This window comes from Streptomyces sp. NPDC047515 (assembly GCF_040643055.1).
Classification (GTDB): Bacteria; Actinomycetota; Actinomycetes; order Streptomycetales; family Streptomycetaceae; genus Streptomyces.
The window spans coordinates 1-42,680 of sequence record NZ_JBEYTM010000064.1 but is presented as its reverse complement, the minus strand read 5'-3'; the positions used below and the strand labels follow the sequence as shown (position 1 = coordinate 42,680).

At 71.4% G+C, this 42,680-nt stretch carries 39 protein-coding genes and 3 pseudogenes; 19 read left to right on the top strand and 23 right to left on the bottom strand.

Annotated elements, in window-relative coordinates; all coding sequences use genetic code 11:
• Positions 1-83, top strand: a pseudogene (locus ABZ826_RS33545) (transposase); the annotation flags it as partial.
• Positions 84-90: 7 nt separating this feature from the next.
• Here the strand turns inward: ABZ826_RS33545 and ABZ826_RS33540 are convergent.
• From ABZ826_RS33540 to xylB, 7 genes are all read right to left on the bottom strand, one after another.
• Positions 91-1,095 (bottom strand): MerR family transcriptional regulator, encoded by a 1,005-nt coding sequence (locus ABZ826_RS33540; protein ID WP_361457000.1) that lies wholly within the window; start codon positions 1,093-1,095, stop codon positions 91-93.
• Between the two features lie 3 nt (positions 1,096-1,098).
• Positions 1,099-1,770, bottom strand: coding sequence for a HEAT repeat domain-containing protein (locus ABZ826_RS33535; RefSeq protein WP_361456997.1), 672 nt, complete (start codon positions 1,768-1,770; stop codon positions 1,099-1,101).
• 380 nt (positions 1,771-2,150) lie between these two features.
• Entirely contained in the window at positions 2,151-2,687 is a 537-nt protein-coding gene (locus ABZ826_RS33530) for a DUF4232 domain-containing protein (RefSeq protein WP_361456994.1), read from the bottom strand.
• Positions 2,688-2,887: 200 nt separating this feature from the next.
• Positions 2,888-4,255, bottom strand: coding sequence for a cytochrome P450 (locus tag ABZ826_RS33525; protein WP_361456991.1), 1,368 nt, complete (start codon positions 4,253-4,255; stop codon positions 2,888-2,890).
• A 261-nt stretch (positions 4,256-4,516) separates the two neighbouring features.
• Positions 4,517-5,371: a hypothetical protein gene (locus tag ABZ826_RS33520; RefSeq protein ID WP_361456988.1), complete on the bottom strand. Its 855-nt coding sequence runs from the start codon at positions 5,369-5,371 to the stop codon at positions 4,517-4,519.
• Between the two features lie 2 nt (positions 5,372-5,373).
• The gene (locus tag ABZ826_RS33515) at positions 5,374-6,651 is read right to left on the bottom strand and encodes a VWA domain-containing protein (protein ID WP_361456985.1); all 1,278 of its coding nucleotides are present in this window, start codon (positions 6,649-6,651) and stop codon (positions 5,374-5,376) included.
• Positions 6,652-6,793: 142 nt separating this feature from the next.
• Positions 6,794-8,275 (bottom strand): xylulokinase, encoded by a 1,482-nt coding sequence (gene xylB, locus ABZ826_RS33510; RefSeq protein WP_361456982.1) that lies wholly within the window; start codon positions 8,273-8,275, stop codon positions 6,794-6,796.
• Positions 8,276-8,574: 299 nt separating this feature from the next.
• On the opposite strand from xylB, the gene xylA reads away from it, so the two are divergent.
• Positions 8,575-9,744: a xylose isomerase gene (xylA, locus tag ABZ826_RS33505; RefSeq protein WP_361456979.1), complete on the top strand. Its 1,170-nt coding sequence runs from the start codon at positions 8,575-8,577 to the stop codon at positions 9,742-9,744.
• Positions 9,745-10,009: 265 nt separating this feature from the next.
• Here xylA and ABZ826_RS33500 read toward each other — a convergent pair whose 3' ends face one another.
• The 4 genes from ABZ826_RS33500 to ABZ826_RS33485 all read right to left on the bottom strand — a co-directional run bounded on the left by ABZ826_RS33500 (position 10,010) and on the right by ABZ826_RS33485 (position 13,423).
• Positions 10,010-11,257 carry an ROK family protein gene (locus tag ABZ826_RS33500; protein ID WP_361456976.1) on the bottom strand — a complete coding sequence of 416 codons (1,248 nt, stop codon included), beginning with the start codon at positions 11,255-11,257 and terminating at the stop codon, positions 10,010-10,012.
• Positions 11,258-11,456: 199 nt separating this feature from the next.
• On the bottom strand, positions 11,457-12,101 hold the full coding sequence (locus ABZ826_RS33495; RefSeq protein ID WP_361456973.1) for a DUF305 domain-containing protein: 645 nt from the start codon (positions 12,099-12,101) through the stop codon (positions 11,457-11,459).
• A complete protein-coding gene (locus tag ABZ826_RS33490; RefSeq protein WP_361456970.1) occupies positions 12,098-12,748 on the bottom strand; it encodes a DUF3105 domain-containing protein in 651 nt (216 codons plus the stop codon). The genes ABZ826_RS33495 and ABZ826_RS33490 overlap by 4 nt, the downstream gene beginning before the upstream one ends.
• A 246-nt stretch (positions 12,749-12,994) precedes the next feature.
• Complete coding sequence (locus ABZ826_RS33485) at positions 12,995-13,423, bottom strand: hypothetical protein (protein ID WP_361456967.1); 429 nt, start codon at positions 13,421-13,423, stop codon at positions 12,995-12,997.
• 144 nt (positions 13,424-13,567) lie between these two features.
• Between ABZ826_RS33485 and ABZ826_RS33480 the strand changes: the two genes are divergently transcribed.
• Positions 13,568-14,176 carry a GNAT family N-acetyltransferase gene (locus tag ABZ826_RS33480; RefSeq protein WP_361456964.1) on the top strand — a complete coding sequence of 203 codons (609 nt, stop codon included), beginning with the start codon at positions 13,568-13,570 and terminating at the stop codon, positions 14,174-14,176.
• A gap of 199 nt (positions 14,177-14,375) precedes the next feature.
• Here the strand turns inward: ABZ826_RS33480 and pcaB are convergent, their stop codons facing one another.
• Both pcaB and ABZ826_RS33470 read right to left on the bottom strand, forming a co-directional pair.
• Complete coding sequence (gene pcaB / locus ABZ826_RS33475; RefSeq protein ID WP_361456961.1) at positions 14,376-15,755, bottom strand: 3-carboxy-cis,cis-muconate cycloisomerase; 1,380 nt, start codon at positions 15,753-15,755, stop codon at positions 14,376-14,378.
• Between the two features lie 281 nt (positions 15,756-16,036).
• Complete coding sequence (locus ABZ826_RS33470; protein WP_361456958.1) at positions 16,037-16,804, bottom strand: VOC family protein; 768 nt, start codon at positions 16,802-16,804, stop codon at positions 16,037-16,039.
• Positions 16,805-16,976: 172 nt separating this feature from the next.
• Between ABZ826_RS33470 and ABZ826_RS33465 the strand changes: the two genes are divergently transcribed.
• The 3 genes and pseudogenes from ABZ826_RS33465 to thrS form a co-directional block, all read left to right on the top strand.
• Entirely contained in the window at positions 16,977-18,683 is a 1,707-nt protein-coding gene (locus tag ABZ826_RS33465; protein ID WP_361456955.1) for an FUSC family protein, read from the top strand.
• Positions 18,680-19,186: a MarR family transcriptional regulator gene (locus ABZ826_RS33460; RefSeq protein WP_361456952.1), complete on the top strand. Its 507-nt coding sequence runs from the start codon at positions 18,680-18,682 to the stop codon at positions 19,184-19,186. The genes ABZ826_RS33465 and ABZ826_RS33460 overlap by 4 nt, the downstream gene beginning before the upstream one ends.
• A gap of 221 nt (positions 19,187-19,407) precedes the next feature.
• Positions 19,408-20,631 (top strand): annotated as a pseudogene (gene thrS / locus ABZ826_RS33455) (threonine--tRNA ligase); the annotation flags it as partial.
• Between the two features lie 235 nt (positions 20,632-20,866).
• Here the strand turns inward: thrS and ABZ826_RS33450 are convergent.
• On the bottom strand, positions 20,867-21,631 hold the full coding sequence (locus ABZ826_RS33450) for an IclR family transcriptional regulator (RefSeq protein ID WP_361456950.1): 765 nt from the start codon (positions 21,629-21,631) through the stop codon (positions 20,867-20,869).
• Positions 21,632-22,281: 650 nt separating this feature from the next.
• On the opposite strand from ABZ826_RS33450, the gene ABZ826_RS33445 reads away from it, so the two are divergent.
• The 6 genes from ABZ826_RS33445 (at position 22,282) to ABZ826_RS33420 (ending at position 28,390) form a co-directional block, all read left to right on the top strand.
• Positions 22,282-23,889, top strand: coding sequence for an ATP-binding protein (locus ABZ826_RS33445; RefSeq protein WP_361456947.1), 1,608 nt, complete (start codon positions 22,282-22,284; stop codon positions 23,887-23,889).
• Positions 23,886-24,293, top strand: a complete 408-nt coding sequence (locus ABZ826_RS33440) for a roadblock/LC7 domain-containing protein (protein ID WP_093896207.1) — start codon at positions 23,886-23,888, stop codon at positions 24,291-24,293. Before ABZ826_RS33445 ends, ABZ826_RS33440 begins: the two co-directional genes overlap by 4 nt.
• Positions 24,290-24,661, top strand: a complete 372-nt coding sequence (locus ABZ826_RS33435) for a DUF742 domain-containing protein (RefSeq protein ID WP_361456944.1) — start codon at positions 24,290-24,292, stop codon at positions 24,659-24,661. Before ABZ826_RS33440 ends, ABZ826_RS33435 begins: the two co-directional genes overlap by 4 nt.
• The gene (locus ABZ826_RS33430; RefSeq protein WP_351085927.1) at positions 24,642-25,256 is read left to right on the top strand and encodes an ATP/GTP-binding protein; all 615 of its coding nucleotides are present in this window, start codon (positions 24,642-24,644) and stop codon (positions 25,254-25,256) included. Before ABZ826_RS33435 ends, ABZ826_RS33430 begins: the two co-directional genes overlap by 20 nt.
• Positions 25,257-25,321: 65 nt before the next feature.
• On the top strand, positions 25,322-26,881 hold the full coding sequence (locus tag ABZ826_RS33425; RefSeq protein ID WP_361456941.1) for a cytochrome P450: 1,560 nt from the start codon (positions 25,322-25,324) through the stop codon (positions 26,879-26,881).
• A gap of 162 nt (positions 26,882-27,043) precedes the next feature.
• Entirely contained in the window at positions 27,044-28,390 is a 1,347-nt protein-coding gene (locus ABZ826_RS33420) for a 6-phospho-beta-glucosidase (RefSeq protein WP_361456938.1), read from the top strand.
• 211 nt (positions 28,391-28,601) lie between these two features.
• Here the strand turns inward: ABZ826_RS33420 and ABZ826_RS33415 are convergent, their stop codons facing one another.
• Both ABZ826_RS33415 and ABZ826_RS33410 read right to left on the bottom strand, forming a co-directional pair.
• Positions 28,602-30,632: a hypothetical protein gene (locus ABZ826_RS33415; protein WP_361456935.1), complete on the bottom strand. Its 2,031-nt coding sequence runs from the start codon at positions 30,630-30,632 to the stop codon at positions 28,602-28,604.
• Positions 30,629-31,564: a VWA domain-containing protein gene (locus tag ABZ826_RS33410; RefSeq protein ID WP_361456932.1), complete on the bottom strand. Its 936-nt coding sequence runs from the start codon at positions 31,562-31,564 to the stop codon at positions 30,629-30,631. The genes ABZ826_RS33415 and ABZ826_RS33410 overlap by 4 nt, the downstream gene beginning before the upstream one ends.
• A 92-nt stretch (positions 31,565-31,656) precedes the next feature.
• Between ABZ826_RS33410 and ABZ826_RS33405 the strand changes: the two genes are divergently transcribed.
• Complete coding sequence (locus ABZ826_RS33405) at positions 31,657-32,175, top strand: carbohydrate-binding protein (RefSeq protein ID WP_361456929.1); 519 nt, start codon at positions 31,657-31,659, stop codon at positions 32,173-32,175.
• A 56-nt stretch (positions 32,176-32,231) separates the two neighbouring features.
• Here the strand turns inward: ABZ826_RS33405 and ABZ826_RS33400 are convergent, their stop codons facing one another.
• Both ABZ826_RS33400 and ABZ826_RS33395 read right to left on the bottom strand, forming a co-directional pair.
• Positions 32,232-32,666 carry a hypothetical protein gene (locus ABZ826_RS33400; protein WP_361456926.1) on the bottom strand — a complete coding sequence of 145 codons (435 nt, stop codon included), beginning with the start codon at positions 32,664-32,666 and terminating at the stop codon, positions 32,232-32,234.
• Positions 32,660-33,118, bottom strand: a complete 459-nt coding sequence (locus ABZ826_RS33395) for an ATP-binding protein (protein WP_361456923.1) — start codon at positions 33,116-33,118, stop codon at positions 32,660-32,662. Before ABZ826_RS33395 ends, ABZ826_RS33400 begins: the two co-directional genes overlap by 7 nt.
• 207 nt (positions 33,119-33,325) lie before the next feature.
• Between ABZ826_RS33395 and ABZ826_RS33390 the strand changes: the two genes are divergently transcribed.
• The 3 genes from ABZ826_RS33390 to ABZ826_RS33380 all read left to right on the top strand — a co-directional run bounded on the left by ABZ826_RS33390 (position 33,326) and on the right by ABZ826_RS33380 (position 35,325).
• The gene (locus ABZ826_RS33390) at positions 33,326-34,186 is read left to right on the top strand and encodes a helix-turn-helix transcriptional regulator (protein WP_361456920.1); all 861 of its coding nucleotides are present in this window, start codon (positions 33,326-33,328) and stop codon (positions 34,184-34,186) included.
• Complete coding sequence (locus ABZ826_RS33385; protein WP_361456917.1) at positions 34,186-34,422, top strand: DUF397 domain-containing protein; 237 nt, start codon at positions 34,186-34,188, stop codon at positions 34,420-34,422. The genes ABZ826_RS33390 and ABZ826_RS33385 overlap by 1 nt, the downstream gene beginning before the upstream one ends.
• Before the next feature lie 93 nt (positions 34,423-34,515).
• Positions 34,516-35,325, top strand: coding sequence for an SAM-dependent methyltransferase (locus tag ABZ826_RS33380; protein ID WP_361456914.1), 810 nt, complete (start codon positions 34,516-34,518; stop codon positions 35,323-35,325).
• 108 nt (positions 35,326-35,433) lie between these two features.
• Here ABZ826_RS33380 and ABZ826_RS33375 read toward each other — a convergent pair whose 3' ends face one another.
• Complete coding sequence (locus tag ABZ826_RS33375; protein WP_361456911.1) at positions 35,434-35,850, bottom strand: cupin domain-containing protein; 417 nt, start codon at positions 35,848-35,850, stop codon at positions 35,434-35,436.
• A 52-nt stretch (positions 35,851-35,902) separates the two neighbouring features.
• On the opposite strand from ABZ826_RS33375, the gene ABZ826_RS33370 reads away from it, so the two are divergent.
• Positions 35,903-36,868, top strand: coding sequence for a helix-turn-helix domain-containing protein (locus tag ABZ826_RS33370; protein WP_361456908.1), 966 nt, complete (start codon positions 35,903-35,905; stop codon positions 36,866-36,868).
• 29 nt (positions 36,869-36,897) lie between these two features.
• On the top strand, positions 36,898-37,347 hold the full coding sequence (locus ABZ826_RS33365; protein WP_361456905.1) for a YchJ family metal-binding protein: 450 nt from the start codon (positions 36,898-36,900) through the stop codon (positions 37,345-37,347).
• 24 nt (positions 37,348-37,371) lie between these two features.
• Here the strand turns inward: ABZ826_RS33365 and ABZ826_RS33360 are convergent, their stop codons facing one another.
• Both ABZ826_RS33360 and ABZ826_RS33355 read right to left on the bottom strand, forming a co-directional pair.
• Positions 37,372-39,447 carry an MDR family MFS transporter gene (locus ABZ826_RS33360; RefSeq protein WP_361456902.1) on the bottom strand — a complete coding sequence of 692 codons (2,076 nt, stop codon included), beginning with the start codon at positions 39,445-39,447 and terminating at the stop codon, positions 37,372-37,374.
• Between the two features lie 58 nt (positions 39,448-39,505).
• A complete protein-coding gene (locus ABZ826_RS33355; RefSeq protein WP_361456899.1) occupies positions 39,506-40,333 on the bottom strand; it encodes a hypothetical protein in 828 nt (275 codons plus the stop codon).
• Between the two features lie 80 nt (positions 40,334-40,413).
• Here ABZ826_RS33355 and ABZ826_RS33350 point away from each other — a divergent pair, with 80 nt between their 5' ends.
• Complete coding sequence (locus tag ABZ826_RS33350; protein ID WP_361456896.1) at positions 40,414-41,667, top strand: cytochrome P450; 1,254 nt, start codon at positions 40,414-40,416, stop codon at positions 41,665-41,667.
• A 27-nt stretch (positions 41,668-41,694) separates the two neighbouring features.
• On the opposite strand, the pseudogene ABZ826_RS33345 reads toward ABZ826_RS33350, so the two are convergent.
• Positions 41,695-41,874, bottom strand: a pseudogene (locus ABZ826_RS33345) (acyl-CoA dehydrogenase family protein); the annotation flags it as partial.
• A 166-nt stretch (positions 41,875-42,040) separates the two neighbouring features.
• Positions 42,041-42,304, bottom strand: a complete 264-nt coding sequence (locus ABZ826_RS33340) for a hypothetical protein (RefSeq protein WP_361456893.1) — start codon at positions 42,302-42,304, stop codon at positions 42,041-42,043.
• Positions 42,305-42,680: the final 376 nt, after the last annotated feature.

The window sequence follows — 42,680 nt, the reverse complement described above, 5'->3', positions numbered from 1 at the left end:
TCCGCCGCTACATCATCTGGCGAAACCGCCATGCCGACGACCGGCGCCTACGCGCCGTCGTCGACAGGGCAAACGTTGCCTGATCCGGCACTAGCGTGCGTTGCGTAGCTTGAGAATGTATGTCGCAGTCAGCGCAACGGCACGGTCTTCGTCATCTGACAGATCTGCGAGGGCACGTGACGTCAGGATCCCCGGGATGTCCGCGAGCGCCTGTGTCAGCCGTCGACGTGCAGACGATCCGATGGTGCCGTCGGCGAGGCAGTCGACGAGCCCAGTGGCGATCTGATCCGCCAACGCGGGATCACCCGCCAGCGTGCTCAGTGCATCGGCTGCGTCGGCGTCGTTCCTCTCCTCGACGATCATGTCGATGAGCGTCGGCACCGCGTCGGCCACTCCACGTGCCCCGAGCGCCAGAGCCGCGTACCCACGGACCACGATGTCGGGGTTCGTCAGGGCGTCCTGCAGCAGTGCGGTCGCCTCACCGTTCGGAATCTCGGCGATGGACTGGACGGCACGTTTCCGCACCTCGGCCGCGGGTGAGCCGAGGCCCTCCGCCAGCAGTGCCGGCCCGTCCTCGCCCGATTGCGCCAGAGCCCAACGAAGGGCTCCGGCGACGTTCGGGTCCGACTCGCTCAGCACGGCCTCGACCAGCGCTTCCACCGGCACGGGAACTTCCGCGACCGCGGACAGGGCCGCGCGCTGCCGCCTCCCCGCGCTCTTCGACCCCAACGCCTGGAGGAGCGCGACGATCTGGAGGACGTCCTCCCAGTCGGCGGGTTCCGCGGCACCGATCCGACGGAGTTGCGTGAGCAGCTCCGTCTCCGCTGCGATGCGGTCTCGTGTCTGGCGGATGAGGTCGTCGACGAGTTCCGTGGGCGCGAAGCCGGGGTCATCGAGCGCGCGCCTGACGTCGCGCAGCGACAGCCCCAATGACCGCAGGCTCTCGATGTGGAAGACTCGCCGGATGTTCTCGCTGGAGTACTCCCGATAGCCGGAGTCGGTACGACCCGTCGGCCGCACCAGGCCGAGAGATTCGTAATGCCTGAGCATGCGGGCGCTGACCCCGGACCGTCGCGCGACATCACCGATCAACACTGCCTACCGCCCCTCATCGCCGGCCTCGCCGAGGGCTACGACGCGCTTCGCCTCCTCGATCGCGAACTCGAATCCGGCATCCGGGTCGCGCCACAGCCGTTCCGTGGCGATCGCGTGCGCGCGCACACGAGGGTCGAGATCCGTCGTCGCGGCGCCCAGTGCCGGCAACATCACCTCCCCGAGCGCGATCAGCGCTCGGCTGAGGCTCAGCTGCGTCTCGCCTTCGCCGCGCCCGAGCTGCCTCGCCAACACTACGGCCAACTCGCGCTCCTCACCCTCGGGCACGAGCACGACCGCTGTCCGCCAGGCGCTCCGGGCCACCTCGTCGTCGGCGTCCGACAGCAGCGCCGGTGTGATCGCCGGCCACGCTTGCCGATCCCCGATCTTGGACAGCGTGTGCAACGCCTGGCTCCGTGCCTGCGCACGCTCCGAGCGGACTTCGTCGAGAAGCACCGGGACCGTCATCGATGCCGCGTGGCGGGTGAGTGCCCACGTCAGCATTTCGCGCACGAAGAACTCGGGCTCGATCGCGCATCGCTCGATGAGCTTGCCGATGAACCCCGGGTCAGGGGTCGTGCCGGCCGCCAGCGCTGCCTGCAGCCGGACCGACGCGCCCTTGCTCTCCAGCCCCTGGAGAGCTCGCATCGTGTTCGTGTCCTCTTTCGGCATGGCCATGAGGGCCACCACCTCCTTGGCTGCAGTGAAGACCTTGTCACTGTGTCAAGGTCAAGTGGAGCCAGCCGGAGAGCCGCTCGAACCGCGGGTGCGCGGTCCGCTCGATCGAAGTCACCATTCCGCCCCGGCCTCGGGCGACAGCCCAACAGCACACCAATGAAGCTGCGCCGAATGGGTGAGGGGCTGTGTCCTCAGGGCTTCGACAATGCTCTGGACACCCGTCGCGACCGGGTCCAGGCCCGGGTCAATCCACGCACGTCACCGTCCGGTTGGCACGGTCCGGACCGTGGCGTCCCGTTTCCCCGTGGCGTCCGGCCGTCCCGCCTGCCTGTCCTGTCCACCTGCACCGTCGGCCCGGCGGCGCCCGTCCGTCCCGCCCGTCAGCCCAGCGCGTCCGCCAACGCCTTGTCCGCCGCGGCGCGCGACTCGTGCCACAGCGTGCTGACCGGGATCCATACATGGACTCCCGCGGGCATGCCCACGGTGGCCGCGCGGAACGTGACCCCTTGGTGGGAGGGGTCGGCCGCCACGGACAGGCTGCCGACGACATGCCCTTCGGTGGTCTCGGGGTCCGCCGTGCGGACGGCGGCGTACGCACGCTCGCCCCCGGCGAGCACGTAGGGGCCGCTCTCGGCGGGTGGCACGGGCTCGGCGGAGCCGTCCAGGCTGCTGAAGGTGACCGTCGGGATCCGGTCCACGGCACAGGCCCGGCCGCCATGGTTGGTGACGGTGAAACGGGCGACATTCCGCTGTCCGCCGGGTGCGGCGCGCACGTCCAGATCCCGCTCCGGACAGATCCCGGGACGGCTGACGGTCCGAGCAAGGGCTGTGCCGGTCGTGGCCGACGCCGCGGCGGCGGTCAGCGTCAGGGCGGCCGCGACGGTGAGTGCGGGGGCGAGAGCGGGGCGAAGACGCATGGTGTTTCTCCCGTTGGATCGACAGCCTGCGGATGCACGGCCGGACGGCCCGGCGGCCGGGTGCACCGCCATGGACAGTGTGACCTGCATCTCTCAAGCAGCGCGACAGATCCGACATATCGGTTCGGGATATCCGGATATCGGCGTCGGAGCCGATCTCGGAGCCCGCGCCCGCCCCGGCCACCCTGCCTCGTGCACCGCTACCGCGCCCGGAGTGTAGCCCTCACTTCGCGGTCGGGCTGCAGCGTCAGCGCCGGTACGGGGTTGACGACGCCCGGGTCCACGTCCAGCTGGAATCGGCGGGCCAGCACGGCCAGGATCAATACCGCCTCGACCATCGCGAACCGCGCGCCCAGGCAGACCCGCGGTCCGCCGCCGAACGGGAACCACGCGTACTCCGCGATCTCGTCGCCCGCCTCCGGATCCCAGCGCTCGGGGCGGAACTCCTCCGGCTCGGGAAACCAGCGTTCGTCACGGTGCGTCGCCCACTGGCTCGTCCACACCCTGGTGCCGCGCGGCATGGGGACACCGCCGATCCGCGCGCCCTCCTTGGCGACGCCGGTGACCAGCCAGATCGTCGGGTAGAGGCGCAGGGTCTCCTTGACCACGCACTGGGTGTACGTCAGTCGGGCGTAGTCGTCGAACTCCGGCTCCCGGTCACCGAGGACTCGGTCCAGCTCCTCGTCGAGCGCGGCGCGCGCCCGGGGATTGCGGGACAGCAGATACCAGGCCCACACCAGCGTGGAACTGGTCGTCTCGTGTCCGCCGATGTACAGGGTGACCGTCTCGTCGCGTATCTCCTGGTCCGTGAGGCGGGCGCCCGTCTCGTCCACCGCGGTCAGCAGTCGGCTCAGCAGGTCGGGGCGGTCGTCCCCGCCGTCGCGGTGCCGGGCCACCACCCGGCTCACCTCGGCGTCGATGACCGCGGCGGCCTTCCTGATCCTGGCCCGGCCCGGTGTCGGCACCCAGTCCGGCAGCAGCGCGCCGATGCCGGCGAACTCCTTGCCGATCTCCTGCTGCGCCACATCCATGGCACGGCCCATCGCGTCGGCGTCGGCCGGGGTGTCCACACCGAAGATCGTGCGGACCGCGATCCTCTGCGTCAGCGCCGCCATCTCCCGCTTGACGTCCACGCGTTCACCGATGGACCAGGTGTCCGCCAGCTCCACCGCGCTGCTCGCCATCGTCGCCGCGTACGAGCGCACCTGCTTGGGTCGTACGGAGGGCTGCACCAGCGACCGTTTCCGTCGCCAGTCCGTACCACGGGCCACCACCACGCCGTTGCCCATCACCGTGCGGAACGCGATGCCGAGTGCGGGCTGGTCGAAGGTGCGTTCCGTCTCGGTGAGCAGTTCGCCGATGCACTTGGGATCGGCTATGTACACACAGGAGTTGGGGCCGAATCGCCAGCCGACCATGTCCCCGTGACCGCGCAGCCGTTCGAAGAAGGCGAGGGGGTTCTTCGCGAACCACGGCAGGCTGCCGAGAAGCGGTAACCCCTTCGGGCCGGGCGCGATCGTGTGGCCTCGCGGTTCGGCGCCGACGGCCGGGCCGGTCTCCGTGGACATGAAAATCTCCGCTCCCTGTGGCGCGCCCGACGGGGGTGCGCAGCGACCTGACCTCAGAGGTGCCGCACGGCGTGGAAGACGTCATCGGCCTTGTGAGGTACGTGAGTTGTCGAGGGTAGTCGCCGTGGTGCCCGGAGCGCGCGGGTGGTGGGGGAGCGGAGGGGATCTGTACGCCGTCGCCGGACGGGCTCGGTTCCAGAGCCCGTCCGGCGACACCTGTCGGTGGGCTCCCGGTCCGGAGCCCGTCCCACGACGTGTGGGTCAGACGCCCGGCGGAACGCGGGACGGGCGGCCGGTGCCGCGGGTGAGGGAGTAGCCGAAGACCGCCGCGAGCGCCCCCAGAACGCCGCCGCCGACCGTCCACGGCCAGCGGTCGGTCCACCAGCCGGAGGCCCAGCCGTCCTCGGGTTCGCTGCCGAGCGAGACCTTGGCCGACGTGTCGTCACCACCGTTCGCCGGTGAGTCGGACGCGTCCGACACAGGTGAGACGACGGACGTGCCGGGGACCAGCGGCCGCGCGAGCGTGCCGTCGACGTCCGCGGCACCACCCTTGTCGACCGCCGTGACCTCGACCTCGGTCTGCACCGGAAGACCGAGGTCCGCCGAGGGCAGATCGACGACCGTGAGGCGCACGTAGTAGCTGCCCGGCAGCGGGTCGTTGGCCCACGGCTCGGACCAGGCGCGGACGGTCCGCAGCACGCAGGTCAGCTCGACGGTCGACGCGTCGGCCGCCGCCTTCCCGGTCTGGCGGCCGTACATGCAGGCCTGACGGCGCCGCAGCCCGTCGTACACATCGACCTGCCAGGTCGACGCGCCGTGCCGGGTCGCGGTCTCCGGCAGGGTGATCTTGGCCTTGACGGTGGCGCGCTGGCCCGCGTCGGCGGGGAACACCCAGTACAGGTAGTCACCCGTGGAGGCACCGGCGGTGGCGGGCTGGTTCTGCTGGACCGCCGTGGCCGTGCGGAAAGTGGTGCCGGCCTCGGTGGGGCCGGACGCGCTGTCGGAGGTGCTCGGGTCCGGGTTCGCCGACGGGTCGTCGGCCGAGGCGGCGCCCGCCGACGTCAGCAGGGCGAGGCCGGTCAGCAGCGCGCCCGCGAGCACACGTGTCGTACGCATCATCAGTTGGTCCTCCAGACGGCGACGCGCCAGCGCGAGATCCAGCCGGTCAGCAGGCCCGCGACCAGCCCGGTGAGCACCAGTACGCCGAGCAGCCACCAGCCGTGGCCGAGACCGAACGCGGCGACATCGGCTGCGTCGTCCGGGGCGTCCACCAGGTCCACGGTCAGCTCGACCGGCATGCCCGGCTCGGTCTTCACGGAGGCCGGAGCCGAGAAGGAGTTGCTCACCTGGAGGCACACGGTCTCGGCGGGAGGCTCGGTGCCGTCGTCCGCGGCGTCCTGTTCCGGCTTCGGATAACGCAGGCCGGAGGAGATCGCGTCGGTGCGGCCGGTGCCCGACTCCGAGCCCCGGACGATCTCCCGTCCGTGCACGGTCACCGCGCGCAGCAGCACACCGTAGTCGTTGTTCACGGCGCGGTCGGCCGAGACGCTGACCGAGGCGCGCAGCTCCTGACCGGGGCGCACGTCCACCCGGTACCAGCGGTGCTCGCCGATCTTCTCCCGGTCGGTGTACAGGCCCGCCTTGAGCTCGGGAGCCTTGGAACAGCGGTCCGCGCCCTCGGTCGCCACCGGTGTGACGACGGGCTCGGCGGCCCGCTCGACCAACTGCTTGACGCGGCCGGAGAGTTCATCGGAGTGCTGGACGGCGGTGTAGGTGCCGCCGGTGGCCTCGGCGATGCAGGTCAGCTGCTCGCGGATCTTCGCGTTCGGCACCAGGCCCAGCGTGTCGATGACGAGGTGGATGCCGCGGGCCGCGATGTCACGTGCCACCTCGCACGGGTCGAGCGGGCCACAGGTGTCCTCACCGTCGCTGATCAGCACGATCCGGCGGGTGGAGTCACCGCCTTCGAGGTCGTCGGCGGCGCCCAGCAGGGCCGGGCCGATCGGGGTCCAGCCGGTGGGGGCCAGGGTGGAGACCGCGGTCTTCGCCTCGGTACGGTCCAGCGGACCGACCGGGTACAGCTGCTTGGTGTCCTTGCAGCCGACCTTCCGGTCATTGCCCGGGTAGTCGGCTCCGAGCGTCCGGATACCGAGCTCCACCTGCTCGGGCACCGCGTCCAGGACCTCGTTGAACGCGTGCTTCGCCGCGGCCATCCGGGACTGGCCGTCGATGTCACGGGTCCGCATCGAACCACTGACGTCGAGCACCAGCTCGACCTTGGGGGCGGCCTTGGTGGGGGTCTCATCGGCTGCGGCGGGAAGTGCCGTACCGAGCCCGGCGGTCAGGGTGGCGAGCAGAATGCCCACCCCGACCGTCAGCCTTCTTCTTATGATCATCGCCGGATACTATTGAAGATCGCTTCGCTTCCCCAAACCGGTCCGACGGCGGTCACGGGCCCACGCCCGGGGCGGCCCGGCCGAAGTGACAGCCAGTCAACGTCCCTTGCCGGATGTGCCGGATGCGTCGGGTGTACGGGAGTCAGGCCCCGCCCAGCAAGGGGTCCGTGGCCCGCAGCAGAACCGAGCCGACCCGCTCCCAGGTGGCCGAGTCCTTCTGCACCAGGGGAAGTTGAGCCTCCGCCCCGGTGTCCCAGCCGGTGGCGATCGTGACCGGGTCGTCGCCGGTGGCCGCGGCGGCGGCGAGTGCGGCCGCGCCCAGAGCCACCAGTTCGCCGCTGCCCGGCACGATCACCGGTCGCCCGGAGAGCCGACGTACCGTCTCCACCCAGGCGCGCCCCCGGGCACCGCCGCCGATCAGGCGCAGCGGCCGGGCGGCGACCTCGGGATCGGCGGGGTCGAGACCGCAGGCCCGGAGGAGTTCGTCGAGGGCGCGCAGCACGGTGATGACCGCGCCCTCGTAGGCGGCGCCGAGGAGTTGCTGTGGGGTGGTGTCGTGCCGGAGCCCGGTGAGCAGGCCCGCGGCGGTGGGCAGGTCGGGGGTCCGTTCGCCGTCGAGGTAGGGGAGGAGCACCGCCTCGCCGCCGGGCGCCGCGTCCTCGCGGTCCAGGCCGAGCAGTGCGGCGATCTTGTCCACGGCGAGCGTGCAGTTGAGGGTGCAGGCCAGCGGGAGATACGTACCGTCAGCGGCGGCGAAGCCGGAGAGCGCCGTCGAGGTGGGCCGGGTCCGGGAGGCCGCGAAGACCGTTCCCGAGGTGCCGAGACTGAGGACGGGGTGGTCCAGCAGTCCGGCGCCGCCGAGTCCGAGGCCGACGGCGGCACTCATGTTGTCCCCGGTGCCCGCGGCCACGGCGATCGAGGCGGGCAGGCCGAGCGCATCGGCGGCTTCGGCCGTCAGCGAGCCGACGCGGGCCGCTCCCGTCCGCGCCACCTCGGGCAGCAAGGAGGCGTCCAGGCCGAGGAGTTCGAGCAGTCCGGGGTCGTAGGCGCCGATCGCTGTGGAGTACCAGCCGGTGCCCGAGGCGTCACCGGGGTCGGTGACGGCGGCGCCCGTGAGGCGTTCGGTCAGGAAGTCGTGAGGGAGGCGAACGGCCACGGCCCCGGCGACGTTCTCCGGCTCGTTCTCCCGCAGCCACTGCCACTTGGACGCGGTGAGGGCGGCCACCGGCACCGACCCGGTACGGGCGGTCCAGGCCGCGGCCCCGCCGAGTGCCGCGGTGAGGGCGGCGGCCTGCGGGGCGGAGCGGGTGTCGTTCCAGAGCATGGCGGGGCGCAGGGGGCGCCCGCCGGGGCCGAGGACCACGAGGCCGTGCTGCTGCCCGGCGACCGCGATGCCGGTCACGGCGGACGCGGCGACACCGGACTCCTTCAGCCCGGCCGTGACCGCTTCGCACAGCGCCCGCCACCACACCTCCGGATCGCTTTCCCGCGCACCCGCCTCGCCGGTGACGGCATGCGGGGCACGGCCGACGGAGAGCAGCCGGCCGGTCCCGGCATCGACGAAGGCGGCTTTGGTGGACTGCGTGGAGCTGTCCACACCGATGACGACGGTGCGCGGCGGCATGGGTGACCTCGTTCCTGTGCTGCGGGCGGCGGGGGCGCGGGGGAGGCGGGTGCGTACATCGCTTCGGGGTACGGCCGCAGGAGCCCACCCATTGATTTGATCGTACGGAAAACAAATTACGCGATCGATCCCGTCGGGAACAGTGATCGTTCAGGGATTTCGCCGATGAGGGGAGATGAGAAGTGATGAGGGGTTACGTCCCGAGGGTGCCGCGTGCATGATTAGTCATGACAGTGAACAAATAGGGTTTGGTCATCTCGACCAGCCATGGAACCCTCAGTACCGAAGGCGGCCAGACGATGACGGAACACTTCACGCCCACCCCTGACGACAAGTTCACCTTCGGACTGTGGACGGTGGGCTGGCAGGGGCGTGACCCCTTCGGTGACGCGACCCGTACGGCGATCGACCCGGTCGACTCCGTCCGGCGGCTCGCGGAGCTCGGCGCGTACGGTGTGACATTCCACGACGACGACCTGATTCCGTTCGGCTCGACGGACACCGAGCGCGAAGGGATCGTGAAGCGGTTCCGGCAGGCGCTGGACGCGGCCGGACTCGTCGTCCCGATGGCGACGACGAACCTCTTCACCCACCCGGTGTTCAAGGACGGCGCGTTCACCGCCAACGACCGGGACGTACGCCGCTACGCCCTGCGCAAGACCCTGCGCAACATCGACCTCGCCGTCGAGCTCGGCGCGACCACCTATGTGGCCTGGGGCGGTCGCGAGGGCTCCGAGTCCGGCGCAGCCAAGGACATCCGGGTCGCCCTCGATCGTATGAAGGAAGCCTTCGACCTGCTCGGCGACTACGTCACCGAGCAGGGATACGACCTGAGGTTCGCCATCGAGCCCAAGCCGAACGAGCCGCGCGGCGACATCCTGCTGCCGACCATCGGTCACGCCCTCGCCTTCATCGAGCGTCTTGAGCGCCCGGAACTGGTCGGCGTCAACCCGGAGACCGGGCACGAGCAGATGGCCGGGCTGAACTTCCCGCACGGCATCGCGCAGGCGCTCTGGGCGGGAAAGCTCTTCCACATCGACCTGAACGGCCAGTCCGGCATCAAGTACGACCAGGACCTGCGCTTCGGCGCGGGCGATCTGCGCCAGGCGTTCTGGCTGGTCGACCTGCTGGAGACGGCCGGTTACCAGGGCCCGCGGCACTTCGACTTCAAACCGCCGCGGACCGAGGACTACGACGGTGTCTGGGCGTCGGCCGCGGGCTGCATGCGCAACTACCTGATCCTCAAGGAGCGCGCCGCCGCCTTCCGGGCCGACCCCGAGGTGCGGGAGGCGCTGCGCGCGTCCCGGCTCGACGAGCTGGCCCGTCCGACCGCGGAGGACGGCGTGGCCGGGCTGCTGGCCGACCGGTCGGCCTTCGAGGAGTTCGACGTGGACGCGGCGGCGGAACGGGGGATGGCGTTCGAGGTCCTGGACCAGCTGGCGATGGACCACCTGCTCGGGGTCCGCTGACCTCCGCCGCGGCGGCGCGGGTCCATGGGGGCGGGCCGGACACCCGGTGTCCGGCCCGCCCCCATGGCACGGCCGGCCGGGACGCGGGGTCGGACCGGTTGTCCGGCCCGTCGCGGATCGGGGGAGAGGAGGCGGATCGGCCAGGTGCCCGGCCCATCGAGGCTCGGGCGGCTCGGGAGGCCGTCCCGTCGGCGCCCGCCGGGCCGGTCCGGCCTGACGCCCGTCCGGTCGGTGGCTGGCCGTGCGCGCCGCGCACGGCGGCATATCAGCCGGCTTCCCGGCTCCTCGCGTACGCCACCGGGTCGGCCAGCACCCCCGTCATCACCAGCGCCGCAGCACCCCGCGCCGCGTCGCCCGCGACGGACGAGGCGCGCAGCCGGCCACTCCCTGGGGACCAGAGGCCCGACACCACCCGGCCGGTCAGCTCCTCGGCGGCGGGCGGTGACAGCCACGGCATCAGGTTCCGGTAGATCCCGCCGAGCACCACCGCGTCCGGGTCGAGCAGATTCACCGCCCCGGACAGCACCCGCCCCAGCATCCGGCCGGCCTCCGCGACAGCGGCCACCGCCCGCTCGTCCCCGGCGCGAGCGCGTCGCTCCAGCTCGGCGACGCCACCGCCTTGGCCGGACTCCTCGATCCCGGCGGCCCGCAGCAGCGCCGCCTGTCCCGCGTACTGTTCCAGGCAGCCGCGCGAGCCGCACCGGCACTCCGGTCCCGCCGCGTCCACCACCACATGCCCGATCTCCCCGGCGAATCCGTGCGCCCCGCGCAGGAGTTCACCGTCGACGACCAGGGCGCCGCCGACACCGATCTCGCCCGTCAGATAGAGGAAGCTGCGGATGGCGTCGAGCCCGCCGAACCAGAGCTCGGCCAGCGCCGCCAGATTGGCCTCGTTCTCCGAACCCACCGGCAGCGCCTGGTGACCGGGGCGTTCGGTGGCGAGCGACGAGGCGAAGAGCTCTTCGGCCGGAACCCGGTTCCAGCCCAGGTTGGGTGCCTGGCGCACCGTACCGCCGGAGACCAGACCGGGAAGCGCGAGGGCCACCCCGACCGGGAACAGTTCCTGCTCGCGCGCAGACCCCAGAGTGCGCGCGGCGATGCCGGCCGCCCGCGCCAGCACCTCCGCCGGGGGCGCGCCGCGGTTGTCCAGGTGCTCGGTGAGCCGCACCCGGCCGGTGCCCGCCAGATCGACGACACACACCGACACATAGTCGATGTTGACCTCTACGCCGAGCCCCGCGGGCCCGGTGCGTGCCACCTTGAGCGCGGTCCCGGGGCGGCCCGCCTGCCCGCTGAAGGACTTGCCGGACTCGGTGAGGAATCCGATGTCGAGGAGCTGCTCGACGAGCGAGGACACCGCGGCCCGGGTCAGCCCCACTCGCGCGGCGACCCCGGCCCTGGTCGCCTCGCCCGCGTCCTCGTCACGGACGGCCCGCAGCACCAGGCTGAGATTGCTCCGACGCACGGTGGCCTTGTCGGCCTTGGGCCCCAGCGGAGTGAGGTTGCTCTTCATATTGGATCCGAGCCTATGCGATGGTCCGTGCGATCCCTCCGGTGAGCAGGTGCGCCTCCGGGCCGTCCGGTCCAGCCGGTCGCCCGCCACCTCCCCCGACCGGGGACGGCCCGTCCGCGGGGGAAGGAACCGCCGCGAACGGGCCGCCACTGGACCCGTGGGCGCGCATGGCCGCACGGGTCGCCGGAACGCCGGGTGCTCAGGCCGTCGAACCACGCTCCTTGAGCATGTCCGCCATCAGCGCGATCTCCGACTGCTGGCCCCGGACCATGCCCGCCGCCAGGTTCCTGATCTCGTCGGTGCCGGCCGCGTCGGCCGCCGCCTGTGCCATCTCCGCACCGGCGCGGTGATGGGCGGTCATCAGCTTCAGGTACAGCACCTCGGCGGCCTTGCCCTTCGCCGCCCGCAGAGCGTCGAGTTCGGTGTCGGTCGCCATGCCCGGCATCAGTGAACCGTCATCCCTGGACGTGAAGGCATGCCCCATCCACTTCATGGGAGGAGCGTCGGACGACTTCGCCCGGCCCCACATCTCCAGCCAGCCGAGCATCATGCCGCGCTGGTTGGCCTGGGTGTTGATGATGTCGTACGCGAGCCGGCGCACCGCCACGTCGGACGTACGGTCCCGCACGATGAACGACATCTCGACCGCCTGCTGATGGTGGATCGACATGTCGCGGGCGAACCCGACGTCGACCGACGCGTCCGAGAGGGCGGGTGCCTGTGCGGCGGAGCCCGCGGACGAGGACGGCCGCACGAGCATCAGCGCGACCAGGCCCAGGGCGAGCAGCAGCACCACACCGCCCGCCACCACCATCGGGCGCGAGGAGCGGGTCGCCGGCGTCACTGGGCGACCCCGCCGGTGCAGGCCGCGCCCGGCTCCGGGGTCTGCGGCCCCTGCACGTACTTGGTGAAGAACTGCGCCACGCGTGGGTCGGCGGAACTCGTCACCGTCACCTGCTTGCCCCACGCGCTGAGCATGAGCGGGGCGGCCTGGTCCTCGACCGGGCTCATCAGCGAGTACGGCGTCGTCCTGACCCGCTCACCGAACTTCTCGATGTCGGCCGGCTTCGCCTTGCTCGTGTACGTGACCCACACCGCGCCGTGCTCCAGGGAGTGGACGGCGTTCTCCTTCGGTATCGCCTTGGTGTAGACATCGGCGTCGCAGTTCATCCACACCGGATGGTGATCGCCGCCGACCGGCGGGTTCATCGGGTAGTCGACCTTCTTCTCGACATGGTTCTGCGTGAGCTTGTCCCAGGTCCGCTCGCCCCGCACGGGCGAGGACTTGGCCTCGGCGCCGGCCTTCTCCTTCTTGTCGGCGGCGGACATGAGATAGCCGCCGCCTGCGACCAGCGCGGCCACCAGGGCGACGGAGGCGGTCAGGACGATGACGCGGCTGCGCCGCTCGCGGGCCCGCTCCTTGCGGCGGGCCTCCTCCAGTTTGGCGCGGCGCGCGGCGGCAGGGGTGTTCTGCTTCTTGGCGTTAGCCATGGAAAGTCCTTCGGTTCAACACGATCGATGGAGTCGAGGGCATGCGGAAGAACGTCCTCGGTGTCCCGAGGAACGAGCCCTGTCTCTGGGGTCTTTCGTTTGGATCAGGCCGGATCGGCGAGCGAGGTCCGGTGCCGTGGATCGCAAGGCGCAAGAGAGAGCCATGGCGGAGTCATGGCGACCGACGACAATGCGGCGAGGCGCGATGCCGGGGCACGCGAGCCCGGCGTGATCCACACGAGAGGCCTAGATCCGTTGAACCTGCAGACGGAGATGGTCGACTTCCCGAACGGCGTCGTTGGACGGGCCGCGGATCGCGGCGGCGCCGGTGAGCGGGGCGACGGGGGCGGTGGCGGTCGTGCGGGGAAGGGCCACGGGTGCGCTCTGGCCGGGCAGCACGACCGATGTCGCGTGCTCGGAGGTCTCATGGCAGGAACTGCCCACGCCCCAGTCGTCCGGGGCGTGGGCGACCACGGCCTGAACGGCCGCCGGATGGACCGGTGTCATGCCCCGGGCGGCAGCCGCGGCGTGTGTGCCGGACCCGTGGGCCGCCGAGCCCGGGGCCGTCATCGAGCAGCACGAGACCATGGCGAGCAGTACGAACAGCCAGCCGAGAACGGCCGACGCGTGGGCGCTCTGCCGTCGTCGGCGCGTCCCTCCGCTCGGCGTGTCCATCCCGCCATCGTACGTGGTGTGTGAAGTTTCAATGAGGGGTGGGAGGGTCCCGGGTGGGGGAGTACGCCACCGCGGTCGGCGGACGGCACTCGCACGCCACGGCCGAGGGCGGGGCGGCGCGCCGCACCGTGCGATGATGCGGCCATGCCGTACTTGGTGCCGCCCCATATTCCCCCCGGGCGCCTCGCGGACTCCGTGCAACCCGCTCTCCCCGTCGCCGAAGACCTGCTCCTGCGGCCGTGGCGGTACGGGGACGCGCCGGCGGTTCTCGCCGCCTTCGCCGACCCGGCCATCCAGCGCTGGCATCTGCGCCGGGCCGACACCGAGGACGAGGCGCGCGACTGGATCGATCAGTGGCGCAACGCCTGGTACTGCGAGACCGGGGCCCATTGGGCCGTCGTCCGCCCCGGGAGCACGGCCGGCGGAGCCGAGGAGCTGCTCGGCCGGATCTCGCTCCGCTCGCTGATACCGGCCATCGGTCAGGCCGAATGCGCTTACTGGATGCTGCCGGCGGCCCGGGGACGGGGCATCGCGCCCCTGGCCCTCCTGACGCTGACGTGCTGGTCGTTCGACGAGATCGGGTTCGAGCGCCTCGAACTCCATCACTCCGTACGGAACGAGGCGTCCTGCCGGGTGGCGGCCAAAGCGGGTTTCACCCTGGAGGGCACCAAACGCCGGGGCCATCTGCACGCCGACGGCTGGCACGACATGCATGTCCATGCCCGGATCCGTGGGGACGGCGCCCCGGGCTGACCCCGGCCGCGGCCAATCCGTGGGGACGGCGCCCCGGGCTGACCCCGGCCGCGGTCGGCCGCCCCACCTCCGCCCGCCCCGTCCCCACCGCCGGGCCCGGCGACGCGCGACGACCGGACCCGTCCTGCATCCGCCCCTGAGCGGCCCGGACGCGGTGCGGCGCAGGCGCGGCGCCTTCTCGGCACGGCCGCGCGTGCGGTCATATGCGGTCCAGCGCGCGGTCGGTGAGAGGGCCCGCGCAGCCGGTGTACCGGGCGGGCTCGGTCAGTTCGGACAGATCGAGACCGGAGAGCTCGGGCTCCTCGTCGAGTACATCGGTAAGTACGTCGGCCAGATCCGTGGTCTCTGCACGGGCCCGCGCGGCCGCGTTCACCAGGACCTCCTTGGCACGTTTGCGGCCGATCCGCTCGGCGAACACGGCGGCGAGCCGCTCCGAGACGATCAGCCCGTCCGTGAGCTGGAGGTTCTCCCGCATGGCGTACGGGACGACGCGCAGTCCCTCGGTGAGTTCGGCGGCATCGCGCGCGGCCCCGCCGACGAGCCGCAGCAGTTCGCGCAGCGGCTCCCACTCGGCGTGCCACGCCCCGGCCGGCCGCTCGTCCCCGGCGGCGAGCGAGCCGTACAGAGTCGCCGCCAGGCCGGGGGCACGACGGGCGGCCGCCGCGATCAGTGTGGCGCGCACCGGGTTGGCCTTCTGCGGCATGGTGGACGAGCCACCGCCCCGGCCCTCGGTGACCTCGCCGATCTCGGTGCGGGACAGAATGAGCACATCGGCCGCCAGCTTGCCGAGCGCGCCCGCGGTGAAGGCCAGCGCGCCCGCCAGGTCGGCGACCGGGGTACGCAGGCTGAGCCACGGCAACAGCGGTTCGGCCAGCCCGAGTTCGTTCGCGAACGCCTGGAGCACGGCCAGCCCGCGGCCGTCGTCCTCGGCGAAGTCATCGGCCGTCTCGGCCTCGTCGACCGGGGCGAAGGTGTTGAAGGCCGCCAGCGTCCCCGCCGCGCCGCCGAGCTGTACGGGCAGCGACTCCCGCACGGCCGACAGCCGGTCCCGTGCGTCCAGGATGAGCGTCCGCCAGCCCGCCGCCTTCAGCCCGAAGGTGGTCGGCACGGCGTGCTGGGTGAGTGTGCGGCCGGCCATCGGGGTGTTGCGGTGCGCGACGGCGAGCCGTGCCACCGCGTCCGCGGCCCGCACCAGGTCGTCGAGCACCGGGGCCAGGGTCCGCGCGGCGACCAGCATGGCGGCGGTGTCGAGGATGTCCTGGCTGGTGGCGCCCCGGTGGACATAGGGCCGGGCGTCCGGTTCGACGAGGGCGAGCAGGTCGGCGACCAGCGGGGTGACCGGGTTGCCGCTCTCGCGTGCGCGCAGCGCCAGGTCCCGTACGTCGAACCGACGCGCTTCGGCCGACGCGGTCACCGCCCGCCCGGCCGCGGCGGGGGCGAGCCCGCAGCCCGACTGGGCACGGGTCAGCGCGGCTTCGGCGTCGAGCATCGCCTGCAGAAAGGCGCTGTCGCCGCCGGCCGTCTCGGCGGGGGAGCCCGCCCGCCCGGGGGCGAGCAGTCCGGCATCGCTCTCGTACATCAGCTGAACTCCAGGAAGACCGTTCGCCGTCCCCCTTCGGGCGGCTGTCGAACCGGTGGGCACGCGGGCTCGTGGGTGTCGCGATCGGAGTGGCCCGGCCTGATCCGGGCGAGAAACCCTGAGGGCGCTCCCGTCATCCCGGGTGGCTCGGCGTGCGGCGTCGGATGCGGTGCATCGCAAGCGGAGGGGCGTCTCTGTACTGGACATATTCGGGCGTTCCGGCAACGCGGCGAGGCGCCGTGGCCGACGCCGCACGCCCGCTCGGGGCCACGGGACAGCCCTCAGCCCTCGTCGGCCGCCCGGTGGATGCCGAACACCGCGCCCTGCGGATCCCGTACCACCGCGATGCGCGGCCCGTCCGGAATGCTCGTCGGGGGCATCAGCAGTTCGCCGCCCGCCCCCTGTGCGGTGGCTGCCGTCGCGTCGACGTCCGTCACGACGAAGTACGGCAGCCAGTCCGACGGCGCGTCCGGCGGGAACTTCTCGTCCATGATCAGCATGCCGCCGAAGTCCTCGCCCGCCACGCCCCACTGCGTGTACCTCTCCGACGCGGCGTTCACCGTCCACCCGAAGACCGCAGGATAGAAAGCGAGCGCGGGGTCGGCCTCGCGGGTGACGAGCTCGACCCAGCCGAGCGCGCCCGGTTCGTTCAGCCGTTCGGCACCGGCGAAGGCGCGCCCCTGCCACAGCGAGAAGACCGCACCCGAGGGATCCGCGACCACCGCGAACCTGCCCTGGTCGAACACGTCCATCGGGCCGACCAGGAGGGAGCCGCCGGCCGACTTCACCTTCTCGACCGTCGCGTCCGTGTCCGCGCTGGCGAACGAGACCGTCCAGGCGGGTGGCTGTCCCGGCTGGTAGACCGGGCTGAGCGCGGCCACGCGTGCGTCGCCGAGGTGCGCCATGGTGTAGCCGCCCGCCTCCTCGCGCGGATCGGTCTCGGAGCGCCAGCCGAAGAGCGCCGCGTAGAACGACTTGGCGGCGGGAATGTCGGGGGTGCTCAGCTCGATCCAGCAGGGACCGCCGGGTACCGGTTTGGTGAGCTTCATTCGGTTTCCTCCGTGGACGCGTGGACGCGTGGGTGCATGCCGGTCCGTCGGTCGGTATGTCCTCGTGCAGTCGCACGCTATGTCCTCGCGGCCGGGGCGGCCATCCGTGCCGCGAGGGGGCGGCGGAGAGGGGGGATTGTTTTACAGGTGTAATACCTGCTAAAGTATTTGAGTGAGCGATACAACCATCCTGGCCAGGCAGCCCTCCGTCCGTAGACTCCCGCTGGCAGCCCCCTTGCGCCTCGCCCGGCCCTCGGACATGTGGTTCAAACCGGCACTGAGCGTCGTCGTCGCCACCGCGATACCGGATCTCGTGCTGTTCGCCATGGACCGGCTCGACCTCGTGATGTACACGATGGCGGGTTCGCTCTGCGCCCTGTACGGTCACAATCTGCCGTACGTCCGCCGTGCCCGAGCTGTCGCCGGAGTCGTCGTCTCCATGGTCATCGGCATGGCGATCTCCCTGGTCGCGGCCTCGCTCACCGGCTCGACCGCCGTTCTGATCGCGGTGGGCGCCCTGCTCGCGGCGGGGCAGAAGACGCTGTGCGACGCCACCCGCATCGGCCCGCCCGGACCGGTGATCTTCACCTTCGTCACCTCGGCCGCGCTCTTCGCCCCGCAGCAGCTCGGTCAGGTGCCCGGCCATCTCGCACTGACACTGGCGGCGGGCGTGATCTCCTGGCTGGTCACGGTCGGTCCCGCGATGATCCGCCGGGAGGGCCCGGAGCGCCGGGCGACAGCCCGCGCGCTCGACGCGGCCGCGGCCTACGCCGACGCCCCCGGCCACCGCACCCGGCACGCCGCGGTCGCCGCCGTGCACGCGGCCTGGCAGACCCTGCTCGCCGCCGGGCGCCCCACCCCCGCACGCGCGGCGCTCGAACGCCTCGTCGTCCATACCGAAGCCGTCCTTGCCGGGGGCGCCCTCGGCACCTCTTCGGACGCCCCCGCCGCCGAGCCCGACCGGCTCCGTGCCTGGGCCCGGCAGGCCCGCGCCCGCGGTCCCGTACCTACCCCGCCGCCCGCCCCGGGCACGTCCGAAGAGCTGTTCGGCATCGACGCCGGACGGGCCGCCCGGCGCACCGGAAGCCGCAGCGACGCCCGCCGCGCACTCCTGCGCGGCTTCGCCCCCGGCTCCCCGCTCCTGCCCATCGGCGTCCGCGTCCTCATCGGCTGTGCCCTGGCCGGATATGTCTCCCAGGCGATCGGCGTCGGCCGCCCCTACTGGGCGATCGTCACCGCGGCCTCCCTCTACCAGGCCAATGTGACCCTCTCCTGGAACCGGGCTCTCCAGCGGACCCTGGGCAATCTGATCGGCGTCCTCGTCTTCGCCGCGGTTCTTCCGGTCAGCCGCACCGGGCCGCTGGCCCTCATCGGCTTCTGCCTCTTCTTCGGTTTCGCGGCCGAGGCCCTGATCACCCGCAACTACTGGCTCGGCTCCATCGCGGTCACGCCGATGGCCCTGCTGGTCCTGGAGTTCGGCGGCACCCATCCGGCCGGTGAACTCATCGGTGACCGGGTCCTGGACACCCTCATCGGCGCCGGGGTGGGCATGCTCGCCGCCATGCTGGTCACCAACCGGCGGGCCGCCGGACGGCTCGAAAAGGCCCTGGACGCCACCGACCGGGCCCGCGCCCACGCCGTGCACGCGCTCGCCGCACCGCAGCCCACGCCCGCCGCCCTCGACTCCGTGCGGCGCAGGCTGACGGGATCGCTCGTCGAGCTGCGCGAGGCGGATGACACCGCGGCGGGCGAATGGTGGCAGCGCGCCCTGCCCCAGGAGCAGGTCCTCGCGGCCGAGCAGGCCGGACACCGTACGCTCGCGGCGACAGCGAAACGGCAGGGGCTGTTCGCCTCCGCCCAGGAGAACGGAGCGGTGTGACCGACGACATCGTCGCCTCGGTGGTACGGCAGTGGCAGGCCGTCAATCCGGGGCTGGACACCGGCCCGATGGAACTCATCGGCCGCATCAACCGCTGCGCGGCCCTGCTCCAGCAGGCGGAGGACGCGCCCCTGCGAGCCGCCGGTCTGACCCGCGCCGAGTTCGACCTGCTCGGAGCCGTGCGCCGTACCGACCGCGAACTCACCCCGGGCGAGCTGGCCAGGGAGACCTTCTCCTCCGGCGCCGCCGTCACCAAGCGTCTGCGGGTCCTTCAGGAACGCGGTCTGGTCGACCGCCGCAGCGACGACCGCGACCGCCGTGTCGCCCATGTCCGCCTGACCGAGGAGGGCCGGGGGCTGGTCGACCGGCTGCTGCCGCGGCAGCTGGCGTACGAACGCGCGGTGCTGTCCGGCCTGGACGAGCAGTCCCGCACGCGACTCAGCGCTCAGCTCAGCGAGTTGCTGGTGCAGCTGGAGGGCCGAATCGGCGGCGCCCGGCACTGAACCGGGACCGGGGCCCGACGGGACGGTCCGGGGCCGGGCGGCGGAAAGAAATCATGTGCCGGCCCCGGTACGTCGCTGCTACCGTCCACGGCATGAAGCGCGCTGCCATGACGACGACGCCGGAGAGTGTCCCGGCGCGCTGACAGCTGTTCAGTCCGAAGCCCCGGGGCGAGTGCCCCGGGGCTTCGCCGTGTGGTCACTCGTCCGACGACCGCGAGGAGACCACCATGCACGACCACCGCAAACTCGGCCGCGAGCTGGACCTGTTCGACACCGATCCCCTCATCGGCGCCGGTCTGCCGTACTGGCTGCCCGACGGGGCTGTCGTACGTCACACCCTGGAGGAGTACATCCGCGCCGCCGAACGACGGGCGGGCTACCGGCACGTGTACTCACCGGTGCTCGGTAAACGGGAGCTGTACGAGATCTCCGGGCACTGGTCGCACTACAGCGACGACATGTTCCCGCCGATGGACGTGGGCGGGGAGCAGGTCGTGCTCCGGCCCAGTCTGTGTCCGCACCACGCGGTCATCTACCGCTCCCGCTCCCACAGCTACCGTGAACTGCCGCTGCGCATGGCTGAGTTGGGCGGCATGCATCGTTCCGAACTCTCCGGGGTGCTCGGCGGGCTGACCCGCGTGCGCGCCATCCAGCTGAACGACGCGCACATCTTCTGCACCGTGGACCAGGCCGCCGAGGAGGCGCGCGCCGCGCTGGAGCTGATCGGCCGGGCGTACCGGGCGCTGGGCATCAGCCCGGCGCGCTACCGGCTCTCCCTCCCGGGGCCCGGCGGGAAGTACGTCGCCGCTCCCGAGATGTGGCAGCGCTCCACCGCCCTGCTGACCGAGGTCCTCGACCGCTCCGGCCTGCCCTACGAGGCCGCGGAGGGAGAGGCCGCGTTCTACGGCCCCAAGATCGACGTCCAGGTCGTCGACGGCGCGGGCAGGGAGTCCACCCTGTCCACCGTCCAGATCGACTTCCATCAGCCGGCCCGGTTCGACCTGCACTACATCGGCGCGGACGGCGCGAAACACCGACCGGTCATGATCCACCGGAGCATCATCGGCAGCGTGGAGCGGGCCGTCGCCCACCTCATCGAGGAACACGGCGGGGCCTTGCCCGCCTGGCTCGCCCCCACCCAGCTGGCGATCCTCCCGGTCTCCGAGGCCGAACTGCCGAACGCCGAAGCGCTCGCCCGGCGGTGCGACGGTCCGGGGCTGCGGGTCGAGATCGTCGGACCGGAACGAGGCACCCTGGGCGCCCGCGTCCGCGAAGCCCGCCTGGCGCCCTACCAAGCCGTCATCGGCGCCCGGGAAGCCGCCGACGACCGCATCGCCCTGCGCCTGCGCGACGGGCGCAGATACGAGGCGCAGCCCGCCGACGACGTCCTCGCCCGCATCGCCGCCCTCGTCGGCGCCCACAGCACCGACCTCTGGGACGCGTAGCGGTGTCGGCCGCCGGAGCCGGTACCGCCTGCTCGGTACCGGCTCCGGAGCCGGCGCTCGGGCGGCCGGCTCCGGACGCCCGCTCATCCGTGGGCGCACGGCCGCGACCGGCGCACGGCCGCGACCGGCTCCACCGGGCCGGCCGGCGGCGGACCGCCGGTACCGACCGGCTGCGGCACGAGATCGGCGTGACCCCGGGCGTCGGTGATCGCCGCGGGTCCGGGGCGCCGAAGGATCACTGAAGTCGGACCGCGCCCAACAGCGCGGCGGAGCAGAGCAGTTCTTCGGCGCGGCGGACGAGTGCCTCGTCGTCGCCGCGGTCGACGGGTGAGGATGCCATGAGGGCGAGCCGGTCCCGCCAGCTCGCCCCGGCCAGCGGGACGGCGACGGTGTTCACGCCCGGGACCGACTCCCCGCGGCTGAGCGCGTATCCGCGCGCACGGATCCCGTCGAGCTCCGCGAGCAGGGCGGACCGTGAGGTGAGGGTGTTCGGCGTGATCGCCGACAGCTCCTCCTGCGGGCAGAGGGCGCGGACCTGTTCCGTCGTCATGCGGGAGAGCAGCAGCTTGCCGCCCGAGGTGGCGTGGACGGGGTACGTGCGACAGGTCTCCAGTACGACCCGCACCGGATGCGGCGACTCCCGGCCGTCGGTGATGACGATCCGGTCGCCGATCAGCGCCGCACTCTGCACGGTCTCACCGGTGCGGCGCACCGCGTCCTCCAGCACGGCTGCGAGCCGTTCGCGGACAGTCGTACCGAAACCCGCCGGGCGGCCGAGCCGTACCAGCTCGGGACCGGCCGCATAGCCGCGGCCGGAGGAGTCCCGGGTCGCGAAGCCACGCCCCTCCAGGGTGCTGAGCACCCGGTGGGCGGTGGACCGGCCGACGGAGAGAAGCCCGGCGGCCTGGGAGACCGTCAGCGTGTCATGGGTGAGGAACAGCCGCATCATCCTGAGCCCGGTGTCCAGCGATGCGATGGTGTAGTCCCGCGTCGGCTCCATGGTGTGTCCGTCCTTCGTCCTCTGCGCTTTTGGTGCGCCCCGAGACGGGACGTACCCGCACATGATCCGGGGTGACGGCAGGGACCGCGGTGCGCCTGCCGAAGGTGCCGCGGGCGGTCCCGGTGCACGGGTCCGCGGCGGAGCCGGGCGGTGATGAGCCGCGTCGCGTCACCGACACGACCATGCCGTACACCCGCGCTTCAGTCATGAATGTGCGCCTTTCGATCTGCTTCGATCGCATGTGCGCGTGTTCCGTTCTGAGGGACATTCTGCTGGACGGAGTAAGTATCGCTTGGTGCTGATTTGCCGGATTCCGCTTGTGCTGCTGCTCATTTCAGAGGAGAGGCGGAAGGAGGGGCCCCTGTGAGTGGCTGTGGTCGCGTACCTCTCTGCGGTACGGAAGGAGGTCATGGTCGCTCTTCCCTTTTGATCGTCACTCCTTGTGCATGCTTGGAGGCGGTGCGTGCAAAAACTCGTGAGTGTATAACCGCGGGGTCGCTCGCGCAGGGGGTTGGGTGAATGTGCCGAAGCACTGATTCGATCTGACTAAGCTCACGCGCAGCGCAGTCGAGTTGATATGAATTCGAGCGCTTGTTCCCAAGTGTCTCGTACGCGCGTATACCCCCGGAATCAACCGCCAGAGGTTTTAGATGGTTCGTGTTGAATCACCGCCGATCGAACGAGGAATCCCTGTCGTTCGCGCCATGTTGCTGCCCGTGCTGCTGACGGGTGGAGCCACCGCAGCCGCGGTGGCACTGGTCTCCCCGGCCGCGCGGATACCAGTCGTCTGGTGCGGCGCGCTCACCACCGTCGTGGTCGTCGCACTCACCGTTCAACTCGCCCGCAGGGCGCGCGGTCTGCGTACCCAGCGCGCGGTGTACGAACGGCGCTTCGCCGACCTGGAACGGCGCATCGCCACCCACGACGACGAGACCGTGCGGATCAGCAAGGAGTTGCTGCCGGCCGCCATCCACCGGCTGCGCGTGGGCAATTCGCCCGAAGAGGTGCTCCGGGACGTGGTGGACGCGGACGAGCTGTACCGCGACCTGCCCGATGCCCAGCGCACCCTCGTCTACACGGTGCTGAACATCATCGACAACGAGGAGGCGATGCGTGACTCCGCGCAGCGCGCCTTCGTCAACGTCGCCCGGCGCGTCCAGGCGATCGTCCACCGACAGGCGAGCGAGCTGCGGGAAATGGAGGAGCACCACGGGCGCAACCCCGACGTCTTCGACGACCTGCTCCGCATCGACCACGGCACCGCGCTGATCGGCCGGCTCGCCGACTCCATCGCCGTACTCGGCGGTGCCCGGCCCAGCCGTCAGTGGCCGAAGCCCGTACCGCTGTTCAGCGTCCTGCGCGGCGCCATGTCGAGGATCCTGGAGTATCCACGGGTCGATCTGCACTCGATCGCCAAGGTCGCCATCATCGGCACGGCCGTCGAACCGCTCATCCACGCCTGCGCCGAACTCCTCGACAACGCCACGCGCTACTCCCCGCCGCAGACCCGGGTGCACGTCACCGCCGTCGAGGTGCAGACCGGCATCGCCATCGAGATCGAGGACGGCGGCGTCTCGCTCAGCGAGGAGGCCCGTGCGCGGGCCGAGAACATGCTGGCCAGGGCCCAGGCCGGCTCCAGCATGAATGACCTCGGCGAGTCCCCGCGTCTCGGCATGGCCGTCGTCGGACGGCTCTCGCGGATGTACGACCTCCAGGTCTCGCTGCGGCAGTCCGCGTACGGCGGCGTCCGTGCCGTACTCATCGTGCCCCGCGCCATGATCACCACCGGACCCGCTCCCGGCATCGCCCACGGCATCGGCGCCACGTCGAGGCCCACCAGCGACATCGACCAGGAGGCGATGAAGCACGTCGTGCCCGCACGCCGCAAGCCCCGCCCCGTGGCCCAGCGTCCCGCCACCGGACCGGTCGCACCCGTCACCCGGCCGGTACTCCCCGCGGCAGCCATGGAGGACGACGTCCCCGTGGTGACCGAGTGGACCGCGGGCGGGCTCCCGCAACGCCGCAGCCGCGGCCGCGCGCCCCTGGGTTCGCACAACCTTCCCGCACAGCCCGCCGCCCCCGCCGCAGGACAGCGCAACGGCTACACCAACGGCCACGGCCGGGGGCACGACAGCGACAAGGAGCAGCCCCCGGGCCTCTGGCTGGAGGCCTTCACCAACGCCGTCAACGGGGTGCCGCAGGAGCCGAAGACCGACGAAGACTCTGATGACGCGTGGGACAAGGGAGACCTGAAGTGATCCAGCAGCGGGGAAACATGGACTGGATGCTCAAGGAACTGGCCGACGACGTGCCGGACATCCATCAGATCGTGGTGCTCTCCGCCGACGGTCTGCGCATCGCCCGGCATGGCGGCGACCCCGATGTCGCCGACCGCCTCGCGGCGGCCTGTGCGGGACTGCAGAGCCTGGCCGCCGCCGTCGCCTCCGAGATCCCGTACAGCGACGGCCTCATGCGGCTGGTCGTCATCGAAGTCACCGGCGGCTTCTTCTACTTGATGGCTGCCGGAACCGGCGCGTACCTCGCGGTCCTGGCCGGTGAGACGGTCGACGCGGGGCTCGTCGGGTCACGGATGCGGGACATGGTCGTCAGGATCGGCGCCCATCTGACGAGTCCGCCCCGCCACGACGGGCAGGCCGGATGAACTCTCCCCGACGAGAACGCCGAGAAGCCGATCCGGCGCTGAGCGATCCGGAACGGCTGTACGTGATCACCGGCGATCCCGACGGCAGCGAGCGGGCGCCGCTCGACCTGGTCACGATGGTCGTCGCGAAGGCCCAGCCGTCGCCGACGGTCCAGCCCGAGCAGGCGGTCATCCTGAGGCTCTGCCAGGCGCCGTTATCCGTCGCCGAGGTCTCGGCGTACTTAGGTCTGCCCTTCAGCGTGGTGACGTCGCTCCTCACGGAACTCCTCGCGACCGAACTCGTCGAATCGCGCGCGCCCATCGTCCGCGCCACTCTCCCGGACAGGTCCCTTCTCGAAGCGGTGATGCATGGACTTCAGAAACTCTGACACGATCACCGGCCCCCGGCGCGAGGACGTCCTACCCACCACGGCGACCGCCGCGGTGAAGGTCGTGATCGTCGGCGGGTTCGGGGTCGGCAAGACGACCATGGTCGGATCCGTCAGCGAGATCCGGCCGCTGACCACCGAAGAGACCATGACCCAGGCCGGTGTCGGCGTGGACGACAACTTCGGGGTGGAGAGCAAGACCGCCACCACCGTCGCCATGGACTTCGGCCGGATCTCCGTCAGTGAGGAACTGATCCTCTATCTGTTCGGCACCCCGGGCCAGGAACGGTTCTGGTTCCTGTGGAACGGCCTGTTCGAAGGCGCCCTCGGCGCGGTGGTCCTCATCGACACCCGCCGCCTCGAAGTCAGCTTCGACGTCATCGGACGGCTGGAGGAGCGCGGCGTGCCGTTCGTCGTCGCCGTCAACACCTTTCCCGACGCACCGAAACACCCTGTCGAGGCGCTCCGCAGCGCCCTGGACCTCCCCGAAGAGGTTCCGATGATCGACTGCGACGCCCGGCTGCGGGCCTCCAGCCGCGACGTACTGATGACCCTGATGCGCTATCTGCACAGTCTGGCCCTGCCACTCGCCTGACCGCAGTACACACCCCCCGCGCGTCCCATCCGTCTGGTCCTTGGAATCCTCATCCTGGAGCGATCGTGACAACCCCATTCCCCTACGAGTCCGGAGCGGCCCGGGGGCCGGTTCCGCCCCCCGGGTGCCCGGCCCACGGCCTCGGTACCGGCCCCGGCGGCGTGCGCCGGTTCTACGGCCCGGAGGCCGAACGCGACCCCAACGGGCTGTACGACAAACTGCGCGCCGAGCACGGCACCGTGGCCCCCGTACTGCTGCACGGCGACGTACCTGCCTGGCTGGTCCTCGGGCACAGCGAGAACCTGCACATGACCCGTACCCCCTCGCAGTTCTCCCGAGACTCCCGGCGGTGGCGGGCCCTGCAGGACGGCACCGTCGCACCCGACCACCCGCTGGCACCGATCTTCACCTGGCAGCCGATCTGCGTCTTCGCCGACGGCGCCACCCATGAACGCCAGCGCGGCGCGGTCACCGACAGCATGGGCCGCATCGACACCCGCGGGGTGCGCCGCCACGTCAACCGCTACAGCAACCGGCTCGTCAACGACTTCTGCCAGGAAGGCCGCGTCGACCTGGTCAGCCAGTTCGCCGAGCGGCTGCCGATGATGGTGATGTGCGCGATCCTCGGCATGCCCGAGGAGTACAACGACCGGATGGTCCAGGCCGCCCGCGACATGACCCGGGGCACGGCGACCGCCGTCGCGAGCAACGCCTATGTCCTCGAAGCGCTGACCCGGCTCGTCCGGCGCCGCCGCCGCGAACCGGCGGACGACTTCGCCACCTGGCTCGTCGAGCATCCCGCGGCGTTGAACGACCAGGAGGTCAGTGAGCATCTGCGGCTGCTTCTCATCGCCGCCTACGAGTCGACCGCCAACCTGATCGCCAACGTCCTGCGCATGGTGCTCACCGACCCCCGCTTCCGGGCCAGGCTCAGCGGCGGCCACATGACGGTGCCGGAGGCGGTCGAGCAGACGCTGTGGGACGAGCCGCCGTTCACCGCGGTCTTCGGCCGCTGGGCGGTCGGTGACACGGAACTGGGCGGCAAGCGGATCAGGGCGGGCGACGCCCTGATCGTGGGCATCGCGCCGGCCAACAGCGATCCGGTGGTACGGCCCGACCTGGGCGCGGACATGGCGGGCAACCGGGCCCACCTCGCGTTCAGCGGCGGCCCCCATGAATGCCCCGGGCAGGACATCGGACGTGCCATCGCGGACGTCGGCGTCGATGCCCTGCTGATGCGGCTCCCCGACCTCGAACTCGCCGTCGACGAGAGCGAACTGAGCTGGATCGGGAACATCATGAGCCGGCATCTGGTGGAGCTCCCGGCGGACTTCGCCGCGCGCCTGCCGCAGGACGACAAGGAACCGCCGTCCATGGGGAGGCCGAACCCGCAGCGCCGGGACCGGGAGGTGCAGCCGACGGTCCGGCACACCGCGCCCACGCCCGGACGCCCACCCGGTCCGGCCCCCGTTCCGACCGGAGCGATGTCCACGGCGACGGCCACCGACGAGTCCGGGGGCACCTCCGCCGAGCCGTCCGCCGTCGGCCGGATCCCGCAGCAGCGCGGCAGAACCGCACCGGCGAGGCTGTGGCGTGCCGTCTCGCGCTGGTGGAACGGCGACTGACCCGACTCGCCCGTCGGCGCGCGGACGGGACCGACCAGCGGCTCGGTGGCCGTGGCCCGACGGCCCACGGCCACCGAGCCGGCCGCTGCGGACGCCCGGCGGAAGCGGCTGTGCGGAGTCGCTCGGACCCCGTCCCGCCCGGTCCCCGTACCATGCGGAAGCGTGAAGCTGACAATTCTGGGCGGCGGCGGATTCCGGGTTCCTCTCGTGTACGGAGCGCTGCTCGCCGATCGCGCCGAGGGCCGCGTGTCCTCGGTCACCCTCTACGACACCGACGCCGACCGGCTCGCCGCCGTCGCCAGGGTGCTCGGCGAACAGGCCGAGAACGTGCCCGACGCCCCCGCCGTCACCGCCACCACCGAGCTCGACGAGGCACTGCGCGGCGCCGACTTCGTCTTCTCGGCGATCCGCGTCGGCGGTCTCGAAGGCCGGGCCGCCGACGAACGGGTAGCTCTCGACGAAGGTGTGCTCGGCCAGGAGACGGTCGGGGCGGGCGGCATCGCATACGGGCTGCGCACCGTACCCGTCGCCGTCGACCTCGCGCAGCGCATCACCCGGCTCGCCCCGGGGGCCTGGGTCATCAACTTCACCAACCCGGCGGGCCTGGTCACCGAGGCCATGTCCCGCCACCTGGGCGACCGTGTCATCGGCATCTGCGACTCCCCGGTGGGCCTCGGCCGCCGCATCGCCGGAGTGCTGGGCGCCGACCCCGACCGGTCCCGGATCGACTACGTCGGCCTCAACCACCTGGGCTGGGTCCGCGCACTGCACGTCGACGGCCGGGACGAACTCCCGCGCCTGCTGGCGGACCCGGCCCTGCTCGGCTCCTTCGAGGAAGGCCGGCTCTTCGGAGCCGACTGGCTGCGGTCGCTCGGCGCCATCCCCAACGAGTACCTGCACTACTACTACTTCAACCGGGAAGCCGTACGCGCCTACCAGGAGGCCGAGCAGACCCGTGGCGCCTTCCTCCGCGAGCAGCAGGAGGGTTTCTACGCCCGGATGAAGGATCCGGCCGCCCCTGCCCTGCGGTCCTGGGACCGTACCCGCGCCGAACGCGAAGCCACCTACATGTCGGAGAACCGGGAGGTCGCCGGGGTCGGCGAGCGGGACGAGAGCGACCTGGAGTCCGGTGGCTACGAGAAGGTGGCGCTCGCCCTCATGCGGGCCGTCGCCCGGAACGAACGGACCTCGCTCATCCTCAACGTCCGCAACCGCACGACGCTCTCCGTGCTCGACGCGGACGCCGTCATCGAGGTGCCGTGCCTGGTCGACGCCAACGGCGCTCGTCCCGTCGCCGTCGACCCGCTTCCGTACCATGCCGTCGGACTGGTCACCGCGGTCAAGGCCGTCGAACGCGCGGTGCTGGACGCGGCGGACAGCGGCTCGCGCGCCGCCGCCGTGAAGGCCTTCGCGCTCCACCCGCTGGTCGACTCGGTGACGGTGGCCGGACGCCTCCTCGACGGGTACGTGAAGGTGCATCCCGGCCTCGCCTATCTGAACCGGGCCTGAGAGCCTGTCGGGCGGCCTTCGATCGGACAGCGGACGCGGTCTGGTGCGTGTGATTCCAAGGCGCCGGGACGTCCTCGGACGGGGTCTCCCCTGCTCGAACGAAGCTGAGAGCTCGGGGATGGGGCTACCAGGGCATTTCGGCAACGCGGGAGGGGGTCCCCCCTGGCCCTTGAGGCCTTGGGGGAGTGCGTGCCAGGGCGTGGCCGCCCGATCAGAGGCCGCCCGACAGGCTCTGAGGGCTGTCCGTGAAGTCCGGCTGAGAGGACCGTACTTCGCTGCTGACCAGGAGGCGGAGCTGGGCGTCCAGCCAGGCACCGGAGGGGGCGGCGAGGCCCGCCCCGTCCAGCGCGGCTGCGCCGTCCAGCGTGTCGAGGAAGACGCGCAAAAACGTCGCGGCACGGGTCAGGCCGGTGCGTGAGAGTGCCGTCGCCGCCTCGTCGATACGGGAGCGGGCGGGGCCCGTCAGCCGGCGCAGCCCGGAGTGCGGCACGGCCGACATGGCGGACATCGCCTCGTCCAGCACCGCCGACAGCGGATCGGACGGGCGGCGCACCGCCGCCGCCAGGGCCGCCGAACCGTCACCGGCGGCAAGATCGGGCACGACCACTCCGGCCGGGGTGAGCACCGCCATCGGGTCGATCCCGATCCCGCCGCCCGAGCGGTGCACCGCACCACTGACATGGGTGGCGCCGCCCTCCAGCGCATCGGCCAGGGCGTCCAACGCGCCGGGGCATTCCGGCCGGTACCGCGACGTCACCAGCGCGATGGTCCCCGAGGCGTCGCGCACGACGGCTTCGAGGCGCTGCTCGGCGGGGTCGTAGCCGACGCTCTCCACCGCCGACAGCACGACGACATGGACCGACTCCGCCTCGACCCGCGGGCGGACCATCCGGGGCGGCCTTCCCTCCCAGCCCGCGGTCAGCGCGGACAGGTCCCGTACGAGCAAGGGTTCCGGCAGCTCCGCCCAGGCGGCACCGACGGGGGTGATGGTCGTCGTGCCGAGCCGGCCGCGGGAGATCGTCAGCGCGCGGCTCGGCGTGCGCCGTACGCTCTCACTGACCTGGCTCCCGGCGGCCAGTGAACCCAGTGGCGTGGCGAGGACGCGGCGGGTGGACAGCCGGTGGCCGGTCAGTTCCTGGCCCTCGGCGGCCGTCCAGGCCTTGCGGAGGACGAGGACGGTGCCCGCGCCGGGATGGGCGAAATACACCTCGGAGACCAGGGACTGCGGCGTGCCGTGCACACGGCAGCCGAGCGAGACGAGCCGCACCCGGCGCAGCGGGGTGTCGCCGGCCTCGCGGATGCCCAGCACGCCGGGGAGTGCGGCGGCGCGCCGCCGGGCATGGACTTCGGTGACCAGGGCGGCGACCAGCTCCGGGCGGTAGTGGGCATTGCGGTCGGCGTACGCCGTGAGCTGGTCCGTCAACTCGGCGAGTGCGCCCGCCGGCCAGTGCATCGACGCGGCGGCCAGCCCGGCACCGGCCCGCGCCAGGGCTCCGCCGAGGACCGGGCCGACATGGGCCACGCCCTCCGCCAGCAGTTCGTCCGCCAGCTCGACGGCCGCGTCGAGCGCCGGCCCGGCCGTCGGCGGTGCCGTGGTGCGCCCGCCGACCCGCACGGGGACGGAGCGCCCGTCGCCCCCCGCCGCGTCGGCGGCCCGGAACGCCCAGACCGCGAGTGCCACCGCCTCGCCGCGCAGCGCGGCGGCCGCGTCCGTCAGCGCGTAAGCGATCTCGTCCGGGACCGGGAAGCGCACCGTGCAGGTGGGGAGTTCGACCCGGGGTTCGGGGTGCTCCGGGGACGGGCGGTGCACCAGGGCGGCGTAACCCCGCTCGAAGGTACGGCGGGCCGCGGCGAGCGGACGGGCACCCACGGCTTCCGCGAGGGCCGCGTCGTCGGTGCCGCCCGGGGACCAGTCGGTGAAGGGAGCGGCCCCGGCCGACGCGGCCCCGTCCGCGCGCTGGTAGGCCAGTACCAGGGTGATGAGGTGGCGGCATACGCCCGGTGCGGCGCAACTGCAGTCGCCGTTGTCCAGACCGGTACCGGGCGGCAGCGCGGTGGTGGTGCCGTCCTCGAAACGGGCCCGCACCGTGGCGTCCGGGTCCGTCGTGAGAGCGGGCACCGTGCCCGCGTCCAATTCCTTCGTGGCTCGCTTGACCAGCCCCCGGTTGGCCAGCGCCGCGAGCGTGTCCGGGGTGAGGGCGAGCAGGTCGGGGCGCGTGGCGTCGCCCGGCGTCCCGGTCATCGGCCCAGCCTTTCGGCGACGAACTCGGCGAGGTGGCCCGGTGTCATCGCCCCGATGTGAGCGCCGGCCACGGCGAGCCTTCCGGCCAGCTGACGGTCGTAGTCGGGGTTGGCGTCCTCGTCGAGCGCGGCCAGCCCCAGCACGGTGCTGCCCTGCTCCACCAGCGCCCGCACCGTGCGCATCAGGCGGTAGGGGTCACCGCCCTCGTAGAAGTCGGTGACCAGCGCGACGATCGTGCGCCGCGGATTCTCCACCAGGCCCGCCCCGTACTCCACGGCCCGCGCGATGTCGGTGCCGCCGCCCAGCTGCACCCGCATCAGCAGCTCCACCGGATCGGTCACATCGGAGGTCAGGTCCACCACCTGGGTGTCGAAGGCGATCAGGTGCGTCTTGAGACCGGGCAGGCCCCACAGACACGCGGCGGTCACCGCGGAGTGGATGACCGATCCGGCCATCGAACCCGGCTGGTCGACCAGCAGGATCAGCTGCCATCGCGTCACATGGCGCTGCGTACGGGAGTGGAAGTGGGCGCGCTCGATGAGAAGACGTCGCTCGGCCGGCTGGTAATGGGCGAGGTTGGCCCGTACGGTCTGCCGGAAGTCGAAGTCCCTCGCCACCGCCACCCGGCTGGGCCTGCGGGAGCGGGTGCCGTGGAAGGCCCGGCGGATCTCCGGCCGGAGCCTGGCCAGGAGCTGTTTCACCACCGACTCGACGATGCGCCGGGCCAGCCGCAGCACCTGCGGATTCATCAGGTGCTTGGTGCGCAGCACGGCTCGCAGCAGGGTCGGACTCGGCTCGACCCGTTCCAGTACGGCCGGGTCGGTCACGATCTCCTGGATGCCGTACCGCTCGACGGCGTCCCGCTCCAGGCGCTCGGTGGTCTCCTTCGGGAAGAGCCGGTGGACGTCGTCGAGCCAGTCGACCGCGGTCACGGCGGACGGGCCGTCACCACCCGTGCGGGGGCGGTACCGGAGCGGCGCACGCCGCGTCGGGCGAGGTCGACGGTCGGCGGTGGAGCGGGCCGGTGGAGCGGGTCGGCGGCCGTTCCTTCACCCAGGAAGCGGTCTTCGCGCCGGTCACCGTCCGCTATCTGCGGATCACCCTCACCGCGCCCGGCGACACCGAGTGGGCCGTGAACGAGATCCGGCTGTACGCGGACGGGCCGGATGCCGCCGCCACCCTCCAGGCCGAACAGGCCACCGACGTCAAGGGAGTGACGCGCGGTGACGCGGCGACCGGGGTCCTCGGCTCCGGCGAACGGTTCGGTTTCCGCGGCGTTCGGTTCGGCGCGGGGGCGGACCGGCTGACGGCCCGGGTCGCAGCGGCCGGAAACAGCCGCACCGGGGTGCTTCAGGTGCGCCTGGACAGCCCGGCCAGCCCGCTCGTCGGTGTGCTGCCGGTGAGATCCACGGGCGGTTTCGACACCTGGCGGGAGCAGTCGGTGAAGCTGCTGCGCACCGTCACCGGCACGCATGACGTCCATTTCGTCGCGGCGGGCGGCTCGACGATCGCCGCCGTCGACTGGCTGACGTTCCGTAAGTGAGCGAAGCGAGGGGGCGGAGGATCCCGCGGGATCCTCCGCCCCCTCGCGCGGCCGCCTCAGGGAGCGGAGACGGCGCGTGCGTCGCCGGACGGTGCCCACGACGGCGTCACGCCCGTCACCTGGCACACCATCAGGAAGAGCGGGATGGGCGGGGTGTACGGCGTGCGGGTGTCGGGCTGGTGGATGAGCCGGGGCCGTACGGCAGGAACGAACGCCCCCTTCGCGTAGGCGGCCTGCGCGGGCCAGTCCAGATCGAGATCGGAACCCGCGGGCACGATCCACCACCAGCGGTCGGCGTCCGCGAAGACGCAACCGGTACGTGGCAGGTGAGACATCAGCCGGAAGCCGTAGCGGGAGGGCACGCCCACCGCGTCGTAGCCCAGGCTCGCCGACAGCGAGGGCGGCAGCGGCAGTTGCACCGTGCCCGTGGCGCGCAGGGGCTGCCGGGAGCGGCGCGCTCCGAGCAGATGGGACATCGCGTTCTTCAGCATGACCGCTCCGAGCCGTGCGGCAGTTCCGCCCAGACGATGCGGCCCGAGCCGTTGCCCGCGTCGCGGGAACCCCAGGAACTGCTCATCGCGTCGACGAGCAGCAGGCCGCGTCCGTGCTCGTCGTCGGAGGCGCGGCAGAGCCGCGGCCCGCCGGGTTGGTGCCCCTGGTCCTGCACCGCTATGCGCAGCCGTCTGTCGAGGCAGTGCAGCTCGCACACGACGCGAGCGCTCATGGTGTGCACCACCGCGTTGGTGACCAGCTCCGAGACGATCAGGATCGCCGCCTCGTGCGCGTCCTCGTCCAGCCGCCACTCGTCGAGCCGGGCCCGTGTCAGCCGCCGCGCACCGGCCACCGATTCGGGGTGCGCCGGCAGCGCGAAGCAGTACCGGAGCGCTTCCGTCCCGGGGCTGAGATCCATGAGCCGGGGGATAAGCGCACTGCCAGGTGCCACAACCGATTCCTCACAGTGGGGGCTGCGTCACACCCCGCGATCTCACGCGAATGAGCACGGTCGTGACTAAGTGAACTGGTTCACTCACCAACTCTCCCCCTGTCGAGAACACTTGGCAAGGGGCACTCTGAAAATTTCAGAGTGCCTGTGTCTTGGGAGCCCCGCGCATGGCACACTGCTGGCAAACAGCGCATCGGGAGGTCTGAAGTGAGCGAACCGCGGTCCGCCCCGACCGTGGGTCAGGTCGTTCTCGGCAAGCGCCTGCAGGATCTGCGGGAGCGGGTCGGCCTGAGCCGTGACCAGGCTGCCAAGGTGCTGAGGGTCGCACCTGCGACGATACGCAGGATGGAGACCGCCGAGGTCGCTCTCAAGATCCCCTATGTCCAGCTGTTGCTGAAGGCGTACGGGATCGGTGACGACGAGGCCGAAGCGTTCGTGGAGCTCGCCGAGGAGGCGAACAAGCCCGGTTGGTGGCAGCGCTACCACGATGTGCTGCCCGACTGGTTCAGCATGTACGTCAGCCTGGAGGGCGCGGCGAGCCTCCTGCGCATGTACGAGCCGCACTTCGTCCCCGGTCTGCTCCAGACCGAGGACTACGCGCGCTCGGTGATGCGCACCGGAGCCGTGGGCCAGACCCGACCCGAGGACATAGAGCGCCACGTGGCGCTGCGGATGCAGCGCCAGTCCCTGCTCTCCCGGCCGGACGCCCCGAAGCTCTGGGTGGTGATGGACGAGACGGTGCTGCGCCGCCCCGTCGGCGACGTCGACGCCATGCGGGGGCAGATCGACCGGCTGCTGGAAGCGACCGAGATGCCGCATGTGACGCTGCAGATCGCGGAATTCTCCACCGGACACCACCCGGGAACCTACGGTCCCTTCGTCCTCTTCCGATTCGGCGTCCCCGAACTCCCCGACATGGTCTACAGCGAGTACCTGACCGGTGCCGTCTACTTCGACGCGCGCCCCGAGGTGGCCTCCTACCTCGAAGTCATGGACCGCATGGCGGCTCAGGCCGCAACTGCACAACGCACGAAGGAAATCCTCCGGGACTTCCGCAAGGAGCTGTGATGGATCCCATATACAACGGCATGCCGGCCGCCGAACTCGGCTCCGAGGGCTGGTACAAGCCGTGGAGCGGCGGGAACGGAGGCAATTGCGTCGAAGCCATGAAGTTGTCCGACGGACGAGTCGCCGTACGCCAGTCCGCGGATCCCGAGGGCCCTGCCCTGATCTATTCCCACGGTGAGATCGCCGCCTTCATCCAGGGCGCCAAGTCCGGCCAGGCGGATTTCCTCCTCACCTGAATCCACGGCCTTCTCGGCCCGATTCGTCTCTCCGGAGCCGTCCCCGTCCCACACTGTTGTTGTTCGCCGACCTATGGACCCATGGAGCGTGCTATGACCGGGCAGGATCCCCGAGCCATCGAGATCGACACCAGCAAGCCGCATCCCGCCCGGATGTACGACTGGTTCCTCGGCGGCAAGGACAACTACCCGGTCGACGAGCAGATGGCCCGGCAGTTGCTGGCCGTCGATGCCAGGGGCGGTGACATGGCCCGGGTCAACCGGGCCTTCATGCACCGGGCCACCCGGTGGCTGGCCGAGAACGGGGTCCGCCAGTTCCTCGACATCGGCACCGGCATACCCACCGAGCCGAACCTCCATCAGATCGCCCAGCGGACCGCCCCCGAATCGCGCGTCGTCTACTGCGACAACGACCCGATCGTCCTCGCACACGCGGCGGCCCTGCTGCGCTCCACCCCCCAGGGCGCCACGGAGTACATTCAGGCCGACGCCCGCAAACCCGAAGTCATCCTGGAGGAGGCCGGCAGGGTCCTCGACTTCGACCAGCCGATCGCGCTCTCGCTGCTGGCCCTGCTGCACTTCCTGGGCGACGAGGACGGCGCCGCCGAGCTCGTCGACCGACTGGTCGAGCGGCTCCCCTCCGGCAGCTATCTGGTGCTCTCGCACACCACCGGGGACTTCGATCCCGAGGGCGCTGCGCAGGCATCCGCCATGTACAAGGCGCGTGGGATGACGTTGCGGCTGCGTTCCCACGCCGAATTCACCGCATTCTTCGACGGACTCGAACTCGTCGAGCCGGGTGTCTCGCTCTCCGCGGACTGGCACCCGGAGCTCGGCGATGTCGTCGAGGTGCCGGGCGACGAGCCGATCCCGGGTTACGCGGGCGTCGCCCGCAAGCCCTGACCGTCCGGCGCCGGCCCGTCACGTTCGGCAAGGGTCCGCCAGGTGATCTCCATCGGAGCCTGACCTGCGGCCCGTCGTGGTGTCAACCCTGCTGGTCCAGCGGCGTATTCAGCTCCCCAGCGCGTGTCCCGTCGTCGCGTCCACGTGCTCGGGGACCTCGTCGTGCCGGTCGCCCACCGACGGTGTACCTGAGGGCTCGAAGAACAGCACCGAGGCATCGCCGGAGGCGGACGGTTTGTGCCACGTCCCGCGCGGCACGACGAACACGGCGCCGGGGCCGAGGGTGACCGAGCGCTCCCCGTCCGACTCGCGCAGCCGGATGTCCAGCGTGCCGTCGAGCACCAGGAAGAACTCGTCGGTGTCCTCGTGGACGTGCCACACATGCTCTCCGCGGACCTTCGAGATGCGCACGTCGTAGTCGTTGACGCGGGTCACGATCCGGGGGCTCCACAGCGCCTCGAACGTCTTCAGCGCATCGCTCAGCAGAATCGGGTCGGGCGAGGTCTTCGTCGTCTCATCGCTCATGATCCCCATCCTCGGCCTTGGCTCCCGTCCCGGCGAGTGCTAGGAATCGCACATGGCGAAAGAATCCTCGCACCGGGTCGCAATGATCGTCTCCGCCGGCTCCAACCCCTTCGAGCTGGGCGTGGCCACCGAACTCTTCGGGCTGCGCCGTCCCGAACTGCCGGTGCCCTGGTACGCGTTCGAGCTCTGCGCCGCGACCCCGACCGTGCGCATGCACCACGGTTTCTTCCAGCTCTCCGGCGTCGCCGGGCTCGATGCCGTCGACCGGGCCGACACCGTCGTCGTGCCGAACCGTCCCGACCCGGAGACCGAACCCGATCCGGCCGTCCTCGACGCGATCAGGCGCGCGGACGCCCGGGGAGCCAGACTGGTCAGCTTCTGCACGGGTACGTTCACGCTGGCCGCGGCGGGGGTGCTGGACGGCCGGCGGGCCACCACCCACTGGCGCTGGGCCGACGCCTTCACCGCCCGCCACCCGCGGGTCCACCTCGACCCCGATGTGCTGTTCGTCGAGGACGGCCGGGTGATCACCGCGGCCGGCAGCGCCGCCGCCCTCGACACCGGCCTCCACATCATCCGCTCCGACCACGGCGCCGAGATCGCGGCCGCCGTGAGCCGCCGCCTGGTCTTCGCCGCCCACCGCGACGGCGGTCAGCGCCAGTTCGTCGAGCACCCCCTGCCCGATGTCCCCGACACCTCGCTCGGCCCGCTCCTGGCCTGGGCCGAGGAGCACCTCGGCACCGGTCTCACCGTGACCGGCCTCGCCGCCCGCGCCGCCGTCAGCCCGGCGACCCTGCACCGCCGCTTCCGCGCCCAGCTCGGCACGACCCCGCACGGCTGGCTGACCGAACGCCGGATCACCCTCGCCTGCCGGCTGATGGAGCGCGGCGAGGAACGTCTCGACGTGGTCGCCCGTGCCAGCGGGCTGGGTACGGCGACGAACCTGCGGATCCAGCTCCGCCGCCGTACCGGACTGACCCCCGGCGAGTACCGCCGCCGCTTCACCCCGGCGCGCTGAGCCCCCGGTCCCGGGGTGACAATGGAGGCATGTCACGACGCACCACACGACCGGGGCGGCCCTCCACCGCCGGCGCGCGGAAGTCCGCCTTCCCCGCGGAGTCGCCCTGCCCCTGCGGCCTGCCCGCCGCGTACGGGGACTGCTGCGGTCGCCTGCACGCCGGGACCGCCGCCGCACCGACCTGCGAGGCACTCATGCGCTCCCGGTACGCCGCGTTCGTCGTCCGGGACGAGGCGTACCTGCTGCGCACCTGGCACCCGGACACCCGGCCGCCCGCCGTCGACTTCGACCCCGGGATGCGATGGGTGCGCCTGGAGATCCTGGAGACGACGGACGGCAGTCCGTTCCACACGACCGGTACGGTCACCTTCCGCGCGCACTGCACGGACCGCGGGCGGTCGGACTCGCTCCACGAGAAGAGCCGCTTCGTCCGCTCCGGTGGCGCCTGGGTGTACTCGACGGCGGACTTCGTCGAGTGAACCGGACGGGCGGTGACGGGCCCTTCAGAGAGCGGCCCCGACCCGGGCCTTCTCCGGCGAGAGCTCCTGCGTCAGATCCTCCGCCAGCAGCCGTTTGGCGATCCCGTCCACCGCGGCCCGCAATTGCCGGTCGTCGGGACGTGCCCCGTGCTCGTCCAGGCGTTCGTTGAGCCACCGCGCCCACGCGACACTGATCGCCGCGGCCTCCCGGCTCCCGGCGGCCGTATGTGTGAACAGGCGGCCGTCGCCGGTGAGATAGCCCTCCTCGATCATCCGGTCGAAGACCGGGACCAGCACCTCCGGCGGTACCCGGTGCCGGGTCGCGATCAGACCGAGTCCCGCGTGACCGACCATCCGGGTGAACAGCTCGACCTGCATCACCGCCCAGGCCCCCGCCACGTCCAGCCGGGTGTCCGACTCCGCGACGATCCGCCGTGCCGTGTCCGGACCCGCGTCGCGAAGGATCTTGGCCACGGAGAACTCCAGGAGCCGGGCCGAGTCGCCCGCGCTGGGCTGGGCGAAGCCCTCGCCCATGTCCGTCGAGCCGACCCGCGCGGTGTCCCGCAGCTTCACCTCCTTCAGGAAGAGCGCCACGACGAACCCCAGGACCGCGACCGGCACCGTCCACAGGAACACGGTGTGCAGCGTGTCGGCATACGCCTGGGCCAGCGGCGCGGCCTGCGCGCCAGGCAGAGCGTGCAGCCCGTGCGGGCTCTGCGCGGCCTTGGCCAGCACCGCAGGGTCGCCACCCGCCCGAGCCGCCGCGGCGACGCCGTCGGTGAGATTCGGTTTCAGCGCGTTGGCGTAGATCGTGCCGAAGACCGCGGTGCCGAAGGAACTGCCGAGCGTACGGAAGAACGTGACGCCCGACGTCGCCGTACCCAGGTCCGAGTAGTCGACCGTGTTCTGCACGGCGATGGTCAGCACCTGCATGGACAGCCCGATGCCGACGCCGAGCACCAGCATGTAGAGCGATTCCAGCCACACCCCGCTGTCCGGGCCCATCCGGGAGAGCAGATACAGCCCGACCGCCATGACCAGCGAGCCCACGATGGGGAAGACCCGGTACCGGCCCGTCTTGGAGACCACGTTGCCGCTGAAGATCGAGGCGGCGAGCAGCCCGACGACCATCGGCAGCGTCCGTACCCCCGACAGGGTCGCCGAGTCGCCGTCCACGTACTGCAGGTAGGTCGGCAGGAAGGTCATCGCGCCGAGCATCGCGAACCCCACGACGAAGCTGAGGATCGAGCAGACGGTGAACACCGGATTCCGGAACAGCCGCATCGGCAGCATCGGTTCCTTCGCCCGGAACTCCACCAGGCAGAACAGCGCCAGCGCCACGACGCCGCCCGCGAAGAGAGCGATGATGACGGGAGAGCCCCACGCGTACGCGTTGCCGCCCCAACTGGTCGCCAGGATCAGCGCGCTCGCGCCGACCGTGACCATGGCGATGCCCAGATAGTCGATCACGGGACGCCCCACGGCCCTCACCGACGGGATCGTGCGTGCGGCGGCGACGACCACCACGATCGCGATCGGCACATTGACGTAGAATGCCCAGCGCCAGCTCAGATGATCGGTGAAGAGCCCGCCGAGCAGCGGCCCGATCACCGTCGACACCCCGAAGACGGCACCCAGCGCGCCCTGGTACTTCCCCCGCTCGCGCAACGGGATCACATCGGCGATCAGCGCCATCGAGGTGACCATCAGCCCGCCGGCGCCGATGCCCTGCAGCCCGCGCCAGACGATCAGCAAGGTCATATTGGTCGCGAGGCCGCACAGGAACGAGCCGGTGATGAAGATGATCGCGGACAGCTGAAAGATGATCTTCCGGCCGAACAGGTCGCCGAACTTGCCCACCAGGACCGTCGCCACCGTCTCGGCGAGCAGATACGCGGTGACGACCCAGGACATATGGGCGGCGCCGCCCAGATCCGAGACGATCGTCGGCAGCGCGGTGCCGACGATCGTCTGGTCCAGGGCGGCCAGCAGAAGCCCCAGCACGATCGTCGCGAAGACGATGTTCCGGCGGCGCGGATCGAGCACGGGCGGCGCGGCGGCACTCTGCGCGGCGGGGGCTGTCTCGCTGGCAGTGGTCACGCTTGCACCCTCACACCGGGCCTCGTCCGCCGCATGTGGGGGACGGCCGGACGTGTCGTCAGGCCGACAGATCCCGCAGGGAGGCCTTCAGTCGGGTCACGAACGCCTCCCGTACCGGCTTCGCCACCCGGTCCAGCGAAAGATACGGATTGAGGTCCTCCAACTCGACGAGAAGCAGCTCACCCTGCGCGGTCCGACAGGCGTCGACCCGCTGGATGCCGTGGTCGAGGCTGTTCCACTCCACGAACGAGCTCGCGAACTCCAGATCCGCCGCACTCGGGGCGTACGGCTCCAGCACCCACCGCTGCTCCGGACGCGGCGCGTACAGCGCGTACTGGAAGTCCCGGTCGATGAAGTAGAACGACACCTCGTACCGGAAGTCGATCCGCGGCTGCACGAGCATCAGGCCGTCGTCGCTCTCCGGCAGCGCGGCCTGCGGTACGAACCGCAGACCGACCGAGTCCGCTCCCAGCTTCGGCTTGACCACGTATTGGGGGGCTGCGGGCAGCAGCCCCAGATCCGCCACCCGGTCCACCGTGGGGATCACCGGATGTCCCGCCCGGCTCAGATCGACCAGATACTGCTTGCCCGTCATGTCCCCGCGGCCGTGCAGCGGGTTGTAGACGCGTACGCCCAGCTCCAGCGCCCGCGCGCAGAACGCGTCGTACGCCTCCTGGTAGTGCAGCACCGGACCGCTGTTGCGTATGACGACCGTGTCGAAGCCGTCGAGCAACGCGGCGGCGTCCCGGGGATGGCAGAGCGCGACATCGAACTCCTCCCGCAGCCGCGACGACAGATGGATGTCCTCGTCGCAGTAGCGGCGGCCACGAGCCTCGTAGGAGAGGTCGGTGACGAAGAGCAGGGACGGACGCGGGCGCTCGGACATGGTGTTCCCCCAGAGGGTGTGTCTGCGGACGGCGGATCAATTACCTTGACGGCGTCGCCCGTCAACGACCCTGGAGCGTCATGACGTCCGCCCCGCACGAGTCGACCGCATCGCAAGCGTCGCCACTTCCGGACATTCTCTCTCCGGCCTTCGCGGCCGATCCCTACGGGGCCTACCGGATCATGCGCGAGAGCGCCCCGCTGATCCGGCACGAGGCCACGAACAGCTACCTCGTCTCCCGGTACGAGGACGTGGAACGGATCTTCAAGGACAAGGCCGGCGAGTTCACCACCGAGAACTACGACTGGCAGATCGAACCGGTCCACGGCCGGACGATCCTCCAGCTCGGCGGACGTGAGCACGCCGTGCGCCGGGCCCTGGTCGCCCCCGCCTTCCGGGGCGCGGACCTTCAGGAGAAGGTGCTGCCGGTCATCGAGCGCAACGCGCGCGAGCTGATCGACGCCTTCCGGCACACCGGCGAGGCCGACCTCGTCGACGCGTTCGCCACGCGCTTCCCGGTCCTCGTCATCGCCGACATGCTCGGCCTGGACAGGGCGGACCACGACCGCTTCCACGGCTGGTACACCACCGTCATCGCCTTCCTCGGCAATCTCGCAGGAGACCCGGAGGTGGCGGCGGCCGGTCAGCGGACCCGCGAGGAATTCGCCGAGTACATGATCCCGATCATCCGGCAGCGCCGGAGCACGCCCGGCGACGATCTGCTCTCCGCGCTCTGCGCCGCCGGGGTCGACGGGGTACGGATGAGCGACGAGGACATCAAGGCGTTCTGCAGCCTGCTGCTCGCGGCGGGCGGCGAGACCACCGACAAGGCCATCGCCTCCCTCTTCGCCAATCTGCTCGCCCACCCCGAACTGCTCGCCGCGGTACGGGAGGACCGCTCCCTCATCGAGAGGGCCTTCGCCGAGACGCTGCGCCACAGCCCGCCGGTCCACATGATCACGCGCCAGACGGCGACCGAGGTGGAGCTCAGCGGCGGCACGGTGCCCGCCGGAGCCACCGTCACCTGTCTCATCGGTTCCGCCAACCGCGACGAGTCCCGCTACCGGGAGCCCGACCGCTTCGACATCTTCCGTTCCGATCTGACCAGCACCACCGCGTTCTCGGCGGCGGCCGACCACCTGGCGTTCGCGCTCGGCCGGCATTTCTGCGTGGGCGCGCTGCTGGCTCGGGCGGAGGTGGAGACGGGGGTGAACCAACTGCTCGACGCGCTGGGGGAGCTGCGGCTCGCGGACGGCTTCACCCCCTTCGAGCAGGGCGTCTTCACCCGGGGCCCGCGATCGTTGCCGGTCCGGTTCATTCCGGTCCCCGGCTGACCCCGGCGAGTGCCCGCCGGAGGCGGTTCAGCGGATACGGCGCCCGGAGATCGCCCGCGCGATCACCAGCCGCTGGATCTCGCCCATCCCCTCGAAGACTGTGTGGATCTCGGCGTCGCGGTACATCCGCTCCGCCGGGTGCTCCCGGCTGTATCCGGCGCCACCGAGGATCTGGACGGCCTTCTCCGTTGCTGCGACGGCCAGTTCCTTCCCGGATGACGGGCCACGCGGGTCTCTTCGCGTGCGTCCCACTCGGCGGCGGCCGGCCGGACGACCTGGGCGGCGAAGCCGTGCACCCGGTCGCGCAGATCCTGCTGCGGATGCGCCACGCCGACCCTTCGCAAGGCATGTGGGGAGCGGGGGCGCGGGTGTGTCACCAGGAGCTGCCGGGACGCACCGGCAGTCCCGGGTGGTGGGCGGCGAGGATCTTGTTCGCGCGCGCCAGCTCGGAGAGCGCCTGTTCGCGGTCGGTCTGGTCCTCGGCGCAGAGCCGTGGACCACGGAACCTGCGCACCTCGCGCGCGGCGCATTCGGCGTCGAACTCCGCCTGCAGGATGTGCGGGGGGATGCAGGACCCGATCAGCGCGGCGACCCGGTCCGGGATCGGCACGGGGACGAGGAGGTGTGAGGCGGTCATGAGGGGTGCCCTCTCGGATGGTTGGCCAGGAGGTGGTTCTCGGCGTGGCCGCCGGGTGGGCGGCCGACTCCTCCATGTGTACGGGACGCAGTTCCGGGTTTCTTGTCGAGAACGTCTCCGTGTGGCAACCGTTTGAGAGTGATCGGGTATTTCTCCTTACCCGCAAGTAAGTTGACTCATCGTGACGTCGTGCTGTAGGCGTATTCCGACCCCGCCGTGCTCGGGCGCGCGGCGGCCGAGTCGTACCCCGGGCCGGTCACAGACCTAAGGGCTGTCGCTCAGACCCGAATCCGCAGGTAGGGGCGTGCTCGCGGGCCGTCAGCGGTCAACTCGCTTAATCTGGGTTGTTTTTGGGTTTCCGGCATGTCGGTGGTCT

Bases quoted from the DNA above. Each gene is read 5' to 3' on its own strand.
- ABZ826_RS33430 (WP_351085927.1), top strand. From the start codon at position 24,642: ATGGACTTCAGAAACTCTGACACGATCACCGGCCCCCGGCGCGAGGAC.
- ABZ826_RS33480 (WP_361456964.1), top strand. From the start codon at position 13,568: ATGCCGTACTTGGTGCCGCCCCATATTCCCCCCGGGCGCCTCGCGGAC.
- ABZ826_RS33370 (WP_361456908.1), top strand. From the start codon at position 35,903: ATGGCGAAAGAATCCTCGCACCGGGTCGCAATGATCGTCTCCGCCGGC.
- ABZ826_RS33400 (WP_361456926.1), bottom strand. From the start codon at position 32,666: ATGCTGAAGAACGCGATGTCCCATCTGCTCGGAGCGCGCCGCTCCCGG.
- ABZ826_RS33500 (WP_361456976.1), bottom strand. From the start codon at position 11,257: ATGAAGAGCAACCTCACTCCGCTGGGGCCCAAGGCCGACAAGGCCACC.
- ABZ826_RS33350 (WP_361456896.1), top strand. From the start codon at position 40,414: ATGACGTCCGCCCCGCACGAGTCGACCGCATCGCAAGCGTCGCCACTT.
- ABZ826_RS33365 (WP_361456905.1), top strand. From the start codon at position 36,898: ATGTCACGACGCACCACACGACCGGGGCGGCCCTCCACCGCCGGCGCG.
- xylA (WP_361456979.1), top strand. From the start codon at position 8,575: ATGACGGAACACTTCACGCCCACCCCTGACGACAAGTTCACCTTCGGA.
- ABZ826_RS33470 (WP_361456958.1), bottom strand. From the start codon at position 16,804: ATGAAGCTCACCAAACCGGTACCCGGCGGTCCCTGCTGGATCGAGCTG.
- ABZ826_RS33380 (WP_361456914.1), top strand. From the start codon at position 34,516: ATGACCGGGCAGGATCCCCGAGCCATCGAGATCGACACCAGCAAGCCG.
- ABZ826_RS33450 (WP_361456950.1), bottom strand. From the start codon at position 21,631: ATGGAGCCGACGCGGGACTACACCATCGCATCGCTGGACACCGGGCTC.
- ABZ826_RS33385 (WP_361456917.1), top strand. From the start codon at position 34,186: ATGGATCCCATATACAACGGCATGCCGGCCGCCGAACTCGGCTCCGAG.
- ABZ826_RS33415 (WP_361456935.1), bottom strand. From the start codon at position 30,632: ATGACCGGGACGCCGGGCGACGCCACGCGCCCCGACCTGCTCGCCCTC.
- ABZ826_RS33525 (WP_361456991.1), bottom strand. From the start codon at position 4,255: ATGTCCACGGAGACCGGCCCGGCCGTCGGCGCCGAACCGCGAGGCCAC.
- ABZ826_RS33490 (WP_361456970.1), bottom strand. From the start codon at position 12,748: ATGGCTAACGCCAAGAAGCAGAACACCCCTGCCGCCGCGCGCCGCGCC.
- ABZ826_RS33520 (WP_361456988.1), bottom strand. From the start codon at position 5,371: ATGCGTACGACACGTGTGCTCGCGGGCGCGCTGCTGACCGGCCTCGCC.
- ABZ826_RS33485 (WP_361456967.1), bottom strand. From the start codon at position 13,423: ATGGACACGCCGAGCGGAGGGACGCGCCGACGACGGCAGAGCGCCCAC.
- ABZ826_RS33535 (WP_361456997.1), bottom strand. From the start codon at position 1,770: ATGGCCATGCCGAAAGAGGACACGAACACGATGCGAGCTCTCCAGGGG.
- ABZ826_RS33435 (WP_361456944.1), top strand. From the start codon at position 24,290: ATGAACTCTCCCCGACGAGAACGCCGAGAAGCCGATCCGGCGCTGAGC.
- ABZ826_RS33530 (WP_361456994.1), bottom strand. From the start codon at position 2,687: ATGCGTCTTCGCCCCGCTCTCGCCCCCGCACTCACCGTCGCGGCCGCC.
- ABZ826_RS33355 (WP_361456899.1), bottom strand. From the start codon at position 40,333: ATGTCCGAGCGCCCGCGTCCGTCCCTGCTCTTCGTCACCGACCTCTCC.
- ABZ826_RS33375 (WP_361456911.1), bottom strand. From the start codon at position 35,850: ATGAGCGATGAGACGACGAAGACCTCGCCCGACCCGATTCTGCTGAGC.
- ABZ826_RS33340 (WP_361456893.1), bottom strand. From the start codon at position 42,304: ATGACCGCCTCACACCTCCTCGTCCCCGTGCCGATCCCGGACCGGGTC.
- pcaB (WP_361456961.1), bottom strand. From the start codon at position 15,755: ATGTACGAGAGCGATGCCGGACTGCTCGCCCCCGGGCGGGCGGGCTCC.
- ABZ826_RS33515 (WP_361456985.1), bottom strand. From the start codon at position 6,651: ATGATCATAAGAAGAAGGCTGACGGTCGGGGTGGGCATTCTGCTCGCC.
- xylB (WP_361456982.1), bottom strand. From the start codon at position 8,275: ATGCCGCCGCGCACCGTCGTCATCGGTGTGGACAGCTCCACGCAGTCC.
- ABZ826_RS33445 (WP_361456947.1), top strand. From the start codon at position 22,282: ATGGTTCGTGTTGAATCACCGCCGATCGAACGAGGAATCCCTGTCGTT.